We start from the raw sequence: 56172 nt of genomic DNA, 5'->3' as shown, positions 1-56172 counted from the left end.
GACCAGGGTGCAGCGGAAACCGAGGTTCTTCGCCGCGCGCACGGTGGTGCTGACGCTGGAGTGACTCATGAAACCGCAAACGATCAGATCCAAAGAGCCGAGGTTCTGCAGGCGCTCGAGCAGTTCGGTGCCATGGAACGCGCTCGGCAGCAGTTTGCCGATAATGGTTTCATCGCCTTGCGGTTCGAGACCGGGGATGAATTCGCCGCGTTCGCCCTGCGGGTCGAACAGGCCACCAACGGTGCCGAGATGACGCACGTGCACGATCGGCCGACCGGCGGCACGGGCTGCGGCAACCACTTGTTTGATGTTCGCGACGGCCGCGTCCATGCCGCTCAGGGCCAGCGGGCCACTGAGGTATTCCTTCTGGGCATCGATGATGACCACGGTGGCATGGCTCAGGGTGGCCGCTGCGTAACCGCGACCGCTGAGTTGAAACATCGTTTTTGGAACGGACATTCTGGGGCTCCTCGGGGTGGGGCTTTTGCGACATTGTCCTCTGGCTGAGCGGTTCTGTGAATCGCTACCATCGTAGGCGCCGTCGTTCTTGGCCTGCAGCCTTGTCAAGTTACACGTTCCGTTCAATGCCTGATGCAAAAAAAAGAAAACTCCTACCGGAACCGCGTGGTTTTTCCTGCGTCGTCGTCGCGCGTTTTGGCTGCTAGAATCGCCAGTCGTTTTTTCTGGAGTTCTACGCCGTGATCACTTCCCGACTTCGTACCCTGCGCGACCATATCCGTTGGGCCGTCAGCCGCTTCCATGGGGAGGATCTGTTTTTCGGTCATGGCACCGACAACGCCTGGGACGAGGCGCGCCAGTTGGTACTGGGCGCTTTGCACCTGCCTTGGGAAATCGCCGACAGCTATCTTGATTGCGCGCTGGAAGATGACGAACTGGTCAATCTGCAGCGCTTGCTCAAGCGCCGCATCGAAGATCGCGTTCCCACCGCCTATCTGCTCGGCGAGGCGTGGTTCTGCGGCATGTCGTTCATCGTCGACCCGCGCGTGCTGATCCCGCGTTCGCCGATTGGTGAACTGATCGAAAACCGCTTTGCACCGTGGATCGGCAACGAACCGGCGCGGATTCTCGACCTGTGCACGGGTTCCGGCTGCATCGGCATTGCCTGCGCTTTCGAATTCCAGAATGCCGAAGTGGTGCTCGCGGACCTGTCGTTCGAAGCGCTGGAAGTGGCCAACCAGAACATCGAGCGCCATGGCGTCGATGAGCGCGTCTACACCGTGCAGGGTGATGGTTTCGATGGCTTGCCGGGTCAGCGTTTCGACCTGATCGTGTCGAACCCGCCCTACGTCGACGCCGAAGATTTCGCCGACATGCCGGACGAATATCAGCACGAGCCGGAACTGGGCCTGGCCTGCGGTGATGATGGTCTGAATCTGGTCCGGCGCATGCTCGCCGAAGCGGCGGATCACCTGACCGAGAAAGGTTTGTTGATTGTCGAGGTAGGCAACAGCCAGGTGCACGTCGAGGCGTTGTACCCGGAAGTCGATTTCGCCTGGCTGGAGTTCCAGCGCGGCGGGCATGGCGTGTTCATGCTGACCGCCGAGCAGTGCCGCGCGCATCAGGCCCTGTTCGCGTCCCGCGTCTAAGGTTGTGACAGATCGTTCCCACGCTCCGCATGGGAACGATCAGTACGCGCTCAAGCCCTCAGCGGTGTGTAGCAATCCAGATCAACAACCCCGCCTGAAACACCGCAAACGCCACCAGACACGTAATGGTGAAACGCAACCCGGCATCTTCGCGCTTGAACTTGCTGACTTTTTCTTCCTGCTTCTTCAGCTTCACTTCCTGCTCGGCGAGATTCTGTTCGGCCTGCTGCAGCATCTGCGCGGCTTCAAGAATTTCGACGATCTGCAGCTTTTCGCTGTTCCAGTCACCGAGCAGATCACCGACCTGCACCGCCTTGATGCTGCCTTTCAAATGCTGGGCATCGGCGTAAGCCACATCGAAACCGTGCACGCGCAGGAAATGGTCGCGACGCAAGCGAGTGTCTTCGTTGAGCGCGTCCTTGTTGTTCAGGTCCATGCCTTCAACGGTGTAGCCGGGCCAGCGCTTTTTCGCCCAATTGATGCCTTGCGCAGCCATGAAGCGGCCGATACCGCGATTCAGCGGTTCGATCTGCAAGCCACTGTCGGGACCGAAACTCACTCGTTTGCTCGCGTGGTCGACCCACACATCGAGATGATTCTGCTCTTTGCGCACGCGCTGGTTGGGCAGCTTGATCGCCATGCGCATCAGGCTGCGCTCTTTGCTGTTGCGCTCGGCGTAACCGAATTCGACAAAGCGCAACGGCCGGCCGCCGGTGTTGCGGTCGGTCTGCAGCGGCGCCAGGCGGAGCATCTTGTGGTGCTCGGCCTGAACGTCCGCCCACGGCAGTTCGACCGCTGGCGATGCGTCTTTTTCAGCGCTGGTGTCGGGTGAAGTCTGGGTTTCAGTCATAACGGCGAGATCCTGTCCAAGCCCTGCTTGCCGCCAGACGTTGCGCTGGCGACAAAGGCTTATCGGCCGTTTTCTGTGAGGCTGGAGGGTAAAACGCAGTTAACTTGCACGAATTCCGTCAATAAATTCGATGACGGCGGCGCCCAGTTCGGCGGCCAGGGGCAAATTCGGGTCCTTGTAGGAGGCCAATTGCCGCTTCATGTCGTTGTGGACGATGCGCAGCACATGATTCATGCCTTCGATCACCGTCAGTTGCGCGTCCGGTTTCGCCGCCTTGAGCAGCTTCGCGTCCTCGGTGCCGACCTGAATGTCGTTGCTGCCTTGAACGATCAGTGCCGGCATTTTCAGCTGGGCAAAGGCTTGCGCCGGGTCCTGACGGAACAGCGAAATCAGGTACGGCTGCACGCTCGGGCGAAAGATCACCTGCAACGGTTGCGGCACGTTGTCATCGGTGTGGCCGGCCTTGAGGCTGTCGAGCAGTTCGTTGCTGCGCAGCATCAATGGTGGCGGCAGGCTTCGCGCCAACTGTTCGCGGATGACCTGATCGACCGGGCGCGCGCTGCCGGACAGCGAGATCACCGCCGCTGCGTCCAGCTTCGGCGCGGCGAGACTGGCAATCAGCGCGCCTTCGCTGTGGCCGAGCAGAATCAGTTTGCCGAAACGCGGATCGGCCTTGAGCTTCTGCCCCCACGCCACCGCGTCCGCCGCATAGCTTTCTACTGACAGATCACGTTCATCGGGAGCGGCCGCCAGGCTCGCCGCAACGCCACGCTTGTCGTAGCGCACGCTGGCGATGTTGTGTTTGGCCAGCACCCAGGCCAAGCGCTTGAGGCTGTCATTGCGCCCGCCGTCGGGGTTGTTTCCGTCGCGATCTGTAGGACCCGAGCCAGAAATCATCAGAACAATCGGCACCGGGCTGTCGGACTTGGGCAGCAACAGCGAACCGAAAAGTTCGCCGCTGCCGGTGTCCAGAGTGACCGGGCGCTGTAGGACTGTCGCTTGGGCAAAGCCGGTAAAGAGGGTAAGACTCAAGATCAGAACTCGCAGCATCATCACGCCATCATTGGTCAAGGTGCCGGTTGGACTCGCCAGCACCACTAAGGTTCGAGGATGAACTACTCGGTTAGCCTGCGTATACTGGCGCGCATCAAGAATTCGGGTTTGATTTCACGGAGCGTCCTGCATGTCCGGCAATACCTACGGCAAGTTGTTCACTGTCACCACCGCTGGCGAAAGCCATGGTCCGGCGTTGGTCGCCATTGTCGACGGCTGCCCGCCGGGCCTGGAGATTTCCCTGGAAGATCTGCAGCGCGACCTCGATCGCCGCAAGCCTGGCACCAGCCGCCACACCACCCAGCGCCAGGAAGCCGATGAAGTCGAAATCCTCTCCGGCGTGTTCGAGGGTCGCACCACCGGTTGCTCGATCGGCCTGCTGATTCGCAACACCGACCAGAAGTCCAAGGACTACTCGGCGATCAAGGACCTGTTCCGCCCGGCTCACGCCGACTACACCTATCACCACAAATACGGCGAGCGCGATTATCGCGGCGGTGGCCGCAGTTCCGCGCGGGAAACCGCCATGCGCGTAGCGGCCGGTGCGATCGCCAAGAAGTATCTGGCCAGTCAGGGCATCGTCATTCGCGGTTACATGAGCCAGCTCGGCCCGATCGAAATTCCGTTCAAGACCTGGGATTCGGTCGAAGAAAACGCCTTTTTCAGCCCTGACCCGGACAAGGTCCCGGAGCTGGAAGCCTACATGGACCAGTTGCGCCGCGATCAGGACTCGGTCGGAGCGAAGATCACCGTGGTCGCCGAAGGGGTCATGCCGGGCCTTGGCGAGCCGATCTTCGATCGCCTCGACGCCGAACTGGCCCACGCGCTGATGAGCATCAACGCGGTCAAAGGTGTCGAGATCGGCGCCGGTTTCGCCTGCGTCGCCCAGCGCGGAACCGAACACCGCGATGAACTGACGCCGGAGGGTTTCCTCAGCAACAACGCCGGCGGCATCCTCGGTGGCATCTCGTCCGGCCAGCCAATCGTTGCGCATCTGGCGTTGAAACCGACCTCGAGCATCACCACCCCGGGCCGCTCGATCGACGTGAATGGCAACCCGGTCGATGTGATCACCAAGGGCCGTCACGACCCTTGCGTCGGTATCCGTGCAACGCCGATCGCCGAAGCGATGATGGCCATTGTGCTGATGGATCACCTGCTGCGCCACCGTGGGCAGAACGCCGATGTGCGCGTGAGCACGCCGGTGCTGGGCCAGCTCTGATGGCTGCGCTCAAAGCCGTCGCGGCATAACCGGCGTGGCGGCGCTTCCTTACTGGCGGCTGTCCAGTTTCTATCTGTTCTATTTCGCCTTGCTCGGTTCGACAGCGCCGTTTCTGGCGCTGTACTTCGATCACCTCGGCTTCAGCGCCGCGCGCATCGGCGAGCTGGTGGCGATTCCGATGCTGATGCGCTGCGTGGCGCCGAACATCTGGGGCTGGCTCGGCGATTACACCGGCAGGCGTCTGGCCATCGTGCGCTTTGGTGCGGTGTGCACGTTGCTGACCTTTTCGCTGATCTTCGTCAGTCAGACCTACGCCTGGCTGGCGATGGTCATGGCCCTGCATGCATTCTTCTGGCACGCGGTGCTGCCGCAGTTCGAAGTCATTACCCTCGCGCATCTGCAGGGGCAAACATCGCGCTACAGCCAGATTCGCCTGTGGGGCTCGATCGGTTTCATCATCACCGTGGTAGTGCTGGGGCGGCTGTTCGAATGGCTGAGCTTGGACATCTACCCGGCGGCGCTGGTGCTGATCATGGCCGGTATCGTCCTGAGTAGCCTGTGGGTGCCGAATGCACAGCCGGCGCAAGGCAATCGGCCGGCGGGCGAGGGCTTTCTCAAGCAATTGCGCCATCCCGGCGTACTGGCGTTTTATGCTTGCGTCGCGCTGATGCAGGTGAGCCACGGGCCGTATTACACCTTTCTGACTCTGCACCTTGAACGCCTCGGTTACAGCCGTGGCGTCATCGGCATGCTTTGGGCCGTGGGTGTGGTGGCGGAAGTGTTGATGTTCATGGCCATGAGCCGCATTCTGGCGCGCTTTTCCCTGCGCCGGGTGCTGCTGGCGAGTTTCCTGCTGGCGGCGTTGCGTTGGGTGCTGCTCGGTTCGTTTGCGGAGTTTCTCTGGGTGCTGTTGTTCGCCCAAGTGCTGCACGCAGCGACTTTCGGCAGCTTTCATGCGGCTGCCATCGCTTTCGTGCAACGTAGTTTCGGCGCCCGCCAGCAAGGCCAGGGCCAGGCGCTGTATGCGGCACTGGCCGGCACCGGCGGGGCGCTCGGTGCGCTGTATTCCGGTTACAGCTGGAACGCCCTTGGCGCGACATTGACCTTTAGTATTGCCAGTCTCGCAGCGCTTGCCGCTGCCGTTATCATTGCCACATGTATGCAAGAGGACAGGCCATGAGCCTTAGCCGTGAACAGCTCGCCCAGCAGATCGTTGACGCCGGGCGTTTTCTATATGGCCGTGGCTGGTCGCCAGCCACCAGCAGCAACTATTCGACGCGCCTGTCGCCGAGCGAAGCGCTGTTGACCGTATCGGGCAAGCACAAGGGCCAGTTGGGTGTGGATGACGTGCTCGCTACCGATCTGTCCGGCAATAGCCTGGAACCAGGCAAGAAACCCTCCGCCGAAACCTTGCTGCACACCCAGCTCTACAGTTGGCGCGCGGAGATCGGTGCGGTGCTGCACACTCATTCGGTGAATGCCACGGTGCTGTCGCGTCTGACTCCGGAAGACTTCATCGAGTTCGAAGACTACGAATTGCAAAAAGCCTTCAGCGGCATCTCGACTCATGAATCGCGGGTGCGTGTGCCGATTTTTGACAACGATCAGGACATTGCGCGCCTCGCCGCCAAGGTGCAGCCTTGGCTCGACGCCCATCCTGATTGCGTCGGTTATCTGATTCGCGGCCATGGTCTCTACACCTGGGGCGCGCAGATGAGCGACGCGCTGCGGCAGATCGAGGCCTTTGAATTCCTGTTTGAATGCGAGTTGAAAACCCGCAGCGTCATGAACCGGCAAGGCTGAGTTCACCAGAAACAGCCCGTTTGCCTGATGCCACGTGGCGCCCGACCGGTCTGCAAGAGCCGGACGGCGCCGCCGCTACTGAGGAATTGCCCATGAGCAGCCTGTCCGTTTATCACGTTTCCAGCCCTGAGATTCCCAACAAGGTGCTGACCCATTTCGAAGACATCGCCTCGACGCTGGCCGAGCAGGGCGTGCGTTTCGACCGCTGGCAGGCCGCCGCGAAGATCCAGCCCGGCGCCAGTCAGGAAGAGGTCATCAGTGCTTATAAAGAGCAGATCGACAAGCTGATGACCGAGCGCGGCTACATCACCGTCGACGTGATCAGCCTCAACAGCGACCATCCGCAAAAAGCCGAACTGCGCGCCAAGTTCCTCGAAGAGCACCGCCATGGCGAAGACGAAGTGCGATTTTTCGTTGCCGGTCGTGGCTTGTTTACCCTGCACATCGACGATTACGTCTATGCCGTTCTCTGTGAGAAGAACGACCTGATCTCGGTTCCGGCCGGCACCAAGCACTGGTTCGACATGGGCGAACATCCGCACTTCGTGGCGATCCGTCTGTTCAACAACCCGGAAGGCTGGGTTGCCAATTTCACCGGCGAAGACATCGCCGGCCGCTTCCCGCGTCTGGAGGACTGAAACCGTGTCGATCAAAGCCATCCTCACCGACATCGAAGGCACCACCAGCGCGGTGAGTTTCGTCTTCGACGTGCTGTTTCCCTACGCCGCCAAACATTTGCCCGACTTTGTGCGGCAGAACGCTTCGCGTGCTGATGTCGCCGAACAGCTCGACGCCGTGCGTCGCGACAGCAACGAGGCGCAGGCCGATGTTGAACGGGTTGTTGAAATTCTTTTGAGCTGGATCGCCGAAGACCGCAAAGCCACGCCGCTCAAGGCATTGCAGGGCATGGTCTGGGCGCAGGGCTATCAGGCCGGGCAGTTGAAGGGGCATGTCTATCCTGATGCTGTTGAAGCGCTGCAACGTTGGCATGCGGCCGGTTATCAACTGTTTGTTTACTCGTCCGGCTCGATCCAGGCGCAGAAGCTGATCTTCGGTTGCTCGGAAGCGGGGGATCTGACACCGCTGTTCAGCGGCTATTTCGACACCACATCGGGGCCGAAGCGTGAGGCGCAGTCCTACCGCAACATTCAGCAGGCGGTGGGTGTTGAAGCCGATGAAATCCTGTTCCTGTCGGACATCGTCGAAGAGCTCGACGCTGCCCAGTCGGCCGGCATGAAAACCTGCGGTCTGGCGCGTGAAGGCGGGGAGTTGGCAGGGCACGTGACGGTGGACAGCTTTACCGGAATCGAACCGGAAGCGTTCTGACCATTGCACACATCCCTGTAGGAGCTGTCGAGTGAAACGAGGCTGCGATCTTTCGATTTAGGCATGAAATCAAGAGCAAAAGATCGCAGCGTGCCGCAGCTCCTACAAAAATCCTGAGCACATAAAAACAGGCCGTGAAGCGCATGCTCCACGGCCTGTTTTTGTTTAAAGCAAATTACAGCGAGTGATACGTCGGCAGAGCAAAACGCTGCTGGCTCTGCAGCATTGCAATTTGCGGCAGCTCGCTGGCTTGTTCGGCCAGGTCGCGGCGGATCGCGCTGATCGCCCACGACAGTTGGTCACCGGCATGCAGTTGCTGATACGAGAGGGCGCGTTTGAAGACTTTGCCGTCGCTGCTACGCAGAGTGAGCAGGATGCCACCGTCAGGACGTGGGGCAGTGCTGACTTCGTAGTTGGAGAACAGCGATGTAAATTTTTCTTGAATCAGGCTCATGTCATCAGCTCCGTATGTACTTGAATGGCAAGCATGCGGAGGTAGTTGCAGCGTTTGTGCCAGTATTGATGCGAATAAAATCCCTTTAAAATCAATAAGTTGAAGGCATTGCATTTTGCAGGCGTCGTGCAATCTGCATGAATGGCCATCGTGCATCCTGCATTTTGCGTGATTTTTCTCCGTACAACGGAACCAAACGTCCGTACCAGTATCCGCTCTTCCCCGAAGGCGCGACGGGATACAAATCATTGCAAAAACCGCGTGTACAGCCCCGCGAGCACTGACGTACTTTCCTTCTCGACCCACGGCGTAAACGCGTCGGTCGCAGTCATTACCCGATAACAAGAACAGCGGTCTGCACGTCAAGATCGAACGGGGAGCTTTCATGCGTCACGCACCAAGCGACACGATTACCTGGGGCATGATGCTCCGCAAACTGCCGATGATCGCCAAGGCCATCCCCCGGGTGGTCAAAGGCATGAAGGTGGCCAACGTCACGGATCCGACCCAAACGTGCGGCCTGGGCTGGACGTTCGAGCAGGCGACGCTGCGCAATCCCGATGGTGTGGCGTTGTTGCAGGGCGACGTGGCGTTGACCTATACACAGGTCAATCAGTGGGCCAATCGCATTGCGCATTACCTGAGCGAGCAAGGCATCGGCAAGGGCGATGTGGTCGCGGTGTTTATCGAGAACCGTGCGGAATTACTGGTGACAATCCTGGCGCTGGCCAAGCTCGGCGCGGTGAGTGCGCTGCTCAATACCTCGTTGATGCGCGACACGCTTGTTCACAGCATCAATCTGGTTGCGCCGGTGGCTATTGTGGTTGGCGAAGAACTGACCGCTGCCTATGCCGGCGTGCGTGATCAGGTTGCGATCGCAGCGCCGCGCACCTGGTTCGTCGCCGATCAGGACACCTACAGCCATCCGGGCATCGCGCCTGAGGGCTACGTCAATCTGATCAGCGCCAGTGCTGACGCCAGCAGCGATAACCCGCCGAGCAGCGCGCAGATTTTCTTCGACGATCCGTGTTTCTACATCTACACCTCCGGCACCACCGGCCTGCCCAAGGCCGGAGTGTTCAAGCATGGACGCTGGATGCGCAGTTCGGCGAGCTTCGGCATGATCGCCCTCGATATGCGCCCGGATGATGTCGTTTACTGCACCTTGCCGCTGTATCACGCCACGGGCCTGTGCGTGTGCTGGGGATCGGCGATCAACGGCGCCTCGGGTTTTGCCATCCGCCGCAAATTCAGCGCGAGTCAGTTCTGGAATGATGTGCGCCGCTATCGCGCAACCACCATCGGCTATGTCGGTGAGCTGTGTCGCTATCTGGTCGAGCAACCGGTCAGCGCCGATGACAGCCGCCACGACGTGCGCAAGATGATCGGCAATGGTTTGCGCCCCGGCGCCTGGGCCGAGTTCAAGACGCGTTTTGCCGTCGAGCACATTTGTGAGCTGTACGCGGCGAGCGACGGCAACATCGGTTTCACCAACATCCTCAATTTCGACAACACCGTCGGGTTTTCGCTGATGGCGTGGGAACTGGTCGCTTACGACCATGACAGTGGCGAGCCATTGCGCGGCGATGATGGTTTCATGCGCAAGGTCGGCAAGGGCGAGCAGGGCCTGCTGCTGGCGCGGATCGACGACAAGGCACCGCTGGACGGTTACACCGACCCGCAGAAAACCGCCCGCGTCGTCCTCCACGATGTGTTCAACAAGGGCGATCGCTTTTTCAACACCGGCGACCTGCTGCGCAATATCGGTTTCGGCCATGCGCAATTTGTTGATCGCCTCGGCGATACCTATCGCTGGAAGGGTGAAAACGTGTCGACCACCGAAGTCGAGAATTTGTTGCTGCAACATCCGCTGATCGCTGAAGCCGTGGCCTACGGTGTGGAAATCCCCAACACCAACGGGCGTGCGGGGATGGCTGCAATTACTCCCGCCGAATCCTTGGCCACGCTGGATTTCGCTGAATTGCTGAGTTTCGTCCGGCAACGTATGCCGGCTTATGCCGTGCCGTTGTTCTTGCGGGTGAAAGTGAAAATGGAAACCACCGGGACCTTCAAATACCAGAAGACTCGCCTGAAAACGGAAGGCTTTGACCCCGGGCTCACCGGCGATGACCCGATCTTCGCCTGGCTGCCGGGCAGCGAAACCTATGTGCATGTCAGTGAGCAAATCCTCGCTGAAATTCAACAGGGCAAACATCGATATTGAGTGTGGCTATCGGGACGCTCGGAAAAAACCGAGTGACAGCCACCGTCGCGCTCGGGAAACTGTCGGCTTTCCGATAGACCGAAATGGAGTGCCCCATGTCCGACCAAAGCCGCCAGATGACCCCTGAAGAAGCTGCCGAATTCACCGAGCAGGTTTTCAACAAGGCGCGCGACGGTGATGCCGAGATGCTTGATCGCCTGGTCAGCGCCGGGCTGCCGGTGAACCTGAAAAACAGCAAGGGCGACACCTTGTTGATGCTCGCCAGCTACTACGGCCATGTCGATGCGGTGAAGGTCCTGCTTAAACACAAGGCCGATCCGGAAATGCGCAATGGCAACGGCCAGAGCCCGATTGCCGGCGCTGCGTTCAAGGGCGATCTGGCGGTGGTCAAGGCGCTGGTCGAGGCGGGCGCCGAGATTGAAGGTTCTTCCTTCGACGGCCGTACCGCGTTGATGATGGCGGCAATGTTCAACCGCGTTGAAATCGTCGACTACCTGATTGGCCAGGGCGCTGACCCGAAAGCCAAGGACGCCAATGGCGTGACCGCGCTGGATGCGGCGCGGACCATGGGCGCGGTCGATACCACCGCGCAGCTGGAAAAGTTGCTGGCGTAAAGTCCACGGACTGTGGCGAAGGGCAGAATGCGCTATCCTTCGCGCCCTGAAAACTCACCTCCGCCACAGGATCCGCCCTCATGAAAGCCGCACTCGTCGAACTCATCAGCAAAATCAGCTCCGGCTGCATGGGCGAGGACGAGATCCTGAAGGTGGCCGACGAAGCCGCTCAGGCCTACGCCGATGCCGAGGCTTTTCTGGCCGCCAATCCGGACATCAACTACGACGATACTTTCCCGATCCCGCTGGGTGAGTGGGTAGTGGTCGGCAGCCTGCCGGAAACCGTGCTGTTTCAGGCCGATACCTACGTCGATCTGTTCGCACAAATCGTTGCCTCGTTTGGTCCGGGCGTGGATTTCAATCTCAAGCCCAAGCAACTGGCCAAGACCGAAGCAGTGACCGCACTCAACCGTATTCAGGTGCAGATGAGCAGCCTGAACAAGGAGAACGGCGGTTACACGTTGATGAACTTCAGCCAGTTGCTCGACGATGAGCTGCAAATGGTCCTGGTCTACGGCAACGATGTGCCCCGCGTGCTGGAGTTGTGCGCCGAGGTTGGCATCGCCGCCGCGCCAGCGCTGGAAGCCTTGAAGGTCGCCGTTCACGTCTGAACGCAATAAAAGGGAACCCTGCGCGCGACCGTCTATCCTAAAAGTGCATGCCACTATTCTGGAGCGACACCATGGGTTCCACGTTCAACGGTCTGATTGGCCTGATCATCCTTGCCCTCGACATCTGGGCCATCATCAACGTGCTGAAAAGCGGCGCCTCCACCGGAATGAAAATCGTCTGGGTGTTGCTGATCATCCTCCTGCCGGTGCTGGGCCTGATCATCTGGGCAATTGCCGGGCCACGGGGCAACGTCCGGATCTGAGCTGATTTTCGATCACACGGTCATCCCTGTGGGAGCGAGCCTGCTCGCGAAGACGTTGGGTCAGTCGCCATCACCGGCAACTGATGCTGCGCTTTCGCGAGCAGGCTCGCTCCCACAGTAATTTGCGCTGGTAAAAAACAACCGGAGGTTCGACCTGTCATCTTCGGCAACGTAGAATGCGCGCCTTTCCCGGGCAATCGTCCCCACGATGGCGCCCGCGCATTTATCGGAGCACTTGACCATGACCGTCACCAAGACCAGCGAGTACCTGGAAACCCTCTACGAAGGCTACGGCCAGCGTTTTCGCATGGAAAAACTGCTGCACGAAGTGCGCACCGAACACCAGCATCTGGTGATCTTCCAGAACCCGCGCATGGGCCGGGTGATGGCGCTGGACGGCGTGATCCAGACCACCGAAGCCGACGAATTCATCTACCACGAGATGCTCACTCACGTGCCGATCCTCGCCCACGGCACCGCCAAGCGCGTGCTGATCATCGGTGGCGGTGACGGCGGTATGCTACGCGAAGTGACCAAGCACGCCGGCGTCGAGCACATCACCATGGTTGAAATCGACGGCACCGTGGTCGACATGTGCAAGGAATTCCTGCCGAACCATTCCGCCGGTGCCTACGACGATCCGCGCCTGAACCTGGTGATCGATGACGGCATGCGTTTCGTCGCCACCACTACTGAAAAATTCGACGTGATCATCTCCGACTCCACCGACCCGATCGGCCCGGGCGAAGTGCTGTTCTCCGAGAACTTCTACCAGGCATGCCACCGCTGCCTGAACGAAGGCGGCATTCTCGTGACTCAGAACGGCACGCCGTTCATGCAGATCGACGAAGTCAAAACCACCGCCGGTCGCCTGCGCAGCCTGTTCCCGGACTGGCATTTCTATCAGGCGGCCGTACCGACCTACATCGGCGGTTCGATGACCTTCGCCTGGGGCTCGACCAACCCGGCCTACCGCAAGCTCAGCCGTGAAACCCTTCAACAGCGCTTCATCGGCAGCGGCATCGTCACCCGTTACTACAATCCGGAAATCCACATCGGCGCGTTCGCCTTGCCGCAATACGTGCTGCAAGCGGTCAACAAGCCGAGCAACGACTGATCACGCTGACGTCGCTCTGCAAGGGGGCTTTTGTGGTGAGGGGATTTATCTCCGTTGGGATGCGCAGCATCCCTGAACCGGCCTGCGCGGTGTCTCCGTCAAACCGCAATGTACGGTCTTACGACTGCTGCGCAGCCGGACGGGGATAAATCCCCACGCCACAGAGTCCGCCCTATCGATCGGATGGTTATTTTCACCGTTGTCGGCTGTAATCCTTTTGAACCAACTATCGCGGAAAAAAGTCGAGATAGAGGTAAGCCCATTTACGGGTTGATCGAGGAGGCACTGATGCAAAAGTGGAAAGTCACTTTCGTGGATGATCACGGTGAAATTGTCGATGAAGTCTTCGAACGTGAGGAATGCCCGTCCGATGATGAAGCCGCACGGCTCGTCAAAGAGCGGCTTCTTCCGGTCGCCGCCCAGCTGGATCTCAACGATCTGGAAGGGCGCACCGCCGATGCCGGGGTGAAAAACCTCAAGACCCAGAACGGCATCGAAATCCGCAGCATCACCCCTGTCTGAACACTTCCTGTCATCTCGTAAACCAGGCCTTGGCAGCGGCGCTCTCTTGGGGCTACTCTGCAAGCGAGATCAGCGAATGGATCGCTAAGGTCTGGTCTTGTCAGCTACATGCTTGTTTCCCGCGCGCAACCACGTTGCCGTAGTACTTAGGCCAAAAGGCCCGGGGCGGGAATACGGAAAGTCTATCCATCAATCGAGGGGGACGATTCATGAGCACAGCCTATCAAGAAGACATCAGCAGCAACGTTCTGCGCCGCATGAAAGAAGGCGGTTTCGATTTTTCCCGGTTCCATCCCATCGAGTTCTACGCGATTTTCCCGGACGAGGAGCGGGCGCGCAGGGCAGCAGGCAAATTTCGCGGTGAATCCATCAATGCCCAGGTCAGTGCGCGCGACGACGGCGCCTGGTCGCTGGAATTGAGCAAAGTGATGTACGCAACCTATGACGACATCGGCGATTTCGAGCAAGGCTTTTCAGCCGTGGTCGAACCGCTGGGCGGCATTATCGAGGGTTGGGGCGTGAAGCAGGAGGTGCGCAATCGTTACCGGTTGAATTGATATTGCGCATTGTCTGTCGGGCAACGGCTGACCTTCGGGTCGGCCGTTGTCGTTTCTGGCTTCTGCACATCGCAGTGGCAAAACCCTGAAACAAGAATCCCGGGCAAAAAAAAGCCACCGGAGAGGGTGGCTAAAAGGGAAGACGGGTATGCAATAAAGTCCTGTCGGGACGGGGCTGCCAAGGCAGTTCAGATCGGTTGAGCTGTCTACTTCGCGGCGGCGTGCCGGGGAAGTTTTGCAGCGAATGCGCGGATTATCCGCAGTCGTGGCCGGGCAGTGAAATCAACTCTGACTATGCTGGTGATAGGCGATGCAGTGCGTCGCAATGAAGCGGGGGCAATCGGGCCGGGGCATTTGCCGCACAGGAATGGTGCGCAGCCTTCGGCGTGTATCTACAACCGATTGAAATCAAAGCGTTTATGCCGATGGCACGGGCCTTGCGAAGGCCTGTATGTCCGGAGTGACAAGGAGTACGGCATGATCCGCACCTATTTTGACGAGATGTACGATGCCGGCGGCCTGGTCCGCCCGCATTACCGGGAATTTGCCCGCTGGCTGGCCGAGACGCCCGACGAGCTGCTCGCGCAGCGCCGCCGCGAGGCCGATCTGCTGTTCCACCGTGCCGGGATCACCTTCACGCTCTATGGCGACGAGCAGGGCACCGAGCGCCTGATTCCGTTCGACACCATTCCCCGCAGCATTCCGGCCAGTGAATGGCGGATTGTCGAGCGCGGCTGCATCCAGCGGGTCAAAGCGTTGAACATGTTTCTCGCCGACCTCTACCACGAGCAGCGCATCATCAAGGCCGGGATCATTCCCGCCGAACAGGTGCTGGCCAACGAGCAATACCAATTGGCGATGCAAGGTCTGGATCTGCACCGCGATATCTATTCGCACATCTCCGGCGTCGATCTGGTGCGCGACGGCGATGGCACTTATTACGTCCTCGAAGACAACCTGCGCACCCCCAGCGGCGTCAGCTACATGCTCGAAGACCGCAAGATGATGATGCGTCTGTTCCCCGAACTGTTCTCCGCCCAGCGCATCGCCCCGATCGATCATTACCCCAATCTGCTGCTCGACACTCTGAAAAGCTCAAGCCCGATCGACAACCCGAGCGTGGTGGTGTTGACGCCGGGACGCTTCAACAGCGCGTTCTTCGAACACGCGTTTCTTGCCCGGGAAATGGGCGTGGAACTGGTGGAAGGTGCGGATCTGTTCGTGCGTGACGACAAAGTCTTCATGCGCACCACTGACGGCCCGAAAGCGGTCGACGTGATCTACCGCCGGCTCGACGACGCATTCCTCGACCCGCTGGCGTTCAACCCGGACTCAATGCTCGGCGTGCCGGGGCTGCTGTCGTCCTATCGTTCCGGCAATGTGGTGCTGGCCAACGCCATCGGCACCGGAGTGGCGGACGATAAATCGGTGTATCCGTTTGTCACCGACATGATCCGTTTCTACCTCGACGAAGAGCCGATTCTGAAAAACGTGCCGACCTGGCAGTGCCGCAACCCGTCCGAGCTGTCCCATGTGCTGGCCAATCTTCCGGAACTGGTGGTCAAGGAGACCCAAGGCTCCGGCGGTTACGGCATGCTCGTTGGGCCAGCCGCGACGACAGCGGAAATCGATGCCTTTCGTGAGCGCATCAAAGCCAAACCCCATGCCTACATCGCGCAGCCGACGCTGTCGCTGTCGACCTGTCCGACCTTTGTCGAAAACGGCATTGCACCGCGCCATATCGATTTGCGTCCGTTTGTGTTGTCCGGTCGCGAAACCCGGGTCGTGCCCGGCGGTTTGACCCGTGTTGCGTTGCGTGAAGGCTCCCTGGTGGTGAATTCCTCCCAGGGCGGCGGCACCAAGGACACCTGGGTAGTCGAGGATTGAAGGAAGCTTGCCATGTTAAGTAGAACTGCCTCGGATCTGTACTGGATGTCGCGTTACCTGGAGCGTGCGGAGAATCTCGCGCGCATGCTCGACATCAGTTATTCGCTGTCGCTGATGCCGCAGGATGGGCGCGGCGACGGTCTGCACGAACTCGCCATGCCGTTGCTGATCACCGGCACCCTGGACGATTACCTTGAACGCCACGGTGACCTGCACGCTGAACGCTTGCTGCATTTCTTCGCACTGGATGCGGCCAACCCGGCCAGTATCTACAGCTGCCTTGGCGCAGCGCGAGCCAGTGCCCATGCCGTGCGCGGGCGTATCACTGCCGACATGTGGGAAAACATCAATGCGACCTGGCTGGAGATTCGCGGCATCGCCGAACAGGGCCTGAGCCGCTACGGCATGAGCCGTTTCTGCGAATGGATCAAGGAGCGTTCGCACCTGTTTCGCGGCGCCTCTTACGGCACGATCATGCGCAACGACGCGTTTCGCTTCATTCGTCTGGGCACGTTTATCGAGCGCGCGGACAACACGCTGCGCCTGCTCGATGCCCGTTACGAGATGGCCGGCGATCAGGCCGAAGCAGTCAGCGACGGCACGGCGCACGCCTATTACCATTGGAGTGCGCTGCTGCGCGCCTTGTCCTCATTCGAGGCCTACACCGAAATCTACCGCGACGCGCCCGGCGCCCGGCATGTCGCCGAACTGCTGCTGTTGCGCGCCGATGTGCCGCGTTCGCTGCGTGCCTGTACCGAAGAGATCGACCAGATCCTCGCGCAACTGCCAGGCGCCAATGGCCGCCCGGCACAACGCCTGGCGGCGGAAATGGACGCGCGCCTGCGCTACACCGGCATCAACGAAATCCTCGAAGAAGGCCTGCACGCCTGGCTGACCGAATTCATCCCGCTGGTGCGCCAGTTGGGCAACGCCATTCACAGTTCCTACCTGGAGGCTGCATGAGACTTTCCATAAGCCACGAGACCACCTATCACTACGAAGATCAGGTGCGCGCGAGCATCCAGTACCTGCGCCTTACGCCCCACGACAGCGAGCGCCAGCATGTCCTCAGTTGGCAACTGGACCTGCCGCGTCCGGTGCGTGCGCAGCTCGATCCGTTCGGCAACATCCTGCATGTGCTGACCATGGACGAGCCGCACGAAGCGATCATCATCGGCGCCCGTGGTCAGGTCGATATTGACGAATTGCGCGAGGCCGAACATGAGAGCCAGTCGGCGCTGCCGTTCCTGCGCTTCACGCGCCTGACCGAAGCCGATGAAGCCTTGCGCGAATTTGCCGCGAAGAACTGCAAGCAACGGCGTGATCGCACCGCGCTGATCGACTTGATGCATGGTTTGAATCAGCACATGACCTACACGCCGGGCTCAACCGAAGTCGACACCAGCGCCGCCGAAGCTTTCGCCGGTCGCGCCGGGGTTTGTCAGGATCATACCCATGCGTTTCTGGCCTGCGCGCGCAGCCTCGGCGTGCCGTCGCGTTACGTGTCGGGTTATCTGTACAGCGAAGATTGCGAGCATCTGGCCAGTCATGCCTGGGCAGAAGCGTGGCTGGATGACGCCTGGTACAGCTTCGACGTGACCAACCAACTGGCGCGCCCGGAGCGACACTTGAAGCTGGCGGTGGGCCTGGATTATCTCGATGCCTGCCCGGTCCGCGGCATGCGCCGGGGCGGCGGCTGCGAGCAGATGCACGCCAAGGTATTCGTCTCGCCGACGCCGGTTATTTCCGTGCAGCAACAATAGCTCGACGCACGCAAAGCCCTGTGGGAGCGAGCCTGCTCGCGAAAGCGGTTCATCAGCCAGCCAACCAGCGACTGACACTCCGCCTTCGCGAGCAGGCTCGCTCCCACAAGGGAGACTGCATCAAGGCTTGGCTTTGCGGCCGGCCATGTGCTTGAGATAGCCCACCAGCATTTCCAGGTCTCCATCCGGCAACACCTGCGCGGAAAACCCGGGCATCTTCGCCTGCGGCCACTGACGCAAACTCTGCGGATCGCGGATGTAGCGCTTCAAGAAATCCGCCCCAAAATACTCGGTCGGGCTATACGGAATATTCAAATCCGGACCGAACTGCGCGTCTCCGGCACCATTCAACCGGTGGCAGGCCAGGCAGTTTTTCTGAAACAGGGCAAAACCCTTGTTCACCGGATCATCGGCCTTCAAGGCAGGATCGGGCAGCAGGGCAGGGAAGCGTTGGGCCACCGGCGCCATCAACTTGATGCTGGCGACTTCGAACGGCCACTGTTCGGGGCTGATATTACCGGCCTGCGGATCGGTCCAGACCAGATAGAACGGCCCGGCGCTGTGCTTGCCGGCAGACAGCGGTGGCCACGGCCGCGCCGGGTCCTCGATTGCCAGCCATGCGCGTGCGCCGTCCTTGTTCAGCAAGGGCGCGGCGGCCAACTCTGCGGCAAAGCCATCCAGCGCCACCGCCTGCAAGTGATCCTCCGGCTTCACTCCCGTCAGCAATGCGGCCAGCGGCACGGCCTGATAGGTCATGTCCTTCTTGTAGGAAACATCATTGTTGATCGTGAGAGTTTGCAGCTGAGGATGCTTGAGCAGCTCTTCGGTCTGCCAGGTGCGGCTGTTTGCGCCCAACTGCAGATCCAGCTGTGCGGCGGACAAGGGCAAGCTCAGCAGCAAGGCACCGAGCGCAGTGAGCGTTTTCAAATGATCGCCGTCCATGTCGTGGGAGTGCGCAAAGGTTGGCACAACCACGCTGGCCCGGGTAGCGGGCCAGTCACATTTTCAGTGGCGATATACAGCACGCGACGTTTGAATCAGCCGATGACCTTGGTCAGATTCGGCAAGATCAACAACAGCGTCGTGGCGAAAAGAATGAGTCCTGCTTGACGTACTTTCGGTTGTTTGAACATGGCTTGACCGCCTTTATTGTTATTTCCTGATGCATGCCTGACTGCATATCCCTGACGGCACGCGTTGCACTTCCTGTTAAAGGACGCCCGTCTCGGCAAAACCCGACGACGATGGCGTACATCTTCACCTTAGAGCCCGCGTCTGCCTTCGCTTAGATCCATTTCATATGGAGTTCTTGGCAAAAGCTTTTAAAACGGCATGAGGCGTATTGCCAGCTTCTTTGCCGCCCGCTGGCTAGACAACTCGGCGACCTGAACCGGTTCACCTGATGACGGATGACCGTCCGTCTGAGCGTGTGCGTCAAGCGCTTTGAGCAATGTGGTCATTGCTTGCCAGTCGGCGCAGGGCGAAAGTGAAGTGACAATAAATCAGGTTCGAGGACGTCATGACTGAAGCTTTGATTTTCGATGCGTTGCGCACCCCGCGTGGCAAAGGCAAGGCCGATGGCGCGCTGCACAGCGTGAAGCCGGTCAACCTGGTGGCCGGTTTGCTGAGCGCCTTGCAGGCGCGCACCGCGCTGGACACCAGTCAGGTCGATGATGTCGTCCTCGGCTGCGTCACGCCGATCGGCGATCAAGGCTCGGACATCGCCAAGACGGCGGTGCAAGTGGCCGACTGGGACGTCAGCGTCGCCGGTGTGCAGATCAATCGTTTCTGCGCTTCGGGTCTGGAAGCGGTGAATCTTGGCGCGATGAAAGTGCGCTCGGGCTTCGAGGATCTGGTGGTGGTTGGCGGCGTCGAGTCGATGTCGCGGGTGCCAATGGGCAGCGATGGCGGCGCCTGGGCGCTGGACCCGCAGACCAACCTGCACAGCCATTTCACCCCGCAAGGGGTCGGCGCCGATCTGATCGCCACCCTCGAAGGCTTCAGTCGGCAGGACGTCGATGCCTACGCGCTGCACTCGCAGCAAAAAGCCGCACGAGCGCGGGCCGACGGCTCCTTCAACAAGTCGCTGGTGCCAGTGCAGGATCAGAACGGCATCATCCTGCTTGATCACGATGAATTTATCCGCGCCGAATCGACCCTCGAAGGTCTGGGCAAGCTCAAGCCAAGTTTCGAAATGATCGGGCAGCTGGGCTTTGACGCCACGGCGTTGCGGGTCTACAGCCATGTCGAGCGGATCAACCATGTGCACACGCCGGGCAACAGTTCCGGAATTGTCGACGGTGCGGCGCTGATGCTCATCGGCTCCGAAGCCAAGGGCCGCGCGCTGGGGCTGCAGCCACGCGCGCGTATCGTCGCCACGGCCGTCACCAGCACAGATCCGACCATCATGCTCACCGGCCCGGCGCCGGCGACTCGCAAAGCGCTGGCCAAGGCCGGACTGCGCGTGCAGGACATCGATCTGTTCGAGGTCAACGAAGCGTTTGCTTCGGTGGTGTTGAAATTCATCAAGGACATGGCCGTCGATCCCGGCAAGGTCAACGTCAACGGCGGCTCGATCGCCATGGGCCACCCGCTGGGCGCCACGGGTTGCGCGATCCTCGGCACCCTGCTTGATGAACTGGAAGCGCGGCATCTGCGCTACGGCCTGGCGACGCTGTGTGTCGGCGGCGGCATGGGCATTGCCACCATCATCGAACGCCTCTGAGCCCCGACTTCAAGGAACCCTGTTATGAGCGAAGCCATTCGTTACGAAAAAGGCCAGGACGGTATCGTCGTGCTGACCATGGACATGCCGGGCCAGAGCGCCAACACCATGAACGCCGTGTACCGCGAGGCCATGGCCGCTTGCGTTGCCCGCTTGCTGGGAGAGAAAGACAGCATTGCCGGAGTAATCATCACCTCCGCGAAGAAGACCTTTTTCGCCGGCGGCGATCTCAATGAGCTGATCAAGGTCGGCAAACCCGAAGCCAAAGCTTTCTACGACATGGTGCTGACCCTCAAGGCGCAATTGCGCAGCCTGGAAACCCTCGGCAAACCGGTGGTCGCGGCGATCAACGGTGCTGCGCTGGGCGGCGGCTGGGAGATCTGTCTGGCCTGTCACCACCGCATTGGTGTTGAGGACGCCTCGGTGCAACTCGGTCTACCGGAAGTGACCTTGGGTCTTTTGCCGGGCGGCGGCGGGGTGGTGCGCATGGTGCGCATGCTCGGCATCGAAAAAGCCCTGCCGTACTTGCTTGAAGGCAAAAAAGTGCGCCCGCAACAGGCGTTGCAGGCCGGGCTGATTGATGAATTGGCAGCGGATCGCGATGAGCTGCTGGCCAAGGCGCGCGCCTGGATTCTCGCCAATCCGGCGCCAGTGCAGCGTTGGGACGTCAAGGGCTACCAGATTCCTGGCGGCACGCCATCGAACCCGAAAGTGGCGCAAATGCTGGCGATTGCGCCGTCGATCCTGCGCGCGAAAACTCAAGGCACCCTGCCGGCGCCGGAGAAGATTCTATGCGCGGCGGTGGAGGGCGCTCAGGTCGATTTCGACACCGCGCACCTGATCGAAACCCGCTACTTCACCGAGCTGACGACCGGGCAAATCTCGAAAAACCTGATCGGTACGTTCTGGTTCCAGTTGAACGAGATCAACGCCGGCGGTTCAAGACCGCAAGGTTTTGCGCCCTATAAAACCCGCAAAGTCGGTGTGCTCGGCGCCGGAATGATGGGCGCAGGCATCGCGTTCGTCAGCGCCTCGGCCGGTATCGACGTCGTCCTCAAGGACATCAACCTTGCCGCTGCCGAGAAGGGCAAAGCGCATTCCGCAGCGCTGCTGGACAAGAAAGTTGCCCGTGGCCAAATGACTCCCGAACAGCGCGAAGCGGTGCTGGCGCGAATCGTTGCGAGCGAAAGCGATGCCGATCTGGCCGGTTGCGATCTGATCATCGAAGCGGTGTTCGAGGATCGCCAACTCAAAGCCAGGGTGTCCGCCGCCGCGCAACAGGTCGTGGGCGACGAAGCGGTCATTGCTTCCAATACGTCGACCCTGCCGATCACCGGTCTGGCGACGGCGGTGGCCGATCAAAGCAAATTCATCGGCCTGCATTTCTTCAGTCCGGTAGAAAAAATGCCGCTGGTGGAAATCATCAAAGGTGCGCAGACCAGCGCCGAAACTCTCGCTCGCGGTTTCGATTTCGTGCTGCAAATCAAGAAAACCCCGATCGTGGTCAACGACAGTCGCGGCTTCTTTACCTCGCGGGTGTTCGGCACGTTCACCAACGAGGGCATTGCCATGCTTGGCGAGGGCGTCAGTGCGCCGATGATCGAGACCGAAGCGCGCAAGGCCGGGATGCCGGTCGGGCCTCTGGCAATCTCCGACGAAGTTTCCCTCAGCCTGATGAGCCATATCCGTCAACAGACGGCCAAGGACCTACAAGCTGAAGGGAAACCGCTGATTGAGCACCCGGCCTTTGCCGTGATTGACTTGATGCTCAATGAATTCAAGCGACCGGGCAAAGCCGCCGAAGGCGGTTTTTATGAGTATCCAGCCGGTGCCCAGAAGCATTTATGGCCGGAGCTGAAAACGCGCTTCGAGAAGGCCGACGGACAGATCTCTGCGAAGGATGTGCGTGATCGGCTGTTGTTTGTGCAGGCCATCGAAACCGTGCGCTGTGTGGAGGAGGGCGTGCTGACCTCGACGGCGGATGCCAACGTCGGCTCGATCTTCGGCATCGGTTTCGCCGCGTGGACCGGCGGGGCGCTGCAGTTCATCAACCAGTATGGCCTGAAGGACTTCATCGCCCGCGCGCAGTATCTGGCCGAGCAGTACGGCGAGCGCTTTATCCCGCCAGCGCTGCTGCTGGACAAAGCGGCGAAAGGTGAAATGTTCTAAGGCCAGCGAGCATTTCGGGGCTTGCCTTGGCCACGTGTTTCAAGGCAGGCTCTGGAGTGTTCATTATTCCCATCACGTGTCAGGTATTTTTTATGTCGCTGCGCATCTGCATTCTCGAAACCGACATCCTGCGGCCCGAATTGATTGACCAATATCAGGGCTATGGGCAGATGTTCCAGCGCCTGTTCTCGCAACAACCGATCGCCGCTGAGTTCACTGTCTATAACGTGGTGAAGGGTGAGTATCCAAGTGACGATGAGACTTTCGATGCGTACCTGGTCACTGGCAGCAAGGCCGATTCGTTCGGCACGGATCCGTGGATCCAGACCCTCAAGACCTATCTTCTGAATCGCTACGAACGCGGCGACAAATTGCTCGGCGTGTGCTTCGGCCATCAATTGCTGGCGCTATTGCTTGGTGGCAAGAGTGAGCGTGCGTCCCAAGGCTGGGGCGTCGGCACTCACAGCTACCAGCTGGCAGCCAAGGCGCCGTGGATGAGCCCGGTGCGCGAAGAGCTGACACTGCTGATCAGCCACCAGGACCAGGTCACCGAACTACCGGAAAACGCGACAGTCATCGCCTCCAGCGATTTCTGCCCGTTCGCGGCTTATCACATCAACGATCAAGTGCTGTGCTTCCAGGGCCACCCGGAATTCATTCACGATTATTCGCGCGCGCTGCTCGATCTGCGCCAGGAAGCGCTGGGTTCGCAGATCTACAGCAAGGGTGTGGCAAGTCTTGAGCAGGAGCATCATGGCGCTACCGTTGCAGAGTGGATGATGCGCTTCGTGGCGCACAAACCAGAAACGGCTCAACGCTAAAAGGGCCTGCTCCCACAATCCCTGTGGGAGCGAGCCTGCTCGCGAATATCCGGGGCAACGCGGTCCCGGCTACAGCCACCCCGACCGCTTGAAACTCGCCCACAAACTCACACACCCCACCGCAATAAACCCCAGCACCGCAAAATAACCGTAATGCCAGGTCAATTCCGGCATGTTCTGGAAATTCATCCCGTAAATTCCCGCCACCGCTGTCGGGAACGCCAGAATCGCCGCCCACGCCGCAAACTTGCGCTGCACCACGCTCTGCCGGGATGCCTCGAGCAACACGCCGATCTCGATGGTCTGGCTGGCAATGTCCGCCAGCGTACTGAGGTCTTCCATCTGCCGCGTTACGTGAATCTGCACATCGCGAAAGTACGGGCGCATGTTCTTGTCGATGAACGGGAAACTGAGCTTTTGCAGCTCTTCGCCGATTTCCACCATCGGCGCCGCATATCGACGCAAGCGCACCACGTCACGGCGCAAACCGTGCAGCTTCTGGATGTCTCGCTCGTTGAGGGCGCTGCACAGCACGTTGCGCTCCAACTCATCGATCTCGGCGTGGATCGCTTCGCCCACCGGCTGATAGTTCTCGATGACGAAATCGAGCAGCGCATACAGGACGAAATCCTCCCCGTGCTCGAGCAACAAAGGGCGCGCTTCACAGCGTTGCCGCACATAGGCGTACGACGCGGAATGGCCGTTTCGTGCAGTGATGATGTAACCCCTGCCGGCGAAGATATGCGTTTCGATAAATTGCAAGACGCCGTTTTCGCGAACCGGTGAGTAGGTGACGATAAACAGAGCGTCACCAAAGGTTTCCAGTTTCGGTCGGCTGTGTTTTTCCAGCGCGTCTTCGATGGCCAGTTCATGCAAGTTGAACTGACGTTGCAGGTTGGATAATTCCTGTGCGTCCGGTTCTTCCAGGCCGATCCACACGAAGTGGCCGGGTTTGGCCGCCCAGGCAGCACCTTCGTCCAGCGCAATATTGGTGACTTTCTTACCCTCGCTGTACACCGCAGCAGCAACAACTCGACCCATGGTGGTGATTCACTTCTTCTTGGCAGATGGCAGGGAAACTAGGCTTCAGCTTAGCCGTGTCGCTGCTTGAGAGTCAGTGAAACTTCTACAGTTCACCCGGCAAAAGAAAACCCGCACAGGGCGGGTCTTGTTTCACGCGGCTTGCAGTTGCCGATCCATCGATTCGATGCACTCGCGCATCTGCTCGCGGCATCGCTCGATCAGCATGGGCATGTCGTCCATGGTCAATCCGACTGTAGGAATCGCCGGCAAGGAACGTATGAGAACGTTGCCACTGCGCCAGCGATTCAGGCGCATGTGCTTTATATAGCTGCTCACGCACACCGGAACGATCGGCACGCCGGCGGCAATCGCCATCTGGAACGCGCCTTTCTTGAACGGCAACAAATCTTCACCGAGGTTGCGGGTGCCTTCCGGAAACACCCAGATCGAGGTGTCTTCATTCTGCAAGGTGTGGGTGGTCGTCAGCATCGACTGCCGCGCCTTGTGCGCATTGCCACGGTCGATCAACACATTGCCGGCCAGCCAGAACAACTGGCCGAACAACGGCACCCACTTCAGGCTTTTCTTGCCGATACACACGGTACGGCGGGGGACGACATTGCCGAAGACGAACAGATCGTAGTTGGACTGATGGTTGGCGATGATCACGCAACTGTCGGGCTTGTTCATCAAGCCGTTGACCTCGGACCTGACCCGCAAACGCAAGATACACATCGCCGGCAAAGCGTAGAGGCGGGCGCAGAGTCGGCTGTTGTCCGGGTTGAACGGGCGGCACAGTCCAAGGATCACGCCGAGCACGCCGGCCAGAATAAAGTGCAGGCCCATCAACAACATACGAAACACAAACAGCATTTTTGCAGGCCCACCGGGACAAAAGGTGGCGCAGTGTACGGATGTGCACTGTTTTCGGCAATTGCCGCTATAGAGTCCGGAGATGGCCGATGTTTAAGCGCATGTTTCAGTCTTGCCTGTCAGGCGCGTCCTAGAGCTTTCCGCGAATCTTCGACGTGTGACGTAAGAAAAAGCCCGACACGAGGGTCGGGCTATTCACTTACCGGCAGATCCTGGACGAGTCAGCCCAGATGTTGCTGATCCTGCAGGATGGCGTCGTCAAGAGTTTCCAGCAGTTGCTTGCGCACTTTCAGCTTGGTGTTCTTGTGCGCGAGCATGTTGATCTTCTTCAACTGCCGCGCGGCAGCCAGGGCGGCGCCTTGCAATTCTTCGGCAGTGACGACTTTGTCGAGGAAGCCTGCATCAACGGCACTTTGCGGATCGAACATCTCGCCATTGATCACCGAGCGATGGAAAGCCGAACGCCGCAAGCGATCGCGCGCCAGCTCGATACCAGCGTGGTGCATGGTCATGCCGATCTGCACTTCGTTCAGGCCGATGCTGAACGGGCCGTCGACACCGATGCGGTAATCGGCGGACAACAGCAGGAAAGCACCCTTGGCCACAGCGTGTCCCGGGCAAGCAACGATCACCGGGAACGGGTGAGAGAGCAGGCGGCGGGCCAGGGTCGAACCGGCCGTCACCAGCGCAACGGCTTCTTTCGGGCCGGCGGTCATTACCTTCAGGTCATACCCGCCCGAGAGGATCCCCGGCTGCCCGGTGATGATCACCACGGCGCGATCCGCCACCGCCTGATCCAGCGCCGCGTTAAACGCCGCAATTACATCCGGAGAAATCGCGTTGACCTTGCCATTGTTCAGGGTCAGGGTCGCGATACCGTCTTCGAGGTGGTAGGCAATCAACTCGCTCATGACGCTATTCCTTATTAGAAAGATGGGCAGACGTTACCCACCGCCGCAGGCCAGGTAAAGCGCCGTGACTGACCTGCCAGTCACCGTTTTGCGCTTCGGCCAGCGTCGCGCCCGTGTTGCCTGCTATAAAGGAAGCGCACGGCTCACCCGAGATTGGCCGGTTTGCCATCGTCCGCTTTGGCAGAATGAAGCGTGCTCTCTTAAGCGCATGAAAATTCTGAAAAAAAGTTTGCCATCGGAAAAGCTTTCGACTACATTAGCGCGCCTCGACAGACAGAACATGTCTGCAGAGATACGGTGAAGTGTCCGAGTGGCTTAAGGAGCACGCCTGGAAAGTGTGTATACAGGAAACTGTATCGAGAGTTCGAATCTCTCCTTCACCGCCAAATTTGAAACGACAAAACCCCTGAAAACATTAAAGTTTTCAGGGGTTTTGTGTTTTCTGGGGGGCAAAAACGGCCCATATGGGAACATCCGTGGGAACGGGCGGCCCGGTCCGGCGACTATCAATTAGGGTATTGAAAGCCGTGGGTTCAACTATTGGCGGTACTAAAATGCTATTACTCTCCCTCTTCTGACCGATGATCAATCTGGTCATCTACATGTGAGGGAGCTATGACAGAATCCAATTTAGAAAAGTACCGGAAGGATCTGAAGGCGTTACTTCAGGAAGGACGGGCAGTTCTACAAGCGCTTCGCCGTGATGCAGCTGGTACGAACGAATGGCGAGCCAGTTTGGAAAGAGCGGGATGGACCGAGGAGAAAATCGAAAGTTACGACAAAAAGCTCAAGCCCTTCCGGATCTGCTATCACCACTGGTATTCGGAAGCTCTCGTCGTTGTGAAGCAGCTACTTCCCGACAGATATGCGGATTTCGTAAAATTTTATGAACGACCCAAAACGCGAAAAACATTTGATGTCGAGACTTATCGAATAGAGGACGCGTGCCAATCCCTTTCGTCGACTCGGTATGGCGGGGAAGTGGTCGTTGATATGTCTGCCGCCATTCCATTGCTGCAGCAGCAGATTGCTATCCTTGAATCGATAGAAAAGCGTTTTGAGAGTTCACTCTTTGACATCAAGCAATTGGTACAGGCTGATCTCTTTGACTCTGAGCTTGACGTTGCTAGAGAGCTGCTTAAAAACAAATTCGCTCGTGCTGCGGGCGCTGTCGCCGGAGTCGTGCTGGAAGGTCATCTGAAGCAAGTATGTGACAACCATAATTTGCCAAAAAAGTCTGGAACGATTGCAGTGCTCAATGACGTGCTAAAAGCAGCTGGTGTCATCGAACTATCGCAGTCTCGGCACATCCAGTTCCTTGGTGACATTCGTAATAAATGCGGCCATAAAAACCCGACCGAACCAACGGTTGAGGAAGTGGACGAACTTATTACTGGAGTCGACAAGGTTATAAAAACAATCTTCTGAGCTACCAGTTGGGGCCAATTTGGCCCCTTTGAAACACCTACAGATTCAAGGCAAGTTCAAGCATTCCGATAACATCTGGTCCATCCTCATTGATCCACATGCCGTAATGCTGTCGGATCATATTCGCGCTAGTGTGGCCCATCTGCTCCGCAATCCAGTCAACCGATGCCACGCCGGTAGTCAACAACTGGCTGGCATACGTGTGGCGGCACTGTCCAGGACCGCGATATCTAACGCCGGCCGCTTTCAAGTGCGCTTTGAAGAACCTGTCCCTCACGACAAAGTCGCTGACGTGCGGCAGGCCGCTCTTTGTGTTGAGGAATACGAAGTGCAGCTTGTGCTTGCGAACTGTCTTGTTGTCACGCTCGACGACTTCGACCGTGTCCACGGTTTTAAGCTGGTTGATCGCGTCCAACTTGCGAAGGGCATCCCACGCCGGTTCCAGCAAACGCACCTTGCGTGTGGAGCGTCGGGTCTTCGTCACGCGATAGGCTCCCCGCACCTTTGACCTGCGGAAAGTCACCGTCCCCTGTTTCAGATCGACGTCCTCCCACGTCAGCGCGATGGTCTCCGACACCCGTGGGCCTGCCCAAATCATAAACTGCACCATCAGCAGTTCCTGAGTGCGGTTGGTGGATGTTTCGAGGATCTGCTTGATTTCCGCCTTGGTGAACGGGTCCGGCGCCTCTGGATCGGGTAGGCGCACGAATAACCCCTCAGTCGGGTCGTGCGCGACCTTCTTGCGTGTGCGGTAGAGCCTGAACACCTGGCGCACATTACTGATGATGTCGCGGATGGTTTTGTTCTTCAGCCGCTTCGACAGTGGCCCCTGAATCCATTCTTGCAGGTCCAGGTGGTCAATCTCATCGATCTGGATGTCACCCCAGCGCGGCCGGAAAGCCGCAGGCCTCGTTGGTGCATTGCAGGTAGGCCACGCGCAGGAAAATGTGTGTGCCTTCGCTGGCGCGGATGCGCATGTGGCCGAGGCAGTGCGGGCAGACGAGCTTGTAAGTACTCACCCGGCGAACCCCCGACCGTGCAGTTGAATAGTGGCCAGCACTTCGGCGTAGCGGGCAGACATGTAGTGCATCAGAGCGTTGATGATGGCTTGCGCTTCGCAAGACTCAATGACACCGTCGTCGAGTGCTTTGGCAATGATCTGATCAACCATCCCGCGCTTGGCGGCGGCTTTGACTGATCGATTGTACAACTCAACGTTGTCCAGATCCGCCGGCGCAGTCAGCGGAACGAACATGCCGCCGTATTTGGCAGCGATGTAATCCGGCAGGAAGGTCGTGCCTGCTACCTGTTCGAGGCGATGAATGTGGTCGTCACTCAGCGGTCGGCTTCCGGCATTTTCGTAAGCTTGGTTGTCGAACTTTTTGAGTGGCATTCCCAAGTCAGCAGCGGCGTAAATGCGGCCTCCCTGATAGGCGCCAATCACCGCACTGACAACGTCTTTCCTGTTGGCTAGAACTGGGCGTTTCATCTTCTGGTTTCCTCCCTGAGCCAACAGGCTTAGTTTTCAATGACGCGGTCTTTGATACCAAGAAGTACTGCGGCGCGGTGGGCTTCGCCCCGCAGGCACTTCTTCTGTCCGTTCAACACCGCGTACACGGTTGAAGGGTGCAGATCGTTCTGAAGGGCAAAGTCCTATACTGACATGCCTTTGCGTTCCAGCCGCGTTCTACGGCCTGGCAGGCTTGCTCGGGTGCATAGGCGGCGTGCATAGTTCAAATTCGTGTGATTTCGCGTAATGATGCGATGATATTGTCCCTGTAAATTGGGAGTGTAAACGCCCAGGGTACAATTTTTATGACTATAGGCGATCGCCTTAAAGAAGAACGGCAGCGGATCGGTCTTAACCAAACGTTGATGGCAGAAAAATGTGGGGTGACAAAAAACACCCAGCTTGCTTACGAAAAGGGCGAACGAAACCCCGATACCGCCTATTTGGCCCATGCCACCCCATTGGGAGTGGATCTGCTTTACGTGGTAACTGGCGAGCGAAAGCCCCGTCCGGCTGACAGCATCAGTGGTGACGTCGCAAAGTTTCTGGAGGTTTATCAACAGGTCAGCGAAACGGATCGCGACGTGTTATTCCGTATGGCAGCAGCCTTTGCGAAGGCAGCAAACATCGAAGTGTGAAGGGCGCGCAACTCACCCGATCAAGTACAGTTCATTTGAGTGGAAGCAACACGCCGGCCACGAAGACCGGCTTTTTCATGGACATTGAAAGGAGCATTACAAATGGCGTTGAAGCCCTGCAAGTCTTGCAAGCATCAAGTAGATACCTCTGCAAAAACCTGCCCAAACTGCGGCGTAGCAAACCCTGGCGTCACCACAGCACAGACCCTTGGTGGCCTAGTCATTCTCGGCATCATCGTTGCAGTGGGCTTTTCGATGTGCTCGGGCGGCAGCAAAGACAAAGCCGAAGAAAAAACAGCGAAGGTCGATGAGGTCGCGTGCCGCAAGGACCTTCAGTGCATGGGCGACAAATACACCGTCGCCGCCGGTGTCTATTGCGAGGACCCTATAGTGCGCCTAGGGAAGTACTCCGCGCGTTGGACCGATGGCACCTTTGAGCCAAAAATGAGCCACTTCCGCTGGCTGGACAAGGAGAAGGGGACGCTCACGTTCATCGGCGACAAAATCGAATTTCAAAACGGCTTTGGCGCCTACCAAAAGCATATTTACGAATGCGACTTCAACCCGCAGGGCAATCAGGTACTGGCCGTCCGTGCCGAACCTGGGCAACTCTGAAAGGCCCGTCTTTGAAAGGGTAAACAGTACTTACATTTCCGAAGTGGTGTGATCGGCAAGGGTGGTCGTCTGTGCGGCGATCTCATTCAAATCGGTCTCTGATTTTTCATGAAGAGGCTGGTGGCACAGAAAAACGTGCTGAGAGTGGGTGACTCCCGGGCGATGCCGGTGGTTGAAACCACCGCGCCCTTCACAAGGAAATGGAGTACGCAGGATGGACAACCTTACCCCTTTGGAGCACCTCTTTTTTGCAGCTTCTCGCGAAGCTGGATGACCAGCAGCGGCAGGATGTGTTGAGGATCATGGAGGCGTTTGTGCAGTCATCGAAGTAAGGGCCTGTGCAAAAGTAGCCTTGGCATATCAGCTAGGGCTACTTTTAGAGAGCTATTTTATAAATGGAAAATAAAAATGATTGACCAAAAAAGCGTGGTGGACTTCTGGGCAGACGATCTTATGGATCGAAAGCCAAGCTCCGAATTTTTGACGAATTATCTGTTGGCTAATGACCATATCAAGGTGCTGAATGTGAACTCCCCGTGGGGGGCGGGGAAGTCGTTCTTTCTTGAACGGTGGGCCCAAGCCCTCTCACAAGATCATGTTTGCGTTACTTTTAACGCTTGGGATTCTGACTATACAACGGAACCGTTGGTTGCACTGATATCTTGTATTGAGCAGCAGGTGGTTGATCCTTTGTCTATAGAGTCAACGAAGTTAGGCAAGGGTGTTATTAATGTCAGTTCGACGTTGATAAAAAAGGCGGGGCCGTTGATTCTAAAAGGGCTGGTGAAGAAATTTAGCGGTGTTGAGCTCGATGAGCTAATAGGAAACGGCGCAGGTGATGCTGCAGACGACGTAATAAAGACCCTTATAGAAGAACAAGCGGAAACGAAAGGGAACGTAGAGGAGTTTAAGGCCGAGGTCATTAGTCGTTTAAAAAGTGCAGCAGAAAATCAAGGAAAACAGGCTCCCGCATTTATTTTTATAGATGAACTCGATCGCTGTAGGCCTACCTATGCAATTGAGTTGCTTGAACGTATAAAACACTTTTTTGAGTTGGAGGATTGTCGCTTCATCATTGCGTCTGATTCAACTCAGCTGGCTCACTCAATTCGAGCTGTGTACGGCCAAGGATTTGCATCTGAACGTTACTTGAATCGTTTTTTTGATGCGGAGTTTAATCTTGATAATCAAAATATATTCATGATTGTTCATAATAAGCTGCCATCTATTAACTCGGTTGGATTGGGGATAAATGTAACAGGTGAAATGCCTGATAGGCATTGGGGTCAAAGCAGAGAGTATAAGTATCCCCAGCGGCACACAGTTGTTTGTGATATTAAAGGTTTCAGTGAGAACGGTATCTTGATAGTTGCGTTGTGTAAATATTTCGATGTTGAGTTGCGTGAGCTGGTTAACTACATAAAGCAAATTAAGAGTGCTGCGGATTCAATTGGTGGTAAAGTCAATTTTTTCTGGTTGGCATTTTTAGTGTTTTACAAGAATTCAAAGCATGAGAGCTATGGCTTGCTGTTTGACAAAGACAAGGCGCAGGGTGCCCTTCAATCCTTTAATGATGATAAAGCTAAAACCGTCAGTTTTTCCTTTACGACTTCGCTCGAAACGGTTTTCAATATGGCCTCCTATTATATGAGCCTACTCAATGCTGATGAGCAGAAGTTACGTGAAATGTCTAATAGAACAGATGGGTGGAAATCCAATGTTTATTATTCCGTGTGTAATGATATGTCGCACCTGCATTCTTATAAGCGCATTGTGGATCTAGCTCACCGATTGAGCTGAATCACTAGCCCAGTGATCTACTGGGCTTTACCTATTTAAACGCCGCTATATTTCACTTTTTCCCATTCGCGATTCACTGCGGGCTTCGCCGATTTTTCTGTAGCGTACAACCACCGAAGTCGGCGCGGTTTACTCTGATCCCCTGCGGTCACTGTCTTTTCTTTGCCGATTTTGTGGTCGCGGTAATACGCGATAATCCCTGTGTAGTCTCCCTTGTTCTCCTCCGCCAGATCCTCAACAGTGTCCTCCGGTAACTTGCTCTCCAGCTCAAGGCTGACGGTGTAACCGTTATCTGCGCTGAGAGTGTGCTGCACATTCCCGCCGTACCGAATGATTTCGTCGATCTCAGGTTTCACGCCTTCCAGCGTGTAGGTCAGCTCCGGTATCAGATCCGGCCTGCCCATGGCCAGAGTTTAGCTGAGCGTCGCGCTGCCACGTTGTAGGCGGTTGAACTCCGCCCGCGCGGCGCGCAGGCAGACAGTCGGTCAGTACACCGACACCGCCGGCCGCAACGACAACACCGGCCACGCCGATCTGGCCTGGGCGCTCCTTCACGCATTGCACCACGAACCGCTTGAGGGGCAGACCACTGCCAACACCGGGCGCATGGAGATTTACTGATGACTGAACAAATGGCTAACCAGACGTTACCCGCGACTACACCCTCCAACGGCGCCGGGACACAGGTATTTTCATTCGGCGAGCCGACGCCGGTGCTGGGTGGTCGTGAGGTTTTCGACTATCTGGAGTGTTGGTTCAACGGGGCGCTGGTATGAGCCGCCGTTGTCGCTGGATGGGTTGGCCCGGTCGGTGGGGGCGAGTGTGCATTTGCATTCGGGTTGATGTTCAAGCGCAATCTGTTGAGCAAGACGTTTATCCCGCATCCGCTGCTGTCGCGGGCTTCGTTTGAGCAGTTTGCGTTGGACTTCCTGTGCTTGGGTAATGGGTACCTTGAAGGGAGGCGATCACGGTTGGGTGGGGTTCGGAAGCTGGAAACGCCGTTGGCCAAGTACATGCGCGCCGGGCCGGATGGGCAGTTTTATCAGGTGCGGGGGTGGAAGGATGTGCATGCGTTTGATCTGGGCAGCATTTTTCATCTGCGTGAGGCGGATCTGCACCAGGAGGTCTATGGGTTGCCGGAGTGGATGAGTGCTTGGCAGTCGGCGTTACTGAATGAATCGGCGACTTTGTTCCGGCGGAAGTATTACGAGAATGGCAGTCATGCTCGGGTCATTTTGTACATGACGGATGCGGCTCAGACGGAGGCGGATATTGATGCGTTGCGCAAAGCACTGAAGGAATCGAAAGGGCCGGGGAATTTCAGGAATTTGTTTGTTTACTCGCCGACCGGTAAGAAGGACGGGATTTAGCTAATCCCGGTGAGCGAGGTGGCGGCGAAAGATGAATTCAACTCGATCAAGAACCAGACGCGGGATGACGTATTGGCAAGCCTGCGTATTCCGCCGCAGTTGATGGGACTCGTGCCGCAGAACGCAGGGGGCTTCGGGTCTATTAAGGAGGCAACCAAAATATGGATTGCAAATGAGTTGGAACCTATCCAAACCCGCATGCTACAACTTAACGACTGGCTAGGGGAAAAGGTGCTTGATTTTAGCGCCTAATTTTATTTGATACAAAATCAATGATGATTTGTAACTGTGCCTGCATGCTCCATAAGCATGCAGGCAGTTTCCTAAAGGATTGCTTCAACTGATGTAACTAAGTTTCTGATTGTGTTTTTTACTTGAATCAGATCCGCAGTGTTGATTGGCCATGGCGTCCTCGGGAGGTTCGGTTGCAAGTCACCCTCATGTGCAATTTTATTGCGCCGCTCCACAATAATCGAGAGAGCACGCTTTAACGATTTTGCTTGGGTCTGCTTATTGGCTGCTGTTGCTCCTTGGTGTAACGCAATTTCATTCCATAACTCAATGTTCGAAACGAGCCTAATCCCGTCCGCAATTTTTTCGGGGTCTTGGTAAGTGCAGAAACCCAGTCGCCCCCGAATGTCTAAGTCAAATGCTTGACTCGCATCAATAGGTGTCGGGGCAGAACGTATTCGACTAAGCGTGTCGTTCGCAATTTGAAAACGCAGATATCCTGAAGACGGTGGGCGCAGGCCATCGAAGATTTCTAGCATCCTCTGAGCCACAATTTCGTGGATGTAGAGATCTAAGGCGCTGACGCGAGAAACCCATTCTGCTCGAAGAATTTCATCTGGCTTGAGTGCGGCAGTTAACTTTCCCGCGAGAAATGCGTGCATAGCCGATAGCTCTTCGCATCTTTCCCAGATCGATTCGAAGTGAGATATTGGAGTCATTTAGTTATCCTACAAGAGCAATGACTCGTTCGGCGCATAGTTTAAATTGCGCTTCAAATTTACTCATGCTCTCTTCCGTTTGATCCCAAACGGCTCCTTGTTGATCAACCATTTTTGCAGTGAGTGCATAAACTGGAACTAGATGTTCTTGAGATTGAGCGATTAGGCTATTGAAGTCACCTACGCTTAGGATTGGATCCCAAGGCTCGAACCCCACTTTCGCTTTAAAGTCCGCCTGATCGAGAAGGCCAGCACCTTCTAGGCTGGGGATCAATTCCTTCTGCAATCCATTAACAATTTGGTCAACCCAGCGTTGAAACGCGGCGCTTGGTTGACCATTGCGTGGACGATATTTCTGAATTACGGCACCAACAAATGTTGCTTTTGGTTCTGGGAAAGGATAGTCGGCGTCTTTCAATGCGGGTATGCCGTACGCCGTTCGAGCCCATGCAGCCCATCTCGGAAGGGATTTAGCCAGAGAGCTTAATGCCATTGCCGAAAAGTAGTCAGGATGAAGTGGGACGATAAAATGATCGCAGGTCATTAAAAGATTCTGATTCATCGGCCCGAGGCTTGGGCTCATATCAACAATCACATAGTCGATTCCATGCTTGTCAGCTGTGGCATCTAACAGAAAGCGCAACGATCCTGGCAAGTTACGCAACGCCAGAAGTGAACCACTGAGCTCCTGCGCTACCCCTAGCGTTGTTTCGTATTCGGCTAGTCCAATGTGTCCGGGCAGCAGGAACAGATTGCCGTTGCCAGAAACTTGGACAACGTCCGCCCCAACGATTTGTCGTGGTTTTGATTCGAAAGCTGGTGACAAACCATCTTTGATGTTGTTCGGTGGCTCGGCGGTATATGTGTTCTCTAAATCCTCAATTCCTTGGTAACCCAACACCATGCCCGTTAGGTTGCATTGTGGATCGAAGTCGGCAAGCAAGATTTTTTTTCCCATGGTGGCGAGCATCCACCCTAGGTTGAAGGCAGTGGTGGTCTTGCTCACTCCTCCCTTATGGTTGAAAAGGCAGATGATTTTGGCCATGAGTACGTTCCTTGTGATTCGGGGAGGGAGTAGCGCTACTGATCAACATACATAGTAATGTCATTTTGATTCTTAGCACATCCTCTTGGTGGACATTCAAGTCGTGGATCTTGGTGAAGCTGCCCGGAGATTTGATCGGCGGATTGCTGCATGGTGCTTGCTAGGTGGCGCGCGCCGTCGTCCCCCCCACCTCGCCTGCGGGCTAAATTGGTCTTTTTTTGCGCAGTCCTGCGATCCGCTGAGCGCAGCCTCGGCTGGGCTTTGTGGTACTGAATAAAATGAGACAAAAAGCCTGCGAATCCCTGCGAAGGGTAGGGCACCCGAAGCGTTTTCCTTGGGTCGATTGTTCGTCAGACATGACGCACCGTGAGGCGCTGATTTTCAGGAGCTCAGTCGGGAAAAAGTAATGTGGTAATTCGGATATCGGTAGACCGCTGAAAGCCCCATATTCATTGGCTTCGCTGGATTACTTCAGAAAGTAATTTTGAGTAATGAAAAAAGTAATGTGAGGGTAACTGATTGATTTATAAGGGTGAGAAAACAGAAAAATTACTTCCTAAAGAGGTAATTACTTTACCTGTACATTACTTAAAAATTACCTTGTGCCGATCCCTTGCAGGCCAGTTAAATCAAGGCTCTCAGGCCGGTCAGTTGATTAAGTTACCGAAATTACCTTTTTCCGATGCCGCTCCCGAAAAAAGGGATATCCATCTATGGCCCTTGGCGTATTCGACTGCCGCGCAAACTCATGGGACCGCCATGGGAACGCTTGCGCGCTAACTGTCATCCTAAACCCTCTATAAACCGGGCACTGACCTCGCGAAAATCGCAATCGGGCGGTTTCGAATCTCTCCTTCACCGCCATATTCAGTAAACACAAGCCCCTGATTTTCCTAGAGAAAGTCGAGGGTTTGTGGTTTTTGGCGTTTGGAAAAGTTGCTAAAGGACCACTGGTTCGAAGCCTCTGAAACGTGAGTTGGCAGTCTTTTATTACCAAGAAGTTGTACAAAACCCTGTCACCCGTCGAAATCTCCTACACGCCTCATTGACCCTCCGAACCGTCCCGAGTTTACTGTATGCGCATACAGTAAATTCACTATCAGGTTCGTATCATGAGCGTCACCATCCTCGGCCCTTTGTCAGGTGCGGGCGAAAAGCTTGCGCTGTATTCGTTTCGGATTCCCGCCGGTTTTCCTTCGCCGGCGGCTGATCACATTGAAAAGCACATCTCTCTGGACGAGGTTTTTGATATTCGTGCACCGCACGTTTATCTGGCGAAGATCGAAGGCGAGAGCATGCAGGACGCGGGGATATTTTGCGGTGATCTGGTGATCGTCGATCGCAGCCTGAATGCCGAGCACGGCGATATCGTCATCGCCGGTCTCAACTCCGAACCCATCTGCAAGCGCCTGCACATGCGCGACAACACCATCATCCTTCTTTCGGCCAACAGCAAATATCCGCCTCGCTACGTGATGGAAGGGGATGAGCTGGTGATCTGGGGTGTGGTGACTTACAGCGTGCGCGACCATGGCAAACCGTGAGCAGGTCTTCGCGCTGATCGATTGCAACAGCTTCTATGCCAGCTGTGAGCGAGTGTTCCGGCCCGATCTGGCGAAGACGCCGATTGTCGTGCTGAGCAATAACGATGGCTGCGTGATTGCCCGGAGTTATGACGCCAAGCCCTTTGTGAAAATGGGCGCGCCGTATTTCCAGATTCGCGATGATTTGCGCCGCCATGGCATTCAGGTGTTCAGCAGTAATTACGCCTTGTACGGCGACATGAGCGAACGGGTGATGACGATCATCGAATCCATGGTGCCGGCGGTCGAGGTGTACAGCATTGATGAGGCGTTCGCCGATCTCAGCGGCATCCCTGGGGACCTGACCGCGTTTGGCCGAACCATCCGCTCTGCTGTTTATAAGCGCACGGGCATCCCTGTGGGCGTCGGCATCGCCCCGACGAAAACGCTGGCCAAGCTCGCCAACCACACTGCCAAACGCTTGCAAGCGCATACCGGCGGCGTGGTCGACATCTGCGATCCGTCCAAACGCGACTGGGTGCTGCGCAATACCGATGTCGGTGAAGTGTGGGGCGTCGGGCGGCGGATGAAAGCTCATCTGGAAAGCATGCAGATCAGAAGCGCAATGGACCTGGCGAAGGCCGATCCGTGGACACTGCGGCGCAAGTTCAGCGTGGTGATCGAGAAGACCGCGCGCGAACTGGGTGGCACATCCTGTCTGGAGCTGTCGGAAACAGAACCGCCGAAGCAGGAAATTTGCAGCAGCCGCATGTTTGGCAACCGTTTGACTACCATCGAGCCGATCAAGGAAGCCGTCGCTACTTATGTGCATCGAGCGGCGGAAAAGCTGCGTGCGCAGAATTCGCTGTGCAAGAAGATCCGCGTGAGTATCCGCACCGGAATGTTCAATCCCGAGGAGGCCAAGTACGCCAACGGCGCGCTGATCGAGTTGCCTTATCCGACCAATGATGTGCGATTGCTGAGCAAGGTCGCGAGCGAGGCGGTTGATCGATTGTTCCGGCCGGGCTTCAAGTACAGCAAGGCTGAAGTGTTATTGATGGATCTTCGGCAGCCCGGAGAGTTTACCGACGACTTGTTTGCCCAGTCGCAACCGCAGACGGCGGAGAAGGTGATGGGGGTGCTGGACCAGATTAATCGACGCTGGGGGCATGGAACGTTGCGAGCGGGGAGTGTGCCGGCTGATCCGGCCTGGGGCATGCGGCGGGAGATGATGAGCTCGAGTTTTACGACGAAGCTGGATCAATTGTGGGTCGTTAAATCCAATTGAGGCACGGGCCAGATCTGGTGCCGCGTTACAATCGCTGCCTTCACTTATGCAGTAAAGGGACGACTTTCATGATCATTTCCACCACTCATTCCGTCGAGGGGCGGCAGATCACAGCCTATCTGGACATCGTCAGCGCCGAGTCTGTGCAAGGGGTCAACGTGATCCGCGATATGTTCGCCGGCATGCGCGACTTCTTTGGCGGGCGGTCGCAGACGTTGGAGCGGGCTCTTAAAGAAGCACGCATTCAGGCCACCGACGAACTGAAGGATCGAGCGCGGGCATTGCAGGCTGATGCTGTGGTTGGCGTGGATTTTGAGATCAGCATGCCGGCAGGCAAGGGCGGCATGGTCGTGGTGTTTGTGACCGGAACGGCGGTGAAGCTGCGCTGATCATTGCGTTCAAGGCAAAGCCCACTCGCACAACGAATGGGCTTTTTTCCGCGTCAATCAGCCCTGAGGCTTGAGCAACACAGCGCCTCTTGAGTCATAGGTCAGCGGTGTATCGATGGCAACGAGGGGCGGTGTCCCGTCAGGCTGCGCCGATGGTGCGGGCTCGCTGGGATGGTAGACGACGCCCGGCTGCAGAAGCGGTTTGTCCGGGTATTTGATGGTGATTTCACCCGAGGCGATCTTTTCCTTGAGTTTTTCCGCACCGGCCTTGCCGGCAGCGATCTGCTCGTCCGTGAGTTTTACGACTGGCATGTTCGGGAATCCATTGATTTGCATGACCTCTCCTTGAGATTCATTTGTAGGAGTAAGGGCAGCGGCCGTTCGATGGAAATCTTTAGCGAATGATCGCTCGCGACACTTTTTTCCATTCGTCGGTGATCAGCCTTTCTGAACAGCAAGTCCAGTAGTGACCAGCTAGTCTAAAAAGCGTTGAGGGACGATATTTTCCAGGCAAAACTGTTTTGCCGGTGTCGGCCCGGTTGCGTAGGGGAGAGGCTATGTCAGGTCCATTTATAGAAGATGATGGCGCTGAGTTTTCATTCAACAACTGTGTGCGCTGCGGTCAGTCGGAGTATCAGTCGGGGTTTGGCGAGGATCCGGTCAGCATCGGAAAAATCAAATCTACAGCCCCGAAAGGGCCGAAAGCGAAATTCCTGCCCAAGGTCACGGCAAGGACCAGAAAGTGATTTCATCCTGCACCCCGTCACTGAACGGGGTTTTTTATGTGCGCAAGAATAGGGGTTTGAACTCTCTGGCAGGCATTGACATTAATGTCGGTTTTTTTTCACAAACTTTTCACGTTGGCCAACGTAGTGTGAAGCCATCCGTTAGAAAGCAAGTCTCCAGCCCGTCTCCCCAGCGGGCTTTTTTTTGCCCGGCATAAAACCTTTTCCCTGATCGCGGTCCAAACGACGCTGTCGCCTGCGTCTGGACTTTCCTGCGTCGAGCGCATTAAATCCGGCTCCTTTTCGTCATCCCGTTTAATTTGAGGTTTTCGTCATGCGTTTAACACTGCCTGCTCTGGTTCTTGGCCTTCTGGTTGCTCAAGGTGCGATGGCTGCCGGTGACGGCACCGCGGCGCTGGGCGGTGGCCTGGGCGGCGCGCTGGGTAACGTGGTCGGTCAGAAAATGGGCGGCAGCACCGGTGCCGCCATTGGCGCTGGTGTCGCGGGCGCAGCGGGCAGCGCAGTCGCCGCACGCAAGGGCAGCCGTACCAAAGCGGCGATCGGCGGAGGTGTCGGTGCAGCCGGTGGTTCGGTGATCGGCAACAGCCTGGGCGGCCGCAACGGCGCCACCATCGGTGCAGGTCTGGGCGGCGCGGCCGGCGGTGCCGTCGGCAGCAATCTGGGCAAAGGTCACAAGCGCCACTGAGACTGATTGCCTGTCAGAAAAAGCCCGACTCGATGTCGGGCTTTTTCATGGCTGAACGTTTCGTGCGAAATCATCTCCAATCTGCATACGCCCCGCTTGGGCGGACTGTCCCGTTTCGGGAACTGCGAGGTTCATATGCGATTGTCATTATCTGCACTGTTTTTTGGCTTGGTCGTGGCGCAGGGCGCGATGGCGGCCGGAGATGGCACCGCTGCCGTAGGCGGTGGTCTCGGCGGTGCGCTGGGTAATGTGGTTGGCGGACAACTCGGCGGCAGCACGGGCGCAGCGGTCGGCGCAGGTGTTGGCGGCGCGGCGGGCAGTGCCGTCGGGGCTAATAAACGCAACCGCACCGAAGCCGCGATTGGTGGCGGTCTTGGCGCAGCAGGCGGCTCGGTTGTCGGCAACAGCCTCGGCGGCTCCACCGGCTCTGCCATTGGCGCGGGCCTGGGCGGCGCAGCCGGCGGCGCGGTAGGTAACAATCTTGGCGACGACGACGGCGGATCTCATTCCGGCGGCCACAAGCACAAGAACAAACACAAAAATAAACATCGCTGATTTATCAACGAAAACCCGGCCTGGCGCCGGGTTTTTCGTGTGTGGCCGTCAGGCAGAGGAACGATTGGCGGCAGGGCTTTTCGAACGTCATACATCCCACACGCTCAAGAGGTGCACCATGACCCCTGAAACTGAAGGCAAAGAAGAGAAAGGCCCGAGTGGATTGCCATTTATCAATGATCCGGGGAATGAAGATCCCGGGTCGCTGATGGACGATGCGACGGTGCCGTTGAATGATGCGGATGAGGCGGATATGGAGTATGAGGAGGATGGGGATGAGCAGTGAATGGGGTGTTGAAAATTTGAGTTATCGCTTAAGGGCCTGACTCAGCAGGCCCCTACAGAGGCCCAGTTCCTCGGAACGAAACGTCGATTCTGTGTGCTGTAATTTTCACAAACTGCCCGTTGAGATGCGGAAAATCGAAGTGAATATCTTGATCCGCAAATTCGACGAATGACTTAAAGGTATCGCCTTCTAAGCGCCCATGAATCTCACATGAGAAACCATCGTCAAGCATCTCGACACGTGTTTCGATGCTTTCACATATTGAGATGTCTATTTCGTCCGGCAGTACCATTTCGAACTCGGCTGAGTAGTTCTCACCTACTTCAATGACTGAGGGGCAGTGGCCTGCGAAACATCTCACAGTCACACCGTTGACGCTGAGCAGTAGCATTTCCTCAATGATTGGGTCGATCTCGACAATACGCGCGGAATATTTGTTAGTCATCTGCGAGCCATGCTCTCGTTTTCAGAGGTTTTGCGGCGGGTCGATTAGTTCATAGAGGTCATCGGAGGGCGATATTTTTTTGATTCTGCCTGAGCCTAGATAAGTCTTGAACTCGCTCTCAAGAAAACTGATGTCAGTGTATTTTTGTACTCTTCAGACCTGTCGGCGGCGTACATATAAAGACGCCACACGTCAAAGCCGTCGATCCTGTTGTTTGGCCCGTAACCGAAATCTACTAACTCTGTGGGAAAATGGATAGCACATCCTACACCATGTAACCCATACTCCAGTCCATCAATAATTTCTCCGCAACGCTCTATCTGGAAACTTTGTCAGAGCCTAAGAATGTTTCGTGTACCAAATTTTTTTCTGCAGCAGCGTTGTTCCTTCTTCGACTTTACTGAGGAAACCTTTGATTAAGTCCTCAAGAGACAAAATGTCACCTGCAAAAGAGCGCTTGATTATTGAATGGTCTAGAAAGGTGTTTCTGTTAAGTACACACTTGGCTCTCTCAATCTTAATGATGATGTAGTGAATTTTAACTCTGACGACATGGATGTGGCGGAAACAGAGTACCTATCCCCAATGAGTTGGATGGATAGGTTTAATGTTTCTTGCGTTGGAATGTTTGATGTTGTCAAGCCTCGAACTTCACTGCACGTTATTCCGATACGGCAAGCATTGTATCCTATTAGATCCCATTTCTTTGGAGGAGTGTCTGGTGTTTCCCTGATGTCAAATGCCAAGGTCAGTGTTGAAAGGTTATTGTCTATGTTCAGGGCGAATAGCTTAATCTCTGAGATAGGTATATGTCTGCTGAATACCATATTGAAAAGTTTGCTGCCCTCTATTTCGTTCCAGTTTTTCATGGTGATCTCCTGAATGGGTAATGATCGCTTGTGTTTTTTACCTTGCCATTCCGCCTGTCATCCGCAGGTCGCACATTTATGTGAGGGCCTTGATCTCCCCGGTTATTTATATCTCCGTATTTATGGCCTGCGGAATGATCTTGGAGGATCAATATAAAGCCATCCTCTCTGGTGTATTTATATTCCCGAGTTATGATTGGCATTCCACTACTGTCAAAGATGTTATTGCCCTTCCTATCTGTCATGTTGGCATAAGTGAATTGCTTCTGCTTGCCGCTAACCTCATCGACTTGAATGTCGGGCTGTTGCCCTTTTGGTATTCCCGAGTCAAGTTTTGCCTTTCTGAACGCGCCTCGCCGAGAAACCAGTGGGGGCTCGATTTCATTAGGTTTTGGACAGCCGGTCGTTTTTCGGCCTTTTGGCGGGCAGTTCGACGTCAACCCCAACGGATCCACCCACCCCGTCGGATTCGGCACGTACTGGTACTGATTCAACCCACCGGCCAGCTTCACCGGATCCGGCGTCAGATACCGCCCTAACCTAGGGTCGTAATACCGATGGCGGTTGTAATGCAGCCCACTTTCAACATCGAAATACTGCCCCTGAAAGCGCAGCGGTTGATCCAGATAGTCTTCGCCGGCCAGGGTGACGGCGGCGACTTTGCCGTAGGCGTCGTATTGGGCGGACCAGACGATTTCGCCGCTGTAGTCGGTGAGTTCCTGTGGGGTGCCTAGGTGGTCGAGTTGGTAGTAGAACGGGCAGGCCTTTTTCGGGCCTTTGCCGTCGAGCATCGCCAGTGGGCGGAAGGTGCCGGGTTCGTAGAGGAAGCTGCGGTATTGCGTGGCGCTGCTTTCGGCGACGAGGTGTTCGCCTTGCCAGAAGAATTCGGTGACGGCGCTGTCGACGGTTTTGCGGATGCGCCGGCCGAAGGCGTCGTAGTGATAAGTGGCGGTCTGGCCGTCCGGGCGGGTCAGGCCGATCAGGCGGTGCTGGCAGTCGTAGCGGTATTCAGTGACCAGGGTCTGGCCGTGGCCTCGGCGTTCGCGGATCAGGTTGCCGAAGGCGTCGTAGTCGTAATGGCGGTCGCCCTGCATCAGCAGGCGGTTGCCTTTGATCTGCGCGGGACCGGGGCGGTCCTGCATCAGCAGGTTGCCGGCCGGGTCGTGGGCGAAGGATTCGGGCAGTTCGTCGCGTGAGTGACGTACGCGGATCAACCGGTCGAGGGCGTCGTAGCCATAAGTACGCTGGCCGTGGCGGCTGTCGGCGATGTGCTCGAGATTGCCGTTGGCGCTGTAGGCATAATCGCGGCGGTACAGCGAGGCGTGGCGATGACCTACAGCATGGGCGAGCAAGCGGCCCTGATCGTCGTAGGAGTATTCGCTGAGCAGCAGACCTTGCTGGCGTTGCTGTTCGCGACCCGACTGATACACATGCCGGGTCAGCGGCGTACCGTTGAGGTCGATGGCTGACAGCGCACCGCCCTTGGCGTAGTGATAGTCGAGCTTGCTGTTGTCCGGCAGGCGCAGGCGTTTGAGCTGGCCGCAGGCGTCATAGGCGTAGCGCAAGGTGCCCCAGCCCTGATGCTCGGTGATCAGCCGATCCTGACGGTCGTACTCGAACGCCAGCGGATGGTTCTGGCCGTCATCGACACCGATCAACCGACCGAGGCGGTCGTAGTCATAGCGGATCTTGGCGCCATCGGGCAGGGTCTTGACCAGCAAACGTCCAGCCGCGTCGCGCTCGTACCGGGTGACCAGACTTGGACCGAAATCACCAAACTCGGTCTTCTCCAGCAGATGCCCATTGAGATCGTAGGCATACGCAGTCCGGCGTCCATCAAACCCGGTTTCCTGTCGGATCAATCCGGTCGGCGTGTAATCCAGTCGGTATTTTTCTCCCGATTCGTTTTCAATCTCGGTCAGCAGCAACCGCGCATGGTCATAGCGATACTGCACGCGGGTGCCATCGGGGTTGATCCGCCGCGAGACCAAGTGCAGGTCATCGTCATATTCATAGCGGGTGATACGACCGAGCTCGTCGCGCTCAGCGGTGATCTGCCCGTAGGCGCCGTAGCTGTAGGCGCGCGTGCTGCCCGTAGGAGAAGTCGTCAGGATCAGTCGGCCGGCCGCGTCCCACTGCTGACGACTGACGACACCAAATTCGTCCTGGGTGGTAATCCGCCGGCCCAGCGCATCGTAGGAAAAGCGCCGCACGCCGCCATCGGGCAGGGTTTCTTCGATGAGCTGGCCGAGCTCGTTCCACACCCAGCGGTGGCGGCTGCTGTCCGGATAACGCAGCGACAGCAATTGCCCGCGCAGGTTGTAGTAGTAATGGGTGACCTGGCCGTCGGGATCGACCGCTTCAGTGACGGCGCCTTCAGCGTTGCGCCGGTAGATCCACACCGCCTCACCACGGCAACGCTTGTAGAGAAAACCGTTGCGGTACTCGTAGGACGTTGGTGCATCGTCCGGCGGAATCAGCGCGATCAGCCGTCCAAGTTCGTCGTAGCGGTATTCGGTAACCGCGCCCAACGCATCCTGCTCGGCGATCAAGCGCCCCTGCTGGTCATAGGCCTTGAGCTGCTCGCCGCCATCGGCCGCAACCTGGCGCACCAGCCGCGCCCGCTCGTCGTGGACGTAGACTTCTTCGGTGCCGTCGACGTAATGCACGGTCACGCTGGCGTCGTCATCGTTCCAGACGTAACGGGTGTTCATCTGCGAGAACGAAGCCCAGTGCCTCACGCAGCGGGCGGCTTTGCCCTCACGCTGCCACTCCCAGAAGAAGCTCGCACCGCCAGTCAGCTGGCGCTGGAGGATGACGTGGTGATCGTCGTAGTCGTAGCGCTCGCTGTCGCGGACCGCGTTGGTCGCAACCAGCAGGCGTTGCCGGGCATCGAAGCTGTAGGTGGCGAGGTTTTGCTCGGTGATCCACTCGCCCTGAACAAACACCTGATAATCGACCGCCACCAGTTGCGCGCGGTCATACCGCAACAGCAGCGCGCGGCCGGCGCCGTTGTCCAGACGCTGAATGCGGTCGGAGCGATCGCGTTGCAGGGTCAGACGATTACCGTAGACATCGCTGATTGCGGTCAGCCGGCCGGCGCGAAAGTGATAGAACCGCGCGCTGTCACCGGCCAACGCCAGAATCAGTTCTTCCGGCTCATCGCCAAGAAAGATCGCCGCCCGCGACAGGCTGTTGTGAATCGCCGGGCGCGCGACGTTGGGCAGGGGAAAACGGGTGCGGCGGTTTTCGTGGTCGATCCAGATCACGCCATCGCCGTCGAAGGACAGGCGATGCGCGAGCGTGTGGCTCCAGCCAAAACCCAGGCCGATGTCGATCTCGACCGCGCTGCTGCGGTACAAACGGGTGAACTCGAAGGGCAGCACGCCATCGAGCACCGCGTCGGTCAGGGTCAGCAGTTCTTCGCCGGTGACCATCGACACCGGGCAGCCATTGGTACAGGTTTTGGGCACGCAATCGGCGGCATCGCCGTTGGGGTTTTTCGCCTGGTCGGGCGCGTCGTCGTGTGGCTCGTGGCGCTCAAGGCGCGCCATGTTTTGAGATTTGTCCCGCGCGAGTGGCGCCGGATTCGGCACGCTCAACACAACTTCATCGGCTTGGCGAATGTTCAGCGGAATCGATGGAGTCGGCTTCAGCTCCACCTCGCGGGCATGAAACATCAGCGGCTTCAGTGTGCTCGCGTGCTGCTTGAGCTCCGGCGTCGAAGTCAGCTCAGCCAGACGCAAGGCTGACGCGGCCAGCCATTCCCGCGCCCGTGGCGACTTGATCTTCGCCAGGACCTTGCTGCTCAAACGCAGCGATACGCCGGCACCCCCGGCGACGCGCATCAACAGGAAACTGATGAGCAACTCGGTGCGAACTTCGGCCACCACCTCGGCGAGGTATTGCGGCGGCAGCATCTTCAGCCAACTGGTGAACGCGGCCAGATGAATGAACAGCAACGGCTCGTCGCTGAGCATCAACAAAGCGTTGGCAATCGCCTCGCTGGAAGCCGCCAGCAGCGCCTCAAGTTCGACTTCGCTCAGGTATTCCAGGAGCTTCGCGCTGTGCTCCTGCAGATCGGCAAGTAGGGCGAACAGTTGTTGAATGTCATCCCAGACGCCATTCAAAGCTTTTTCCAGACCGCGCCAATCGGCCCGTTGCAACTGCCCGTAACGATCAAGAAAACCGGCGCTGGAAAACTCCGTCCATTGCGGTTGGAAGCCTGTCCATTCGCTGCGCAGCCAGCCTTCAAGACCGGCAATCACGCCTTCATATGAGGCATACAGGGCGCGGACATGGTCGGTAGAAACATCGGGAAAGAAGGTGACGCGATAGCGCTGGCCGCGCATGCAATCGGTCACCTCGAGAATCCCGCTCGGGCCGATGGTGTAGCGCAGTGGTTCGCCGAAGGTCAGCACACCGTCGACGTCGCTGAGCAGCGGTTCGAGGGTCACCGGGGTGTCGCCGATCGGACGAAGCGCGCGGTTTCGAACAAATGCACCAGGGTCAGCGGCCCGTTGGCCGGGCACATGACTACCGATGAGCTGATGGGGGCGCGCGAGGTGATCGGCGCGCTCAGTTGTACGTCATTGCCAACCTTGAACACTTGCTCGATGTCCAGCGCGGTCCCGGTCCAGAACTGCTCGGCCCAGGCGTCGTAGTTGTTCAGGCACAGGCGGAACTCGTCGATCAGCGCTTCGAAATCGGGCTGCTGGGGATTCAGGGCGGCCACCACCAGCAGTCCGATGCTGTTGTTCAGGGCCAGGAGCCGATCGGGTTGAAACATTCGCAGTCGCTCGCGCATGTGAAAAAACGGGAGCGCGGACTTTGCGGGGGATCAAAAAGGAAAGAAGTCGGGGAAGTAGGCAGTGTCTGTAGGAGTTTTCGCTAAATGCGAAAAGGCGTCGATGGCATTGCCCGTTGCTCAATGTCCATCGGCCTCGCTATGCTGCTGAACCCATTAATCAGATCCGCGTTGCGGCACGTTGCCTGTCGCCCGGGATGTCTTTGTTAACGGATCCGATGATGAATGCACCGCTGACGACGTTCGGCCCGATCAAGGCCGTGATTTTCGATATGGACGGTTTGCTGCTCGACACCGAGGGCATTTACACCGAGGTCACCTCGCTGATTGCCGGGCGCTACGGGAAAACCTTCGACTGGAGCGTCAAACAAAACATCATTGGTCGCGGTGCCAATGACCTGGCCAAATACGTGGTGCAGGCGCTGGAGTTACCGATCACTCCGGAAGAATTTCTGCAGATCCGCGAGCCGCTGATGCGCGAGCGTTTCCCCAAGGCGCAGGCGATGCCGGGGGCCGAAGCGCTGGTGCGTCACCTCAAAGCGCACAACATCCCGATCGCGGTGGGCACCAGTCGTTCGGGCAGAAAACCACCTTGCACCGTGAGTGGTTTGCGCTGTTCGATTTCATCGTCACGGCGGACGATCCGGAAGTTGGCGCGGCCAAACCGGCGCCGGATATCTTTCTCACCGCTGCCAGGCGTCTGGGCGTCACGCCCTCGGATTGTCTGGTGTTCGAGGATTCGCCGTTCGGCGTCACCGCCGCGAAAGCGGCAGGCATGACCGCAATCGCCATCCCCGACGCAGCGATGGCCGATGAGAAATATGCTCACGCTGACGGCATTATTCGTTCGCTGAAAGCATTTATGCCCAGCGCCTTTGGCCTGCCGGCGCTGGAACTGGCTTGACCGTCCACACAAAAACGCCGCCCCTCCTATAAAGAAAGGCGGCGTTTTTTCTTGCCGGTCTGTCAGGCGCCGAAACCACCGTCGATGGTCAGGCTGGCGCCAGTGATGTAACCGGCTTCCGGCCCGGCCAGATAGGCGACGAAGCTGGCGATTTCATCGGCGGTGCCGTAACGACCGACGGCCATCAGCGGAATCAGGCTGTCGGCGAATTCGCCATGGGCCGGGTTCATGTCGGTGTCGACCGGGCCAGGTTGCACGTTGTTGATGGTGATGCCCCGTGGGCCGAGGTCGCGGGCCAGGCCTTTGGTCAGGCCGACCAGTGCCGATTTGCTCATCGCGTACACGCCGCCACCGCCGAAGGGCATGCGGTCGGCGTTGGTGCTGCCGATGTTGATGATCCGCGAGCCTTCGCCCATGTGTTTCGCTGCTTCCTGCGAAGCAATGAACACGCTGCGCACGTTGATGGCCAAAGTCTGATCGAAGTCTTCCAGTTTGAAATCTTCCAGCGGCGCGATGGCCAGTACGCCGGCGTTGTTGACCAGAATGTCCAGCCGGCCAAACGCTTCGACGGTGGCGCTGACGGCGTGGCGAATCGCGCCGGCATCGGCGCTGTCAGCCTTGATCGCCAAGGCTTTGCCGCCGTTGCCGGTGATGCTGTTCTGCAGTTCTTCGGCTTTGGCGGCGGAGCTGACGTAAGTGAAAGCGACGGCGGCGCCTTCAGCGGCCAGGCGTTTGACGATGGCTGCGCCGATGCCGCGTGAACCGCCTTGAATCAGAGCGACCTTGCCGCTGAGGTGTTGAGTGGTCATGTTCGATCTCCAAGTGTTCAAGGCGGAATGCCTTGGTGTTGGTGCCGAGTATCGGCCTGGCATCGACAACCGGGTAGACCATGATTGCTATAGTCTGTGTAAACCAGAAGTTTATAGTGGCGATCATGGAAACATTCAGCAGTATCGAATGCTTTGTGCGCAGCGCCGAAGTCGGCAGCTTTGCCGAAGCCGCGCGACGCTTGAGCCTGACCCCGGCGGCAGTGGGCAAAAGCGTGGCGAAACTGGAGGCGCGGCTCGGCGTGCGGCTGTTCCAGCGCAGTACACGCAGCCTGACCCTGACCGAAGCGGGGCAGCTGTTTTTGAGTGAAGTCAGCGCCAGCCTGACCACCATCCAGAATGCCGTGGCCAATCTGGCCAGTGCCGGCGGGCAACCGGCCGGCACGCTGAAAGTCAGCATGGGTACGGTGTTCGGCCGTCTGTATATCGTGCCGCTGCTCGGTGAGTTTCTGCAGCGTTATCCAGCGATCAACCCGGACTGGCATTTCGATAACCGCCAAGTCGACCTGATCGGACAGGGCTTCGACGCGGCGATTGGCGGCGGCTTTGAACTGCCGCAAGGTGTGGTTGCGCGCAGGCTGACACCGGCGCATCGGGTGTTGGTGGCATCTGAGGACTATCTGCAAAAACATGCGCCGATCAGCCATCCCGATGACCTCAAGCAACACGACGGCATTCTGATTCGCTCACCGCAGACCGGGCGCGTGCGCTCCTGGCAACTGACTCACCGCGATCAGCAACACAGTCCGCTGACATTGCGGGCGCGGATGACCATGAGTGATTCCGAGGCTGCCTGTGCAACGGCGATGCAAGGTTTGGGCATTGCGCTGGTGAGCATGCCGTTTGCGGTCGCGTATCTTCAGGCAGGGACGTTACAGCGAGTGCTGCCGGACTGGTTTGTCGATGACGGCAACATTTCGATCTATTACGCCGAGCACAAATTGTTGCCGGGCAAGACCCGGGCGTTTGTGGATTTCGTGATTGAACAGTTTGCTGAGCAGGGACTGGGGCGGCGGTTTAGTGCTATCTGAGCCAGGCACCAAACCGAGTTGCGGCTATCGCGGGCAAGCCCGCTCCCACAAGTTTTGAGTTGCTCACACATCTTGCAAAGAATACAAAACCCTGTGGGAGCGGGCTTGCCCGCGATGAACGATAACTCGGTCTATCGAGCAAAGCGCTGCGCCCAGCCAATAATGGTCTTCGGCCGTGGCGTCGCATACGTGCGCACCTTCGACGTCGACAACTTCAAGCGCACCAGCGATTCGGCAATCGTCACCGCCGCTGTCACGCCATCCACCACCGGCACGCCGGTGCGCCGGCGAATCTGCTCGTCCAGCCCGGCCATGCCGCCGCAGCCCAGGCAAATCACCTCGGCCTTGTCCTGGGTCACCGCCAGTTCGGCCTGCTGCACGATCGCTTCCAGTGCGCGCTGCGGTTCGTGTTCCAGCTCCAGAACCGCCAGACCACTGGCGCGCACTGAGGCACAGCGATCCCACAGACCGGACAATTTCAGTCGATCTTCGATCAGCGGCACGGTGCGATCCAGCGTGGTCACCACCGAGTAGGCATGGCCGAGGAACATCGCGGTGCTGGCCGCCGCATCAGTGATATCTACCACTGGCACGTTGAGCAATTCCTGCAAGCCTTCGCGGCCGTGCTCACCGTAGCCGGCCTGAATCACGGCGTCGAAGGGTTGGTCGTAGGCCATCACCCGGTCCATGACGGCGATGGCGGCCAGGTAACTTTCGAAATTGCCTTCAATCGATTCGGCGCCGAAGTACGGGGTCAGGCCGACGATTTCGGTACCGGGCGAAGCGACGGCCTGCGCCGAGCGGGCGATGGCGTCGGTGATGGATTCGGTGGTGTTGACGTTGACCACGAGAATACGCATGGAAAATCCTTATTGCGGGCAGTGGTGCGGCCCGAAAACCGGGCCGCGAAGGGATCAGTGGCTGACGTTATCCACAGCGATGCATTCGCCGCTGACTTCGGCGTAATGCGTCTGGCGTTTGGCGATGATCAGGTAAAGCATGCCGGCGATACCGGCACCGATCAGCCAGGAGAACGGTGAAACGCTGTGGAAACCAGGTACCAGGGCCAGGACGATGGCGATCAGCGCTGCAGGAATAAACGCCGCCACCGCGCGGAAATTGATGCCACGGCTGTAGTAATAAGCGCCGTTGGGGTCTTCGCTGTAGAGCTGCGGCACATTGATCCGGCCTTTGCGGATCAGCCAGTAGTCGACCATGATCACCCCGTACAGCGGGCCGAGCAGGGCGCCTAGGCCCGACAGGAAATACACGATCACCAGCGGGCTGTTGTAGAGGTTCCACGGCAGGATCAGCACGGCAATGGTCGCGCTGATCAACCCGGCGCGGCGGAAGGTCAGGTACTTCGGCGCCAGGTTGCTGAGGACGAACGCCGGGGCGACGAAGTTGGCCATGATGTTCACGGCGACGGTGACGATCAGAAAAGCCAGGCAGCCGAGCACCAGAAAGAATGTGTTGGGGATCGAGGCGATGATTTCGGTCGGGCTTTCGATGATCCGCCCGTTGATCTGGAACTGCGCGCCACACAGCAACACGGTAATCGCAGCGAACACCAGAATGTTCACCGGCAAGCCCCAGAAATTTCCTACCTTGATGGTTTTGCGGCACGGCGAAGAACGGGCGAAATCGCAGAAGTTGAGGATTAGCGTGCCGTAGATCGCCAGCCACAACGCGCCGCCGGCAAAGATGTTGCGCCACATCTCGCCACCGGTCAGCGGCTCGCGGATCGACCAGGCAATGGTCGCGTTAGCCTGGAAGTACATCCACCCGGCGAGGGCAGCAACGGTCAGCAGAATCACCGGCCCGGCAAACGCCTCGTAACGGCGCACCATCTCCATGCCGTAGGCGAGAATCGCCAGTTGCACCAGCCAGATCGCCACGAAGCACACCCAGCCCAGGCTCGACAGGCCCAGAATCGAGTCGTGATCGTATTCGGCGAAGCCTGGATGCACAGCGGTCAGCAAGACGCGGAATACCACCGAGGCGAGGTACGTCTGAATACCGAACCAGGCGATGGCGATAACCGCCCTGATCAATGCAGGAATTTGCGCACCGTGAATGCCGAAACTGATCCGGCTGATCACTGGAAACGGCACCCCGGTTTTCTGCCCCATGTACCCGGACAGGTTCATGAAGAAGTACACCAGCGCCGCGCCGATCCCCAGCGACAGCAGAATCTGCCAGCCGCCCAGGCCCAACGCATACAGGCCGATGGCGAACGAGTAGTTGGCGATGTTGTGCACGTCGTTCGTCCACAGGGCGAAGATGCTGTACTGGCCCCAGCGTCGCCCTTCGGCTTTGGTCGGCGCCAGATCGCTGTTGTGCAGGCGCGGGCTCAGTTGCAGCGGCTCGCTCAGTCCGTCATCGGGCAACGGTTGATCGAGCGTGGAAGAGGGCAGACCCAGCGCGATGTTATTCGAAAGACTTGTACGCATTCCGGCAGGCTCCTGACGTTCACTCCCGCGATGACTGTGCATGAGCGCTCAGGCTCGACAAATCTTCGTCGCGGCGGTGAAAACATCACTGGTTATGGGGCATCTGCAGCCTGTACGGGATAGGGCGCTTCAGGCTTGCGGATCGAAAGTGTGCATGTTTTGCAGTTTTGTATACAAAACATGTATGCGATAAAGCCAGATTTGTGCCAGTTGCCAATCTATAAGCGGCAGGGCTCATTTCGAATAGTTATCAATGCGGCATAAGTTGCTGAAAAACCGGCGATATAAATTGATCGATTGGACAGGAATTTTTTTCAGGGGAGGGAGTTTGCAGAGGGGCAAGCAGATGGGGATTCTGCTGGAGAGTGTAACTTTTCAGGGCGTCAGAACTGAAAGTGCACACATAAATGGCACCGATGGTGACAACCTTGTGTACACCTTTTGTGTGCCTGGCACCTATCAATGTGAAAGCGAGCCTGCTCGCGAATGCGGTGGATCAGGCAACTGCAACGTTGACTGGAACTGCGCTTTCGCGAGCAGGCTCGCTCCCACAGGTCTTTCTATAAATGGGGGATCAAACCTTACTCTTGCTGATGATATTCCCGGCATGCAAGCCGCATTCTTTCTGCGTGGCTTCTTCCCACCACCAGCGGCCTTCGCGCTCGTGCTGGTTCGGCAGCACTGGGCGGGTGCAGGGTTCGCAGCCGATGCTGATGAAACCGCGCTCGTGCAGGCTGTTGTACGGCAGTTCGAGCATGCGGATGTAGCCCCAGATCTCCTCGCTGGTCATCTGCGCCAGCGGGTTGAACTTGTACAGGGTGCGTTCCGGTGTCGAGAAAGCTGTGTCGATTTCCAGCACCGCCACAGCGCTGCGGGTGCCCGGGCTCTGATCGCGGCGCTGGCCGGTGGCCCAGGCTTTGACGTCGTACAGCTTGCGCCGCAGCGGCTCGATCTTGCGGATGCCGCAGCATTCGCCGTGGCCATCCTTGTAGAAACTGAACAGGCCTTTTTCCTTCACGAACGGTTCGAGTTTCGTGTAGTCCGGCGAAACAATTTCAATATCGATCTGGTAATGCTCGCGCACGTGCTCGATGAAACGGTAGGTCTCCGGATGCAGGCGGCCGGTGTCGAGGCTGAACACTTTGACGTTCTTGTTCAGCTTCCACGCCATGTCCACCAGCACCACGTCCTCGGCGCCGCTGAAAGATATCCACAAGTCATCGCCGAACTCGGCGAAGGCGAGCTTGAGGATGTCCTGGGCGGATTTGTTGGCATAGGTCGTGGCGAGTTCCACGACGTCAAACGTTGGGCTCATCAGGGCGGCTTCCTACAGGTCAATGGCGCTCGGGCGCTCTATAGGGGGCCGATGGTAACAAAAAGCTGCCGCGCCCGGGGCGTCCTCTGCGTTGCGCGCCTCGGGTGCAGACGCTAGAGTTCGGCCTCGCTTGACTCAAATAATCACTACAAACGGGAGTGTCTTGTGGAAATTGCTTGCCTGGATCTTGAAGGGGTACTGGTACCGGAAATCTGGATCGCCTTCGCCGAAAAAACCGGAATCGACTCCCTCAAGGCCACCACTCGGGACATTCCCGATTACGACGTTTTGATGAAGCAGCGCCTGCGCATCCTCGATGAGCACGGTCTCAAGCTCTCGGACATTCAGGAAGTGATCGCCACACTGAAACCGCTGGATGGCGCGGTGGAGTTCGTCAACTGGCTGCGCGAGCGCTTTCAGGTGGTGATTCTCTCGGACACTTTTTATGAGTTTTCACAGCCACTGATGCGCCAGCTGGGCTTCCCGACCTTGCTCTGCCATCGCTTGATCACTGACGAAAGTGGTCGGGTGACGGGCTATCAACTGCGTCAGAAAGATCCCAAGCGCCAGTCGGTGCTGGCGTTCAAGAGTCTGTACTACCGGGTGATCGCGGCGGGTGATTCGTACAACGACACGACCATGCTCGGCGAGGCGGATGCGGGGATTCTGTTTCACGCGCCGGACAACGTGATTCGCGAGTTTCCGCAGTTCCCGGCGGTGCATACGTTTGAAGAGCTGAAGCGGGAATTTCTCAAGGCCTCTAATAGAGAGTTGAGTTTGTAGTCGTCTGGAAGGACGTCTTCGCGAGCAGGCTCGCTCCCACACGATGATCGTTCCCACGCTCTGCGTGGGAACGCCTCATCGGACGCTCCGCGTTCGGCTTTGGATGGGACGCGGAGCGTCCCGGGCTGCATTCCCACGCAGGAGCGTGGGAACGATCGGTGTGGGAGGCTGCTCGCGATGCTTCAGAGGTTCTGCAGGGTATCGAGCAGGATCCGCACTTTGGTCATCGACTCCTGATACTCCGCCTGCCAGTCCGAATCAGCGACGATCCCGCCGCCGCCCCAGCAGCACACCTGACCATCCTTGACCAGCAGACTGCGGATGGCGATGGAGCTGTCCATCTCGCCGCGCACGTCCAGATACAGCAACGAGCCGCAATACAGACCGCGCCGGGTCGGTTCCAGCTCGTCGATGATCTGCATCGCCCGAATCTTCGGTGCGCCGGTGATCGAGCCGCCGGGGAAACTGCCGGCGATCAGGTCCAGCGCATCACGATCCGTCGCCAGTTCACCGGTCACGCTGCTGACCAGGTGATGCACGTTCGGATAGCTCTCCAGACTGAACAACTCCGGCACCCGCACCGAGCCGATGCGGCAGGTGCGCCCGAGGTCGTTGCGCAGCAGGTCGACGATCATCAGGTTTTCCGCGCGATCCTTGGGGCTGGCCAGCAGTTCGGCGGCGTTGGCGGCGTCCTCGGCTGGGGTGACGCCACGGGGGCGGGTGCCCTTGATCGGACGGGTTTCGACTTGGCGCTGGCTGACTCTGACGAAACGTTCCGGTGACAGGCTCAGCACCGCGCCGCCGTCGGGCAGGCTCTGGAACCCGGAGAACGGCGTCGGGCAGGCCTGACGTAAAGCGCAGTAAGCCAGCCACGGATCGCCCTGGCATTCAGCACGAAAGCGTTGCGCGAAGTTGACCTGATAGCAGTCGCCAGCCTGGATGTAGTCCTGAATGCGTTCGAAGGCCTGACGGTAATCGTCGGCCGAGAGATCAGCGGCCATCGGGGCGTTCAGTTTGAAAGGCGCCAGCGCGTCAACTTGAGGCTGAGTGAACAGCGCGACCAATCGCTGCCGTTCACTGTCGACAAGCGATGGATGAAAGACCAATTGGCTGGTTTGCCCGTGGTGATCGCTGATCAGCGCCCAGTCGTACAGGCCAAAACGCGCATCGGGCAGTTGCAGGTCATCCAGCGCCTGACTCGGCAGGTTCTCCAGATGCCGGCCGAAGTCGTAGCTCAGATAGCCGATCAGCCCGCCGGCGAATGGTAATTCATACCCGGCAGGCAACTGAGCTTCGCCCAAGCGGCTGAGGTGGTCACGCAGGCGCTGGAGGAAATACGCGCCGCTCTCGTCCGGCAACACCGCCAGTTGTTCCAGCGGCCAGGCGCTGAGCAAGTCATAACGGCCGCGTTCAGCGCTCGGCCGGCCGCTGTCGAGCAGCACGGCGCCGGGTGCGTTGCGAATGGCCGCGAAATAGTCGGCGGGGTTGGCGCGGTAGGGCAGTGGGTGTACGGAG

The 56172-nt window shown here is 57.8% G+C and carries 53 protein-coding genes, 1 tRNA gene and 7 pseudogenes (1 of these 61 only partly in view); 37 read left to right on the top strand and 24 right to left on the bottom strand.

Going from position 1 to position 56172, the window contains the following annotated elements; translation table 11 throughout:
- Window positions 1-459, bottom strand: partial view of a cysteine hydrolase family protein gene (locus tag D8U71_RS07750; RefSeq protein WP_016773772.1) — the 5' portion only. The gene continues 132 nt to the left of window position 1, outside the view; 459 of the gene's 591 nt are visible here — the first part of the coding sequence; the start codon lies at window positions 457-459; its stop codon lies off the left edge, out of view.
- Window positions 460-698: 239 nt separating this feature from the next.
- Between D8U71_RS07750 and prmB the strand changes: the two genes are divergently transcribed.
- Window positions 699-1607 (top strand): 50S ribosomal protein L3 N(5)-glutamine methyltransferase, encoded by a 909-nt coding sequence (prmB, locus tag D8U71_RS07745; RefSeq protein ID WP_130887536.1) that lies wholly within the window; start codon window positions 699-701, stop codon window positions 1605-1607.
- Window positions 1608-1665: 58 nt separating this feature from the next.
- On the opposite strand, the gene D8U71_RS07740 is transcribed toward prmB, so the two are convergent.
- Both D8U71_RS07740 and D8U71_RS07735 read right to left on the bottom strand, forming a co-directional pair.
- Window positions 1666-2457 carry a hypothetical protein gene (locus D8U71_RS07740; protein WP_130887535.1) on the bottom strand — a complete coding sequence of 264 codons (792 nt, stop codon included), beginning with the start codon at window positions 2455-2457 and terminating at the stop codon, window positions 1666-1668.
- A gap of 99 nt (window positions 2458-2556) precedes the next feature.
- Window positions 2557-3510 (bottom strand): alpha/beta fold hydrolase, encoded by a 954-nt coding sequence (locus tag D8U71_RS07735; protein WP_125927483.1) that lies wholly within the window; start codon window positions 3508-3510, stop codon window positions 2557-2559.
- A 130-nt stretch (window positions 3511-3640) separates the two neighbouring features.
- Here D8U71_RS07735 and aroC point away from each other — a divergent pair, with 130 nt between their 5' ends.
- The 5 genes from aroC (at window position 3641) to mtnC (ending at window position 7861) form a co-directional block, all read left to right on the top strand.
- Window positions 3641-4732, top strand: a complete 1092-nt coding sequence (gene aroC / locus D8U71_RS07730; RefSeq protein WP_024012223.1) for a chorismate synthase — start codon at window positions 3641-3643, stop codon at window positions 4730-4732.
- A gap of 34 nt (window positions 4733-4766) precedes the next feature.
- The gene (locus tag D8U71_RS07725; RefSeq protein WP_073472596.1) at window positions 4767-5912 is read left to right on the top strand and encodes an MFS transporter; all 1146 of its coding nucleotides are present in this window, start codon (window positions 4767-4769) and stop codon (window positions 5910-5912) included.
- Window positions 5909-6535: a methylthioribulose 1-phosphate dehydratase gene (locus tag D8U71_RS07720; protein WP_024012225.1), complete on the top strand. Its 627-nt coding sequence runs from the start codon at window positions 5909-5911 to the stop codon at window positions 6533-6535. Before D8U71_RS07725 ends, D8U71_RS07720 begins: the two co-directional genes overlap by 4 nt.
- 92 nt (window positions 6536-6627) lie before the next feature.
- Complete coding sequence (locus tag D8U71_RS07715; RefSeq protein WP_038861971.1) at window positions 6628-7173, top strand: acireductone dioxygenase; 546 nt, start codon at window positions 6628-6630, stop codon at window positions 7171-7173.
- A 4-nt stretch (window positions 7174-7177) separates the two neighbouring features.
- Window positions 7178-7861, top strand: coding sequence for an acireductone synthase (gene mtnC, locus D8U71_RS07710; protein ID WP_125918578.1), 684 nt, complete (start codon window positions 7178-7180; stop codon window positions 7859-7861).
- Window positions 7862-8036: 175 nt separating this feature from the next.
- Here mtnC and D8U71_RS07705 read toward each other — a convergent pair whose 3' ends face one another.
- A complete protein-coding gene (locus D8U71_RS07705) occupies window positions 8037-8315 on the bottom strand; it encodes a DUF3509 domain-containing protein (RefSeq protein WP_016773780.1) in 279 nt (92 codons plus the stop codon).
- A 385-nt stretch (window positions 8316-8700) separates the two neighbouring features.
- Here D8U71_RS07705 and D8U71_RS07700 point away from each other — a divergent pair, with 385 nt between their 5' ends.
- The 10 genes from D8U71_RS07700 (at window position 8701) to D8U71_RS07655 (ending at window position 17873) form a co-directional block, all read left to right on the top strand.
- Window positions 8701-10539, top strand: coding sequence for a long-chain-acyl-CoA synthetase (locus D8U71_RS07700; RefSeq protein ID WP_125918577.1), 1839 nt, complete (start codon window positions 8701-8703; stop codon window positions 10537-10539).
- Window positions 10540-10634: 95 nt separating this feature from the next.
- Window positions 10635-11153 (top strand): ankyrin repeat domain-containing protein, encoded by a 519-nt coding sequence (locus D8U71_RS07695; protein ID WP_016773782.1) that lies wholly within the window; start codon window positions 10635-10637, stop codon window positions 11151-11153.
- 80 nt (window positions 11154-11233) lie between these two features.
- A complete protein-coding gene (locus tag D8U71_RS07690; RefSeq protein ID WP_130887534.1) occupies window positions 11234-11764 on the top strand; it encodes a hypothetical protein in 531 nt (176 codons plus the stop codon).
- 71 nt (window positions 11765-11835) lie between these two features.
- Window positions 11836-12027 (top strand): PLDc N-terminal domain-containing protein, encoded by a 192-nt coding sequence (locus tag D8U71_RS07685; protein WP_016773784.1) that lies wholly within the window; start codon window positions 11836-11838, stop codon window positions 12025-12027.
- Between the two features lie 241 nt (window positions 12028-12268).
- Window positions 12269-13144, top strand: a complete 876-nt coding sequence (speE, locus tag D8U71_RS07680) for a polyamine aminopropyltransferase (RefSeq protein WP_016773785.1) — start codon at window positions 12269-12271, stop codon at window positions 13142-13144.
- A 288-nt stretch (window positions 13145-13432) separates the two neighbouring features.
- On the top strand, window positions 13433-13666 hold the full coding sequence (locus D8U71_RS07675; RefSeq protein WP_016773786.1) for a hypothetical protein: 234 nt from the start codon (window positions 13433-13435) through the stop codon (window positions 13664-13666).
- A 209-nt stretch (window positions 13667-13875) separates the two neighbouring features.
- On the top strand, window positions 13876-14223 hold the full coding sequence (locus tag D8U71_RS07670; protein WP_003223226.1) for a ribonuclease E inhibitor RraB: 348 nt from the start codon (window positions 13876-13878) through the stop codon (window positions 14221-14223).
- A gap of 477 nt (window positions 14224-14700) precedes the next feature.
- Window positions 14701-16110, top strand: a complete 1410-nt coding sequence (locus D8U71_RS07665; RefSeq protein ID WP_016773787.1) for a circularly permuted type 2 ATP-grasp protein — start codon at window positions 14701-14703, stop codon at window positions 16108-16110.
- Window positions 16111-16122: 12 nt separating this feature from the next.
- A complete protein-coding gene (locus D8U71_RS07660) occupies window positions 16123-17073 on the top strand; it encodes an alpha-E domain-containing protein (RefSeq protein ID WP_130887533.1) in 951 nt (316 codons plus the stop codon).
- Window positions 17070-17873, top strand: a complete 804-nt coding sequence (locus D8U71_RS07655) for a transglutaminase family protein (RefSeq protein ID WP_016773789.1) — start codon at window positions 17070-17072, stop codon at window positions 17871-17873. The genes D8U71_RS07660 and D8U71_RS07655 overlap by 4 nt, the downstream gene beginning before the upstream one ends.
- 120 nt (window positions 17874-17993) lie before the next feature.
- On the opposite strand, the gene D8U71_RS07650 is transcribed toward D8U71_RS07655, so the two are convergent.
- Window positions 17994-18815, bottom strand: coding sequence for a cytochrome c (locus tag D8U71_RS07650; protein WP_130887537.1), 822 nt, complete (start codon window positions 18813-18815; stop codon window positions 17994-17996).
- 577 nt (window positions 18816-19392) lie between these two features.
- Between D8U71_RS07650 and D8U71_RS07645 the strand changes: the two genes are divergently transcribed.
- The 3 genes from D8U71_RS07645 (at window position 19393) to D8U71_RS07635 (ending at window position 23588) form a co-directional block, all read left to right on the top strand.
- Window positions 19393-20598: an acetyl-CoA C-acetyltransferase gene (locus D8U71_RS07645; RefSeq protein WP_130887532.1), complete on the top strand. Its 1206-nt coding sequence runs from the start codon at window positions 19393-19395 to the stop codon at window positions 20596-20598.
- A 24-nt stretch (window positions 20599-20622) separates the two neighbouring features.
- Window positions 20623-22767, top strand: a complete 2145-nt coding sequence (locus tag D8U71_RS07640; protein ID WP_130887531.1) for a 3-hydroxyacyl-CoA dehydrogenase NAD-binding domain-containing protein — start codon at window positions 20623-20625, stop codon at window positions 22765-22767.
- A gap of 92 nt (window positions 22768-22859) precedes the next feature.
- A complete protein-coding gene (locus tag D8U71_RS07635) occupies window positions 22860-23588 on the top strand; it encodes an amidotransferase (RefSeq protein WP_130887530.1) in 729 nt (242 codons plus the stop codon).
- 69 nt (window positions 23589-23657) lie between these two features.
- On the opposite strand, the gene D8U71_RS07630 is transcribed toward D8U71_RS07635, so the two are convergent.
- The 3 genes from D8U71_RS07630 to D8U71_RS07620 form a co-directional block, all read right to left on the bottom strand.
- Window positions 23658-24629 (bottom strand): magnesium and cobalt transport protein CorA, encoded by a 972-nt coding sequence (locus D8U71_RS07630; RefSeq protein WP_016773794.1) that lies wholly within the window; start codon window positions 24627-24629, stop codon window positions 23658-23660.
- Between the two features lie 132 nt (window positions 24630-24761).
- The gene (locus D8U71_RS07625; RefSeq protein ID WP_024012238.1) at window positions 24762-25484 is read right to left on the bottom strand and encodes a 1-acylglycerol-3-phosphate O-acyltransferase; all 723 of its coding nucleotides are present in this window, start codon (window positions 25482-25484) and stop codon (window positions 24762-24764) included.
- Window positions 25485-25705: 221 nt separating this feature from the next.
- On the bottom strand, window positions 25706-26395 hold the full coding sequence (locus D8U71_RS07620) for a crotonase/enoyl-CoA hydratase family protein (protein WP_076566844.1): 690 nt from the start codon (window positions 26393-26395) through the stop codon (window positions 25706-25708).
- 296 nt (window positions 26396-26691) lie between these two features.
- Between D8U71_RS07620 and D8U71_RS07615 the strand changes: the two genes are divergently transcribed.
- Both D8U71_RS07615 and D8U71_RS07610 read left to right on the top strand, forming a co-directional pair.
- Window positions 26692-26781, top strand: a tRNA-Ser gene (locus D8U71_RS07615).
- A gap of 229 nt (window positions 26782-27010) precedes the next feature.
- Window positions 27011-27823: a hypothetical protein gene (locus D8U71_RS07610; RefSeq protein ID WP_130887529.1), complete on the top strand. Its 813-nt coding sequence runs from the start codon at window positions 27011-27013 to the stop codon at window positions 27821-27823.
- A 37-nt stretch (window positions 27824-27860) separates the two neighbouring features.
- Here the strand turns inward: D8U71_RS07610 and D8U71_RS07605 are convergent.
- The 4 genes and pseudogenes from D8U71_RS07605 to D8U71_RS07590 all read right to left on the bottom strand — a co-directional run.
- Window positions 27861-28718: pseudogene (locus D8U71_RS07605) on the bottom strand (site-specific integrase); the annotation flags it as partial.
- Window position 28719: 1 nt separating this feature from the next.
- Window positions 28720-28842 (bottom strand): annotated as a pseudogene (locus D8U71_RS07600) (ogr/Delta-like zinc finger family protein); the annotation flags it as partial.
- A complete protein-coding gene (locus D8U71_RS07595) occupies window positions 28839-29312 on the bottom strand; it encodes a YmfL family putative regulatory protein (RefSeq protein ID WP_130887528.1) in 474 nt (157 codons plus the stop codon). The pseudogene D8U71_RS07600 and the gene D8U71_RS07595, both read right to left, overlap by 4 nt.
- A 29-nt stretch (window positions 29313-29341) precedes the next feature.
- Window positions 29342-29553 (bottom strand): annotated as a pseudogene (locus D8U71_RS07590) (DNA-binding protein).
- 85 nt (window positions 29554-29638) lie between these two features.
- On the opposite strand from D8U71_RS07590, the gene D8U71_RS07585 reads away from it, so the two are divergent.
- From D8U71_RS07585 to D8U71_RS07575, 3 genes are all read left to right on the top strand, one after another.
- The gene (locus D8U71_RS07585; RefSeq protein WP_130887527.1) at window positions 29639-29971 is read left to right on the top strand and encodes a helix-turn-helix domain-containing protein; all 333 of its coding nucleotides are present in this window, start codon (window positions 29639-29641) and stop codon (window positions 29969-29971) included.
- A gap of 102 nt (window positions 29972-30073) precedes the next feature.
- On the top strand, window positions 30074-30586 hold the full coding sequence (locus D8U71_RS07580) for a zinc ribbon domain-containing protein (protein ID WP_130887526.1): 513 nt from the start codon (window positions 30074-30076) through the stop codon (window positions 30584-30586).
- 408 nt (window positions 30587-30994) lie between these two features.
- Window positions 30995-32386, top strand: coding sequence for a P-loop NTPase fold protein (locus D8U71_RS07575; RefSeq protein ID WP_130887525.1), 1392 nt, complete (start codon window positions 30995-30997; stop codon window positions 32384-32386).
- Window positions 32387-32421: 35 nt separating this feature from the next.
- Here D8U71_RS07575 and D8U71_RS07570 read toward each other — a convergent pair.
- Window positions 32422-32859 (bottom strand): annotated as a pseudogene (locus D8U71_RS07570) (phage late control D family protein); the annotation flags it as partial.
- Here D8U71_RS07570 and D8U71_RS28340 point away from each other — a divergent pair.
- The gene (locus tag D8U71_RS28340; protein ID WP_177434886.1) at window positions 32834-33007 is read left to right on the top strand and encodes a hypothetical protein; all 174 of its coding nucleotides are present in this window, start codon (window positions 32834-32836) and stop codon (window positions 33005-33007) included. The pseudogene D8U71_RS07570 and the gene D8U71_RS28340 overlap by 26 nt on opposite strands.
- A gap of 11 nt (window positions 33008-33018) precedes the next feature.
- Window positions 33019-34008, top strand: a pseudogene (locus D8U71_RS07565) (phage portal protein).
- 71 nt (window positions 34009-34079) lie between these two features.
- Here D8U71_RS07565 and D8U71_RS07560 read toward each other — a convergent pair.
- Both D8U71_RS07560 and D8U71_RS07555 read right to left on the bottom strand, forming a co-directional pair.
- Window positions 34080-34706: a HEPN domain-containing protein gene (locus D8U71_RS07560; protein WP_277751619.1), complete on the bottom strand. Its 627-nt coding sequence runs from the start codon at window positions 34704-34706 to the stop codon at window positions 34080-34082.
- Window positions 34707-34710: 4 nt separating this feature from the next.
- Window positions 34711-35751 (bottom strand): ParA family protein, encoded by a 1041-nt coding sequence (locus D8U71_RS07555; protein WP_130887523.1) that lies wholly within the window; start codon window positions 35749-35751, stop codon window positions 34711-34713.
- Between the two features lie 519 nt (window positions 35752-36270).
- On the opposite strand from D8U71_RS07555, the gene D8U71_RS07550 reads away from it, so the two are divergent.
- From D8U71_RS07550 to D8U71_RS07535, 4 genes are all read left to right on the top strand, one after another.
- Entirely contained in the window at window positions 36271-36531 is a 261-nt protein-coding gene (locus tag D8U71_RS07550; RefSeq protein WP_130887522.1) for a hypothetical protein, read from the top strand.
- Between the two features lie 332 nt (window positions 36532-36863).
- Window positions 36864-37295, top strand: a complete 432-nt coding sequence (umuD, locus tag D8U71_RS07545; protein WP_130887521.1) for a translesion error-prone DNA polymerase V autoproteolytic subunit — start codon at window positions 36864-36866, stop codon at window positions 37293-37295.
- Window positions 37282-38562: a Y-family DNA polymerase gene (locus D8U71_RS07540; RefSeq protein ID WP_122612029.1), complete on the top strand. Its 1281-nt coding sequence runs from the start codon at window positions 37282-37284 to the stop codon at window positions 38560-38562. The genes umuD and D8U71_RS07540 overlap by 14 nt, the downstream gene beginning before the upstream one ends.
- Window positions 38563-38630: 68 nt before the next feature.
- Window positions 38631-38951 carry a YbjQ family protein gene (locus tag D8U71_RS07535; RefSeq protein ID WP_016773801.1) on the top strand — a complete coding sequence of 107 codons (321 nt, stop codon included), beginning with the start codon at window positions 38631-38633 and terminating at the stop codon, window positions 38949-38951.
- 57 nt (window positions 38952-39008) lie between these two features.
- Here the strand turns inward: D8U71_RS07535 and D8U71_RS07530 are convergent, their stop codons facing one another.
- Complete coding sequence (locus D8U71_RS07530) at window positions 39009-39287, bottom strand: hypothetical protein (protein ID WP_056784095.1); 279 nt, start codon at window positions 39285-39287, stop codon at window positions 39009-39011.
- Between the two features lie 221 nt (window positions 39288-39508).
- Here D8U71_RS07530 and D8U71_RS28595 point away from each other — a divergent pair, with 221 nt between their 5' ends.
- The 4 genes from D8U71_RS28595 to D8U71_RS28335 all read left to right on the top strand — a co-directional run bounded on the left by D8U71_RS28595 (window position 39509) and on the right by D8U71_RS28335 (window position 41223).
- Window positions 39509-39697 carry a hypothetical protein gene (locus tag D8U71_RS28595; protein ID WP_024012286.1) on the top strand — a complete coding sequence of 63 codons (189 nt, stop codon included), beginning with the start codon at window positions 39509-39511 and terminating at the stop codon, window positions 39695-39697.
- Between the two features lie 313 nt (window positions 39698-40010).
- The gene (locus D8U71_RS07520; protein ID WP_016773803.1) at window positions 40011-40382 is read left to right on the top strand and encodes a hypothetical protein; all 372 of its coding nucleotides are present in this window, start codon (window positions 40011-40013) and stop codon (window positions 40380-40382) included.
- A gap of 135 nt (window positions 40383-40517) precedes the next feature.
- The gene (locus D8U71_RS07515) at window positions 40518-40937 is read left to right on the top strand and encodes a YMGG-like glycine zipper-containing protein (RefSeq protein WP_024012287.1); all 420 of its coding nucleotides are present in this window, start codon (window positions 40518-40520) and stop codon (window positions 40935-40937) included.
- A gap of 118 nt (window positions 40938-41055) precedes the next feature.
- On the top strand, window positions 41056-41223 hold the full coding sequence (locus tag D8U71_RS28335) for a hypothetical protein (protein ID WP_016773805.1): 168 nt from the start codon (window positions 41056-41058) through the stop codon (window positions 41221-41223).
- A gap of 52 nt (window positions 41224-41275) precedes the next feature.
- Here D8U71_RS28335 and D8U71_RS07510 read toward each other — a convergent pair whose 3' ends face one another.
- From D8U71_RS07510 to D8U71_RS07500, 3 genes and pseudogenes are all read right to left on the bottom strand, one after another.
- A complete protein-coding gene (locus D8U71_RS07510) occupies window positions 41276-41668 on the bottom strand; it encodes a hypothetical protein (protein ID WP_130887520.1) in 393 nt (130 codons plus the stop codon).
- Between the two features lie 473 nt (window positions 41669-42141).
- Complete coding sequence (locus D8U71_RS07505) at window positions 42142-42537, bottom strand: Imm50 family immunity protein (RefSeq protein ID WP_130887519.1); 396 nt, start codon at window positions 42535-42537, stop codon at window positions 42142-42144.
- Window positions 42534-47326, bottom strand: a pseudogene (locus D8U71_RS07500) (RHS repeat-associated core domain-containing protein). Before D8U71_RS07500 ends, D8U71_RS07505 begins: the two are co-directional and overlap by 4 nt.
- 239 nt (window positions 47327-47565) lie before the next feature.
- Here D8U71_RS07500 and D8U71_RS07495 point away from each other — a divergent pair.
- Window positions 47566-48248, top strand: a pseudogene (locus tag D8U71_RS07495) (HAD-IA family hydrolase).
- Window positions 48249-48310: 62 nt separating this feature from the next.
- On the opposite strand, the gene D8U71_RS07490 reads toward D8U71_RS07495, so the two are convergent.
- The gene (locus D8U71_RS07490) at window positions 48311-49057 is read right to left on the bottom strand and encodes a 3-oxoacyl-ACP reductase family protein (protein WP_016773811.1); all 747 of its coding nucleotides are present in this window, start codon (window positions 49055-49057) and stop codon (window positions 48311-48313) included.
- A gap of 125 nt (window positions 49058-49182) precedes the next feature.
- Here D8U71_RS07490 and D8U71_RS07485 point away from each other — a divergent pair, with 125 nt between their 5' ends.
- Entirely contained in the window at window positions 49183-50106 is a 924-nt protein-coding gene (locus D8U71_RS07485; protein WP_130887518.1) for a LysR family transcriptional regulator, read from the top strand.
- Window positions 50107-50237: 131 nt separating this feature from the next.
- Here the strand turns inward: D8U71_RS07485 and D8U71_RS07480 are convergent, their stop codons facing one another.
- The 3 genes from D8U71_RS07480 to D8U71_RS07470 form a co-directional block, all read right to left on the bottom strand.
- On the bottom strand, window positions 50238-50966 hold the full coding sequence (locus tag D8U71_RS07480) for an aspartate/glutamate racemase family protein (protein WP_122506523.1): 729 nt from the start codon (window positions 50964-50966) through the stop codon (window positions 50238-50240).
- Between the two features lie 54 nt (window positions 50967-51020).
- Window positions 51021-52559, bottom strand: a complete 1539-nt coding sequence (locus tag D8U71_RS07475) for an NCS1 family nucleobase:cation symporter-1 (protein WP_125927629.1) — start codon at window positions 52557-52559, stop codon at window positions 51021-51023.
- Window positions 52560-53133: 574 nt separating this feature from the next.
- Complete coding sequence (locus D8U71_RS07470) at window positions 53134-53874, bottom strand: phosphoadenylyl-sulfate reductase (protein WP_130887517.1); 741 nt, start codon at window positions 53872-53874, stop codon at window positions 53134-53136.
- A 165-nt stretch (window positions 53875-54039) separates the two neighbouring features.
- Here D8U71_RS07470 and thrH point away from each other — a divergent pair, with 165 nt between their 5' ends.
- Window positions 54040-54657 (top strand): bifunctional phosphoserine phosphatase/homoserine phosphotransferase ThrH, encoded by a 618-nt coding sequence (thrH, locus tag D8U71_RS07465; protein WP_122705845.1) that lies wholly within the window; start codon window positions 54040-54042, stop codon window positions 54655-54657.
- Between the two features lie 182 nt (window positions 54658-54839).
- Here the strand turns inward: thrH and pabB are convergent.
- Window positions 54840-56172, bottom strand: a 1333-nt coding sequence (gene pabB, locus D8U71_RS07460; RefSeq protein ID WP_130887516.1) for an aminodeoxychorismate synthase component I, incomplete at its 5' end; no start/stop codon positions are given.

The organism is Pseudomonas sp. Sample_21, assembly GCF_004307525.1.
Lineage (GTDB): Bacteria > Pseudomonadota > Gammaproteobacteria > Pseudomonadales > Pseudomonadaceae > Aquipseudomonas > Aquipseudomonas atacamensis.
This window is presented reverse-complemented; position numbering and strand designations above follow the sequence as displayed.

Coding starts and splice junctions, on each gene's coding strand:
- D8U71_RS07740 (WP_130887535.1), bottom strand. CDS start 2,457: ATGACTGAAACCCAGACTTCACCCGACACCAGCGCTGAAAAAGACGCA.
- D8U71_RS07735 (WP_125927483.1), bottom strand. CDS start 3,510: ATGATGCTGCGAGTTCTGATCTTGAGTCTTACCCTCTTTACCGGCTTT.
- aroC (WP_024012223.1), top strand. CDS start 3,641: ATGTCCGGCAATACCTACGGCAAGTTGTTCACTGTCACCACCGCTGGC.
- D8U71_RS07720 (WP_024012225.1), top strand. CDS start 5,909: ATGAGCCTTAGCCGTGAACAGCTCGCCCAGCAGATCGTTGACGCCGGG.
- D8U71_RS07715 (WP_038861971.1), top strand. CDS start 6,628: ATGAGCAGCCTGTCCGTTTATCACGTTTCCAGCCCTGAGATTCCCAAC.
- D8U71_RS07705 (WP_016773780.1), bottom strand. CDS start 8,315: ATGAGCCTGATTCAAGAAAAATTTACATCGCTGTTCTCCAACTACGAA.
- D8U71_RS07700 (WP_125918577.1), top strand. CDS start 8,701: ATGCGTCACGCACCAAGCGACACGATTACCTGGGGCATGATGCTCCGC.
- D8U71_RS07695 (WP_016773782.1), top strand. CDS start 10,635: ATGTCCGACCAAAGCCGCCAGATGACCCCTGAAGAAGCTGCCGAATTC.
- D8U71_RS07690 (WP_130887534.1), top strand. CDS start 11,234: ATGAAAGCCGCACTCGTCGAACTCATCAGCAAAATCAGCTCCGGCTGC.
- D8U71_RS07685 (WP_016773784.1), top strand. CDS start 11,836: ATGGGTTCCACGTTCAACGGTCTGATTGGCCTGATCATCCTTGCCCTC.
- speE (WP_016773785.1), top strand. CDS start 12,269: ATGACCGTCACCAAGACCAGCGAGTACCTGGAAACCCTCTACGAAGGC.
- D8U71_RS07675 (WP_016773786.1), top strand. CDS start 13,433: ATGCAAAAGTGGAAAGTCACTTTCGTGGATGATCACGGTGAAATTGTC.
- D8U71_RS07670 (WP_003223226.1), top strand. CDS start 13,876: ATGAGCACAGCCTATCAAGAAGACATCAGCAGCAACGTTCTGCGCCGC.
- D8U71_RS07665 (WP_016773787.1), top strand. CDS start 14,701: ATGATCCGCACCTATTTTGACGAGATGTACGATGCCGGCGGCCTGGTC.
- D8U71_RS07660 (WP_130887533.1), top strand. CDS start 16,123: ATGTTAAGTAGAACTGCCTCGGATCTGTACTGGATGTCGCGTTACCTG.
- D8U71_RS07655 (WP_016773789.1), top strand. CDS start 17,070: ATGAGACTTTCCATAAGCCACGAGACCACCTATCACTACGAAGATCAG.
- D8U71_RS07650 (WP_130887537.1), bottom strand. CDS start 18,815: ATGGACGGCGATCATTTGAAAACGCTCACTGCGCTCGGTGCCTTGCTG.
- D8U71_RS07645 (WP_130887532.1), top strand. CDS start 19,393: ATGACTGAAGCTTTGATTTTCGATGCGTTGCGCACCCCGCGTGGCAAA.
- D8U71_RS07640 (WP_130887531.1), top strand. CDS start 20,623: ATGAGCGAAGCCATTCGTTACGAAAAAGGCCAGGACGGTATCGTCGTG.
- D8U71_RS07635 (WP_130887530.1), top strand. CDS start 22,860: ATGTCGCTGCGCATCTGCATTCTCGAAACCGACATCCTGCGGCCCGAA.
- D8U71_RS07630 (WP_016773794.1), bottom strand. CDS start 24,629: ATGGGTCGAGTTGTTGCTGCTGCGGTGTACAGCGAGGGTAAGAAAGTC.
- D8U71_RS07625 (WP_024012238.1), bottom strand. CDS start 25,484: ATGCTGTTTGTGTTTCGTATGTTGTTGATGGGCCTGCACTTTATTCTG.
- D8U71_RS07620 (WP_076566844.1), bottom strand. CDS start 26,395: ATGAGCGAGTTGATTGCCTACCACCTCGAAGACGGTATCGCGACCCTG.
- D8U71_RS07610 (WP_130887529.1), top strand. CDS start 27,011: ATGACAGAATCCAATTTAGAAAAGTACCGGAAGGATCTGAAGGCGTTA.
- D8U71_RS07595 (WP_130887528.1), bottom strand. CDS start 29,312: ATGAAACGCCCAGTTCTAGCCAACAGGAAAGACGTTGTCAGTGCGGTG.
- D8U71_RS07585 (WP_130887527.1), top strand. CDS start 29,639: ATGACTATAGGCGATCGCCTTAAAGAAGAACGGCAGCGGATCGGTCTT.
- D8U71_RS07580 (WP_130887526.1), top strand. CDS start 30,074: ATGGCGTTGAAGCCCTGCAAGTCTTGCAAGCATCAAGTAGATACCTCT.
- D8U71_RS07575 (WP_130887525.1), top strand. CDS start 30,995: ATGATTGACCAAAAAAGCGTGGTGGACTTCTGGGCAGACGATCTTATG.
- D8U71_RS07560 (WP_277751619.1), bottom strand. CDS start 34,706: ATGACTCCAATATCTCACTTCGAATCGATCTGGGAAAGATGCGAAGAG.
- D8U71_RS07555 (WP_130887523.1), bottom strand. CDS start 35,751: ATGGCCAAAATCATCTGCCTTTTCAACCATAAGGGAGGAGTGAGCAAG.
- umuD (WP_130887521.1), top strand. CDS start 36,864: ATGAGCGTCACCATCCTCGGCCCTTTGTCAGGTGCGGGCGAAAAGCTT.
- D8U71_RS07540 (WP_122612029.1), top strand. CDS start 37,282: ATGGCAAACCGTGAGCAGGTCTTCGCGCTGATCGATTGCAACAGCTTC.
- D8U71_RS07535 (WP_016773801.1), top strand. CDS start 38,631: ATGATCATTTCCACCACTCATTCCGTCGAGGGGCGGCAGATCACAGCC.
- D8U71_RS07530 (WP_056784095.1), bottom strand. CDS start 39,287: ATGCAAATCAATGGATTCCCGAACATGCCAGTCGTAAAACTCACGGAC.
- D8U71_RS28595 (WP_024012286.1), top strand. CDS start 39,509: ATGTCAGGTCCATTTATAGAAGATGATGGCGCTGAGTTTTCATTCAAC.
- D8U71_RS07520 (WP_016773803.1), top strand. CDS start 40,011: ATGCGTTTAACACTGCCTGCTCTGGTTCTTGGCCTTCTGGTTGCTCAA.
- D8U71_RS07515 (WP_024012287.1), top strand. CDS start 40,518: ATGCGATTGTCATTATCTGCACTGTTTTTTGGCTTGGTCGTGGCGCAG.
- D8U71_RS28335 (WP_016773805.1), top strand. CDS start 41,056: ATGACCCCTGAAACTGAAGGCAAAGAAGAGAAAGGCCCGAGTGGATTG.
- D8U71_RS07510 (WP_130887520.1), bottom strand. CDS start 41,668: ATGACTAACAAATATTCCGCGCGTATTGTCGAGATCGACCCAATCATT.
- D8U71_RS07505 (WP_130887519.1), bottom strand. CDS start 42,537: ATGAAAAACTGGAACGAAATAGAGGGCAGCAAACTTTTCAATATGGTA.
- D8U71_RS07490 (WP_016773811.1), bottom strand. CDS start 49,057: ATGACCACTCAACACCTCAGCGGCAAGGTCGCTCTGATTCAAGGCGGT.
- D8U71_RS07485 (WP_130887518.1), top strand. CDS start 49,183: ATGGAAACATTCAGCAGTATCGAATGCTTTGTGCGCAGCGCCGAAGTC.
- D8U71_RS07480 (WP_122506523.1), bottom strand. CDS start 50,966: ATGCGTATTCTCGTGGTCAACGTCAACACCACCGAATCCATCACCGAC.
- D8U71_RS07475 (WP_125927629.1), bottom strand. CDS start 52,559: ATGCGTACAAGTCTTTCGAATAACATCGCGCTGGGTCTGCCCTCTTCC.
- D8U71_RS07470 (WP_130887517.1), bottom strand. CDS start 53,874: ATGAGCCCAACGTTTGACGTCGTGGAACTCGCCACGACCTATGCCAAC.